36 protein-coding genes and 1 tRNA gene are annotated in these 41,590 nt (G+C 62.6%); 17 read left to right on the top strand and 20 right to left on the bottom strand.

All coding sequences use genetic code 11. The features are described from left to right. The 4 genes from K288_RS51055 to K288_RS55690 form a co-directional block, all read right to left on the bottom strand. Positions 1–197: transposase (locus tag K288_RS51055; protein ID WP_152535788.1), on the bottom strand; the 197-nt coding region annotated here is incomplete at its 3' end. Between the two features lie 41 nt (positions 198–238). Continuing rightward, entirely contained in the window at positions 239–1,195 is a 957-nt protein-coding gene (locus K288_RS0133190) for a hypothetical protein (RefSeq protein ID WP_027583425.1), read from the bottom strand. Positions 1,196–1,835: 640 nt separating this feature from the next. Beyond that, entirely contained in the window at positions 1,836–2,489 is a 654-nt protein-coding gene (locus K288_RS51050; protein WP_152535787.1) for a hypothetical protein, read from the bottom strand. 16 nt (positions 2,490–2,505) lie between these two features. Next, the gene (locus tag K288_RS55690; protein ID WP_343209050.1) at positions 2,506–3,024 is read right to left on the bottom strand and encodes a PIN domain-containing protein; all 519 of its coding nucleotides are present in this window, start codon (positions 3,022–3,024) and stop codon (positions 2,506–2,508) included. 309 nt (positions 3,025–3,333) lie between these two features. Between K288_RS55690 and K288_RS0133180 the strand changes: the two genes are divergently transcribed. Continuing rightward, entirely contained in the window at positions 3,334–4,227 is an 894-nt protein-coding gene (locus tag K288_RS0133180) for a hypothetical protein (protein ID WP_152535785.1), read from the top strand. 263 nt (positions 4,228–4,490) lie between these two features. Further along, positions 4,491–5,075: a site-specific integrase gene (locus K288_RS0133175; protein ID WP_027583423.1), complete on the top strand. Its 585-nt coding sequence runs from the start codon at positions 4,491–4,493 to the stop codon at positions 5,073–5,075. Positions 5,076–5,267: 192 nt separating this feature from the next. Here K288_RS0133175 and K288_RS55550 read toward each other — a convergent pair whose 3' ends face one another. From K288_RS55550 to K288_RS0133165, 3 genes are all read right to left on the bottom strand, one after another. After that, positions 5,268–5,390 (bottom strand): hypothetical protein, encoded by a 123-nt coding sequence (locus K288_RS55550; RefSeq protein ID WP_256378861.1) that lies wholly within the window; start codon positions 5,388–5,390, stop codon positions 5,268–5,270. Positions 5,391–5,846: 456 nt separating this feature from the next. Continuing rightward, positions 5,847–6,347 (bottom strand): site-specific integrase, encoded by a 501-nt coding sequence (locus K288_RS52810; protein ID WP_152535784.1) that lies wholly within the window; start codon positions 6,345–6,347, stop codon positions 5,847–5,849. Between the two features lie 167 nt (positions 6,348–6,514). Further along, positions 6,515–6,604, bottom strand: a tRNA-Ser gene (locus K288_RS0133165). A gap of 197 nt (positions 6,605–6,801) precedes the next feature. Here K288_RS0133165 and K288_RS0133160 point away from each other — a divergent pair. After that, positions 6,802–7,137, top strand: a complete 336-nt coding sequence (locus tag K288_RS0133160; protein ID WP_027583422.1) for a hypothetical protein — start codon at positions 6,802–6,804, stop codon at positions 7,135–7,137. 886 nt (positions 7,138–8,023) lie between these two features. On the opposite strand, the gene otsA is transcribed toward K288_RS0133160, so the two are convergent. The 3 genes from otsA to K288_RS0133145 all read right to left on the bottom strand — a co-directional run bounded on the left by otsA (position 8,024) and on the right by K288_RS0133145 (position 12,021). Beyond that, a complete protein-coding gene (otsA, locus tag K288_RS47250; protein WP_043161371.1) occupies positions 8,024–9,469 on the bottom strand; it encodes an alpha,alpha-trehalose-phosphate synthase (UDP-forming) in 1,446 nt (481 codons plus the stop codon). Between the two features lie 206 nt (positions 9,470–9,675). Beyond that, positions 9,676–10,512 (bottom strand): trehalose-phosphatase, encoded by an 837-nt coding sequence (otsB, locus tag K288_RS0133150; protein WP_027583421.1) that lies wholly within the window; start codon positions 10,510–10,512, stop codon positions 9,676–9,678. Positions 10,513–10,518: 6 nt separating this feature from the next. Continuing rightward, on the bottom strand, positions 10,519–12,021 hold the full coding sequence (locus K288_RS0133145) for an MFS transporter (protein ID WP_027583420.1): 1,503 nt from the start codon (positions 12,019–12,021) through the stop codon (positions 10,519–10,521). Between the two features lie 181 nt (positions 12,022–12,202). Between K288_RS0133145 and K288_RS0133140 the strand changes: the two genes are divergently transcribed. Continuing rightward, complete coding sequence (locus K288_RS0133140) at positions 12,203–12,574, top strand: DUF3175 domain-containing protein (RefSeq protein ID WP_027583419.1); 372 nt, start codon at positions 12,203–12,205, stop codon at positions 12,572–12,574. A 10-nt stretch (positions 12,575–12,584) separates the two neighbouring features. Here K288_RS0133140 and K288_RS0133135 read toward each other — a convergent pair whose 3' ends face one another. Continuing rightward, complete coding sequence (locus K288_RS0133135) at positions 12,585–14,585, bottom strand: HAMP domain-containing methyl-accepting chemotaxis protein (RefSeq protein ID WP_244443345.1); 2,001 nt, start codon at positions 14,583–14,585, stop codon at positions 12,585–12,587. A 293-nt stretch (positions 14,586–14,878) separates the two neighbouring features. On the opposite strand from K288_RS0133135, the gene K288_RS0133125 reads away from it, so the two are divergent. The 4 genes from K288_RS0133125 to K288_RS0133110 all read left to right on the top strand — a co-directional run bounded on the left by K288_RS0133125 (position 14,879) and on the right by K288_RS0133110 (position 19,861). Next, positions 14,879–15,364 carry a (2Fe-2S)-binding protein gene (locus tag K288_RS0133125; protein WP_027583416.1) on the top strand — a complete coding sequence of 162 codons (486 nt, stop codon included), beginning with the start codon at positions 14,879–14,881 and terminating at the stop codon, positions 15,362–15,364. A gap of 85 nt (positions 15,365–15,449) precedes the next feature. Further along, positions 15,450–17,789 (top strand): xanthine dehydrogenase family protein molybdopterin-binding subunit, encoded by a 2,340-nt coding sequence (locus tag K288_RS0133120; protein WP_027583415.1) that lies wholly within the window; start codon positions 15,450–15,452, stop codon positions 17,787–17,789. Between the two features lie 15 nt (positions 17,790–17,804). Further along, complete coding sequence (locus K288_RS0133115) at positions 17,805–18,605, top strand: xanthine dehydrogenase family protein subunit M (RefSeq protein ID WP_027583414.1); 801 nt, start codon at positions 17,805–17,807, stop codon at positions 18,603–18,605. Between the two features lie 149 nt (positions 18,606–18,754). After that, positions 18,755–19,861 (top strand): CaiB/BaiF CoA-transferase family protein, encoded by a 1,107-nt coding sequence (locus K288_RS0133110; protein WP_027583413.1) that lies wholly within the window; start codon positions 18,755–18,757, stop codon positions 19,859–19,861. A gap of 106 nt (positions 19,862–19,967) precedes the next feature. Here K288_RS0133110 and hppD read toward each other — a convergent pair whose 3' ends face one another. Further along, positions 19,968–21,083, bottom strand: a complete 1,116-nt coding sequence (hppD, locus tag K288_RS0133105; RefSeq protein ID WP_027583412.1) for a 4-hydroxyphenylpyruvate dioxygenase — start codon at positions 21,081–21,083, stop codon at positions 19,968–19,970. A 124-nt stretch (positions 21,084–21,207) separates the two neighbouring features. Between hppD and K288_RS0133100 the strand changes: the two genes are divergently transcribed. Beyond that, positions 21,208–21,684 (top strand): Lrp/AsnC family transcriptional regulator, encoded by a 477-nt coding sequence (locus K288_RS0133100; protein WP_027583411.1) that lies wholly within the window; start codon positions 21,208–21,210, stop codon positions 21,682–21,684. An 85-nt stretch (positions 21,685–21,769) separates the two neighbouring features. Next, a complete protein-coding gene (locus K288_RS0133095; RefSeq protein ID WP_027583410.1) occupies positions 21,770–22,081 on the top strand; it encodes a DUF1272 domain-containing protein in 312 nt (103 codons plus the stop codon). 100 nt (positions 22,082–22,181) lie between these two features. Here K288_RS0133095 and fahA read toward each other — a convergent pair whose 3' ends face one another. From fahA to K288_RS0133070, 5 genes are all read right to left on the bottom strand, one after another. Further along, positions 22,182–23,453 carry a fumarylacetoacetase gene (gene fahA / locus K288_RS0133090; RefSeq protein ID WP_027583409.1) on the bottom strand — a complete coding sequence of 424 codons (1,272 nt, stop codon included), beginning with the start codon at positions 23,451–23,453 and terminating at the stop codon, positions 22,182–22,184. A 143-nt stretch (positions 23,454–23,596) separates the two neighbouring features. Further along, positions 23,597–24,943 (bottom strand): homogentisate 1,2-dioxygenase, encoded by a 1,347-nt coding sequence (gene hmgA, locus K288_RS0133085; protein WP_027583408.1) that lies wholly within the window; start codon positions 24,941–24,943, stop codon positions 23,597–23,599. Between the two features lie 2 nt (positions 24,944–24,945). Then, positions 24,946–25,902: an MBL fold metallo-hydrolase gene (locus K288_RS0133080; RefSeq protein WP_027583407.1), complete on the bottom strand. Its 957-nt coding sequence runs from the start codon at positions 25,900–25,902 to the stop codon at positions 24,946–24,948. Between the two features lie 12 nt (positions 25,903–25,914). After that, complete coding sequence (locus tag K288_RS0133075) at positions 25,915–26,142, bottom strand: DUF2783 domain-containing protein (protein ID WP_027583406.1); 228 nt, start codon at positions 26,140–26,142, stop codon at positions 25,915–25,917. A gap of 8 nt (positions 26,143–26,150) precedes the next feature. After that, positions 26,151–27,764, bottom strand: a complete 1,614-nt coding sequence (locus tag K288_RS0133070) for an FAD-dependent oxidoreductase (RefSeq protein WP_027583405.1) — start codon at positions 27,762–27,764, stop codon at positions 26,151–26,153. Between the two features lie 229 nt (positions 27,765–27,993). Here K288_RS0133070 and K288_RS0133065 point away from each other — a divergent pair, with 229 nt between their 5' ends. Beyond that, on the top strand, positions 27,994–28,443 hold the full coding sequence (locus K288_RS0133065) for a MarR family transcriptional regulator (protein ID WP_244443346.1): 450 nt from the start codon (positions 27,994–27,996) through the stop codon (positions 28,441–28,443). A 154-nt stretch (positions 28,444–28,597) separates the two neighbouring features. Here K288_RS0133065 and K288_RS0133060 read toward each other — a convergent pair whose 3' ends face one another. Next, a complete protein-coding gene (locus tag K288_RS0133060) occupies positions 28,598–29,404 on the bottom strand; it encodes an N-acyl homoserine lactonase family protein (RefSeq protein WP_027583403.1) in 807 nt (268 codons plus the stop codon). A gap of 365 nt (positions 29,405–29,769) precedes the next feature. On the opposite strand from K288_RS0133060, the gene K288_RS0133055 reads away from it, so the two are divergent. The 4 genes from K288_RS0133055 (at position 29,770) to K288_RS0133040 (ending at position 36,288) form a co-directional block, all read left to right on the top strand. After that, positions 29,770–31,254: a caspase family protein gene (locus K288_RS0133055; protein WP_027583402.1), complete on the top strand. Its 1,485-nt coding sequence runs from the start codon at positions 29,770–29,772 to the stop codon at positions 31,252–31,254. A gap of 147 nt (positions 31,255–31,401) precedes the next feature. Beyond that, the gene (locus tag K288_RS0133050) at positions 31,402–32,061 is read left to right on the top strand and encodes an OmpA family protein (protein ID WP_027583401.1); all 660 of its coding nucleotides are present in this window, start codon (positions 31,402–31,404) and stop codon (positions 32,059–32,061) included. A 151-nt stretch (positions 32,062–32,212) separates the two neighbouring features. After that, entirely contained in the window at positions 32,213–33,145 is a 933-nt protein-coding gene (locus K288_RS0133045) for an efflux RND transporter periplasmic adaptor subunit (protein WP_027583400.1), read from the top strand. Continuing rightward, positions 33,145–36,288 carry an efflux RND transporter permease subunit gene (locus K288_RS0133040; RefSeq protein ID WP_027583399.1) on the top strand — a complete coding sequence of 1,048 codons (3,144 nt, stop codon included), beginning with the start codon at positions 33,145–33,147 and terminating at the stop codon, positions 36,286–36,288. The genes K288_RS0133045 and K288_RS0133040 overlap by 1 nt, the downstream gene beginning before the upstream one ends. A 14-nt stretch (positions 36,289–36,302) precedes the next feature. Here the strand turns inward: K288_RS0133040 and K288_RS0133035 are convergent, their stop codons facing one another. Continuing rightward, positions 36,303–36,977, bottom strand: a complete 675-nt coding sequence (locus tag K288_RS0133035) for a Crp/Fnr family transcriptional regulator (protein ID WP_027583398.1) — start codon at positions 36,975–36,977, stop codon at positions 36,303–36,305. A 220-nt stretch (positions 36,978–37,197) separates the two neighbouring features. Here K288_RS0133035 and K288_RS0133030 point away from each other — a divergent pair, with 220 nt between their 5' ends. Then, complete coding sequence (locus K288_RS0133030) at positions 37,198–39,231, top strand: AsmA family protein (RefSeq protein ID WP_027583397.1); 2,034 nt, start codon at positions 37,198–37,200, stop codon at positions 39,229–39,231. A 141-nt stretch (positions 39,232–39,372) separates the two neighbouring features. Then, positions 39,373–41,271 carry an adenylate/guanylate cyclase domain-containing protein gene (locus K288_RS0133025; protein WP_027583396.1) on the top strand — a complete coding sequence of 633 codons (1,899 nt, stop codon included), beginning with the start codon at positions 39,373–39,375 and terminating at the stop codon, positions 41,269–41,271. Between the two features lie 61 nt (positions 41,272–41,332). Here K288_RS0133025 and K288_RS51040 read toward each other — a convergent pair. Next, on the bottom strand, positions 41,333–41,590 hold a 258-nt coding region (locus K288_RS51040), incomplete at its 5' end, for an ISAs1 family transposase (RefSeq protein WP_152535779.1).

Genomic DNA, 41,590 nt, shown 5'->3' with positions numbered 1-41,590 from the left:
CGGCGCCGCCAGTCGTGCACCTGCTGGGGCCGGCAGCCATGGCGACGGGCGACGTCTGTGACAACCGCCCCCGGCTCGAGGCTTTCCGCGGCAATCTGTGCCTTCAAATCATCCGGCCACCGCTTGCGACCTGCGCCAGCATACACTTCGATACGCGGCGACAACGGTCGTCTTATGTCATCCGAATGGTCGTCCATTGTAAGCACCCTTGCTGAAGATGACTCTTCTAACGGTGCTCTTAAGACCCCGCACAAACAATCCGACGGGCCTCTGCGCTACGCTTACTGTCGATCTCTGCATCTTTGTGAGCATAGATGATGAAAAGGACCATGCGGACATTGGAGTGCTGGCGGTAGAAGCCGGCAAGCCCCTCCAGCGTTTTCGCGATCTCACGTGCGTCATTCTTATCTTTGGCCAATTTCATCTCGATGATGAAGCGCGACCGCATGAGGCTGAAATCGGATTTTTTCTTCTGCCCATCAAACACAATTTCCACGTGTTCCCTTGCGACTTGGCCGATCCAAGGCTTGGTCGCAATCCAGAATAGGTCCTGGAAGTCGTACTCGCTCTGCGGAGCTATCACGAATGAGTCTCTCGCTGCTCCCTTGCCCGGGAAGTCAGCTTTCCGGAATCCCCCTGTGACGCGCGCAGTTTCAATAAGCCGTCGTGCAATTTCCTCTTCGTCCTCGCCGATCACAGGGGCAGTCGGAAGTCCTTGCTGGTCAAGTCGCACCTTCAGGCTGTCCAGGGATCGCACAAGACGAACGTTCGGAAGAACGGTTTCCTGGAAGTTCAAGTGATCCGCATAGGTTTGAATCCACGAGATGTCCGGATCTGTGGAGTCGCCATCTTCGTCAGACCACAGTTTGACGGCCCTGGTCACCTCGATGACCGCTTCGTCATCGTCGAGCTCAATATAACTGTCGTTGATTGCACTGGTCGCGCGGCCATTTTCAAGCAAGAAGATGTCCAGCGCCAAGCACGTCTCGTGCCGAAATTGCCGAAGATCACTCGATTTGATGTATGACGCGGGCACGAAAAAGATATCTATATCCGAGCGCAGGCTAAGCGTCTTGAACCGCCTCGAACCGAACAGATAGATAGCCTTCAATTGGAATTGTTTGGCTGCCTGAGCGGTAAGGTCGTGCAGGTCGTATGATATCCTTTGCCATTGTACGTATTCGTCGGCTGGCACGAACGGTCTCTCCTGGATGAGTGCACTCCTGCAGGATTTAGACAGGCGGGAGTGCGGCGAAGGCAGGGTTCTGGGATGACAAGCAACGCAATAGCAGAAGGCTTTATCCTAGGGGAACCTGCGTTGGGGCCGCAAGCCGAAGCCGATAGCTTTGGTTGATTAGCAGAAATCTGCCGTCGGTTTGGCGGAGCCCGTTATGGGTGTCGAAGGATCGCCGGTGCGAAGTCTGATCTGCCCTCAATACCGGACCGGCCCTAGTTTGATTAGCTTCGGCCAATAGTTGCCGTGAGAGGGCGCAGCCTGTGCGGATGCCCCATCTGATTCGGCTATTGACGCGTTAGCAGCAATAAAGAAGAGGTAGGGTCCGCCAGTATCGAGGTTGGCCTCCTGTCTGGCGCATGAGTCGTGAGCTCTTCCGTGGCCGATCACGAGCCTTCATCACGTCGGCGAGTATAGCTGGAGGTATGAAAGCGCCGTCACCGGTTACGGCTGGAGACTGCCAAAGGAGCGCCTTCAACTGGGGTTCACTGCTCTCACCGTGATCTGGCCAAAGCCCCGCGCAACATCGCGAGTTTTTCTTTCGATTTGACCCCACGCGATTTACTGCAGGAAGATTGCCGCACATCCCCACGGCCGTATTCTATCGGTAGTCATCGTACTCGTCGAGTTGCACCCAGATGAAACTATCGTTCGAGAATGCAAAGTGATCGATCTGCTCAGGCTTCTTATGGTCGTCCACTAGAATCGTCATCGCGAAATCGGCTTCGAGCTCTACTTCCTTCTCACCTGTAACGGTATCGAAGGCCACTCGCACCTTGTCCTCGCTGTCATATATTGAGTGGTCCCAGTCAGGGTGGGTGTACGACACGTCAACGGTCATTTTCATGCTACCCACGACGAGGATTTGACCATCTGGGCCAGCAGCGTCGTACGTCTTGAACTCCAAAAAATCCACACGCTTCACAGACGATTCATCGATCTCAGCGTCTTCGATGTCAGAGACCTGTAAGCCCCAGCTGTTGATCTCGTCATCTACGGCCCGACAGACTTCATCCTCATGGCTTTCGAAAAATGTCTCGACATCTGGCGCAGCCTCGCTCTTGAGCCCTAGCTCCTCAAACAGCTCAGCGATCGAACGCATATGGCGAATGTGATCGGCAGACTTCACGGCTGCCGCAAAATCCCTATCGTCCGAAACCACGATCAGGTCATCGTGCGCTTGCCCTTCCGACCGTAGCCGCTCGAAAATGAACGCATCGGGAAATTGGTCCTTCTTGGCTTCTGCGCCGAACACCCCCATTCTGTGTGTATTAGGACTCGAAGACGGTACTTGGTTTCACGTCGTCGACTGAAAGTGTCGTTGCCGCCAGGGTCTTGAACATGCTCTCTGTGGTAGCGACATAGCCATCGAATATCTTCTTGCGAAGTTCTTCAGGCGAGATGTTAGGAAGTGCGACTCCGACAGTTTGTTGCACGAGCTTGCGGAAGCGATCCCGCCCGAGGCCGGCAATCTCCTCCAGATCCCTGTTCGCATGGTGCTTCGCTACTTCGATCTTCGTCAAGTCCGTAGTCAACACCTTGATGAAGCCGCTCGTGACAAGGTCCGCCAGACTGTCCATCACCGGCTTCCCGGGTGGCTTTCCCGCCCGGATAACTATGTTGGCGTCCAGAAAAATCTTCTGCGGCTTCCGTCGGGTTGAGGACAGCGTACTCAATCTATTATGCCTTGATATTTGGGGTAGGAATTCGCCTTGGATAATCAAGGATCGCAGATTCGTCGATAGCAATCGGCCGAATACATCGATGACAACACGGGTTGGGTTAGCCATGAGTGGCGCAGTCTTGATCGCCTAGGCCGTTATCTCGTCCAGAAAATCACGCGCCGGAACCTCGAATTCTTCATAGAAGACCGGTGTATCTTTCAATGCGTTTCTGAAAGTCTGGCATAATGCCGAAGGATTGAACGTCGGGCCGCTGGCCGAAGGCTCGCCGAAGCACGCGTCCACGGCGACGCATTCGCCAATATGTCCCTCTCGAAGGGACGGTCATTGAATCCTCCCCCTTGCAACAGCGATGCCGAGCCGCGATGGTTAGAAAGAAATCACATTCGGGCGACAGATATGCGAATCGAAGTTCCAATGGCGCGTTTCGCCCCGGAATGGCGAACATATTGCGTCTATTCCGGACATCATCTGCCTGAAGCTGCCATAACCTCCGAGCACGTTATTCCTCGCGCGCTCGGCGGGAAGGGTGCGACGACGATCCCATGCAGCAAGGCTGTCAATTCTCGTATTGGTCACGAGATCGATACGAAGGTCACCAATGATCCGATGATCATGTTTGGCCGCCGCGACACTGACATGAGAGGCAATAGCCGCCAAACGCCTCGTGCGATCCTCAAGCGTGCTGCATCATGGAAGCGAGGAGACGCTTGGTATGACACGGAGTTGAAATACAACATTGAGGTTCCAAAGGAGGGCGCGCCCAAGGCGTACGACACCAGGACCGGCAGGTTCCTTGCTCCCGATGTGGTTGCGACTACTGGCTTCGCAATTCCGGGCTTGCAGATCGACAGCGACGCACGAGCCAGGTTTGTCGCCAAGACGCTGTTGGGATTGGGGTGGAAAATCTTCGGCGAGGCATTTCTCGCCACTGCGCAAACCGATGCGCTTCGCTCAATGATCGGGACCTGCAAGGATTCCTCAAGCGACCAAGCGCGCCTCTATTACGTTGACCCATTCGTGCTGCGGCCCGATGACCCTGTGCTCGACGCGTTTCACGTTCTTCAAGAGCGAACAATTCAGAAGGACCGCACGAGTATCCTGATGCGACATACGGATTTTGGAATAGAGTGGAGCATCTGTTGCGTCGGATATTTCGTCGGCTCGCTGATCTATCCCGTCCATCAACGGCTCTTGCCGGAGAACATCCCGCACAATGGCGGAGTTCGCATCACCATTGAGAACGAACGGTTGGTCTTCAACGCCGTGGATCCATTTCCTGCCCCATGGGGGCCGCCCGCCTCTTCTTGAGCTGCCCGCCATTTAAGAAGACGGGTCAGCGAACTTTGTCATCGGAGCCTAGAGCTTGGTGATGGCATAAAGTCGTAATCGTCATTGCCGCGGAAAGGATGCTCCGCCTCGAATCGACCTTCGATCGATACTCATGACAGAGCCTCTTCTTCAGTTGCTCCTGCGCTCACGCCAGTAATACGGATAAGCGGGGGGACTAGCCCTGTACGATCAGGTCTCACTGATTACCATCCAAGCTCCTGATCAGACTTCAGGAGTCCAAAATGTCCCTAGGACGACAAGCCAAAGCATTATCAAGAGCTCAGGTTCGCGCGGTATTGAGCTTGATCGCGCGCACCAGATATCCAGTCAGGAATCGGGTCATCCTGCTTCTGTCGGTAAGAGCCGGTTTGAGAGCGAAGGAAATAGCTCAAGTTACATGGACCATGATCACCGATGCCGACGGCGGCGTGGGTGAAGCGATCCACCTCCAGGATGAGGCTAGCAAAGGCCGATCTGGACGGATCATCCCTCTGCACGTCGAACTCCAGTCAGCCCTGCAGGAACTATATCGTCATGATGTTCCTAAGCTGAATGAATTCATCGTACGAACTGAGCGGTCGAAGAGCACGTCGGCGCAGGTCATCGTAAACTTATTCGCCCGCTGGTATGAGACCCTCGGCTTCCACGGATGCTCAAGTCACAGCGGAAGGCGAACCTTCATCACGAGCGCGGCGCGGAAGATATCGACGGTGGATGGTTCGCTTCGCGATGTGCAGATGCTGGCTGGACACGCCAACCTTCGAACGACACAGCGATACATCGAGCCCAATGCATCGGCGCAGATTCGCGTGGTGCAGCTTATTTGAGCCTTGCCCACAGGATCACTCCGTCACTGTGGCGAACCACCAGGAGCAGTTCTATGAAACGGTGGAGGCGCGGCTCGCAGCAGGACAAACCCAAACGCAACCGATCTTAGATGTAGATCGATGTGCCGGGCGCGCATGAAGCTAACAACATCCCCACTCCGCACTGACTGCCGCGCTCGACCGAGGAGGCACTTAGTATCGGGAAACGGCAAGGAACATTCCGACCACAATGACGGCGGCGGCAATGCCCACTAAGCCTTGGGCGCTAACCTTGATGCCCCAAAAATTAATTTCGAATTTGGGTGGTTCGACCATCGCGCAACTCTCCATTGGAAATCTTGAGAGCTGTCCGTTGGGGGATTTAGATATGTGACCGAAAGCCTGACTCCCGCGCAAGGGGTAAGTGGGGAAAAGTCGAAATAAACTCCGTACGCGCTTGGAAATTATGTGCGTACGCATAATTCGTTGAGATTCAAGCCGAATGATGTTTGCGATTATCGCAAAAAATATCGCGTACGACAGATGAAAAAGCCGATTGGGATGGACGTCGATCGTTGCGACGATCAAGTGATTCGCGCTTCAGGCTAGTCTCGAATAGTCGCCGGGCTGACGTTGACGTCCGTGCGGTCTTGTCTTTGTTGGTTGGCTCACATCCTCTTGCTGACGGCTTAAACGAACAGCCGCCGATCTTAGTATTGCTCGATCAAGCTCGCCCTTCTTGAACGCATTAGGTTCTGGCATGTGGCCTAGTGTTTGGGCAAGCTTCCCGGGTCAAAGAAGTTTTAGGTTCGCCAGCATCGTGCGCCTACCGGATCTGGAAGTCCCAGATTCGATCCCCGCTCGTCGATAAATCGCGGTCAGATGTCGAGCGATGGAAGTAGCCTTCATGCATCCACGCTGAGAGAAAAATAGTGGTGCCTGCTCGTAAGGTAATCCGGGATGTCGGTACTTCTCATAGAAGTCAGCTAGCAGACGCTGCAGGCGATAATGGCCGGTGAGATCGAACGAGAGAATTTGACCGGGTAAAAAGGCTCGTGTTGCAGTTATCACCCTTCGAACCGATCCGCGCGAATCGTAGACATCGCTCCACTTTATCGAAGCGAGTTCGCTGGCTCGCAACCCAAACGAGATCGACATCGTGACGAGCAGTTCGGCGCGATCAGCGTAGCGCAGTGAGCGCGCCGTCTTGACAGCACGCTTGACCTGCTCGGGGTTAAAGGAGGGCGCTGACTTTCCAAGCCCTTTGGACCGACTTCCGGGACGCTTCGCCATCCCGACTTTCTAACCTTGAGCGCCGGATCGTACAGGGCTCAACACGGTCTATTCCTCGGAGAAACAGGCCGAGCTTCCATCCTCAAATTTTTGGTGGATGGAATGTGGGATGAGGATCCAAATTACTGTAAAACTGTGTGCAAATTCAAAAGCTTGTTGATAGATCCTGGCGGAGAGAGTGGGATTCGAACCCACGGTACGGTTTCCCGCACACACGCTTTCCAAGCGTGCGCCTTAAGCCACTCGGCCATCTCTCCGGGAGCGCCTTCTCTTGAAGGGACGGGGCGGATTTTGCAAGGGAGAGAGGGCCTTGAAGCGGAAATTTCCTTAAGCTTTTGGAACATCTTGGCTTTTTGACGGGGTTGGCGGTGCGGACGGGGCCCGGGCTCGGGATATTGAACCCAAATCCTCCCCGTGCCGACGACCGCAAGGCAAATCAGTGGTGGAGGGCCGCGTGAAGCGGACATTTTCGATTTTCGGCCTGCTCGTGGTGGCGGCTGTGGGCGCCGGCCCGGCGCTGGCGCAAAGCTGCACCAAGGCTGGCACCGACGTGAGCTGCGACGACGGGCGGCGCGGGGTGCTTTCGGGCGATACCATCATCTGGAGCGACGGCACGCGCTCGAGCCTGACCTCGCCACATCCTAGCGTGATCGTCGGCAACCGGTCCTCGGTCAGGATCGGGCCAGGCGTATTCGTCGGCAAGGGCAGCGGCGTGGTGCCGATGGAGAATCCAAGCGACCCGCGGCGGGTGCGCTGCCCGGTGCTCGACGGCGTGCCGTATTGCCATTGATACGCGCTTGCACTGACGCGCCCCCTCATCCCGAGGAGCCGTGCAAGCGGCGTCTCGAGGGATGGGCCACACGCTCATCACTCTCCGTCATTGCGAGCGGAGCGAAGCAATCCATGCCTCTGCACGTGGCGCTATGGATTGCTTCGCTCCGCTCGCAATGACGATGTGGATGCAGTGGGTGCGACATAGCAACCCGACGGGCAAATCAGCCGAAAGTCTGTCCAGCCGTCGCGCGAAAAATAAACCGCTTCCGTCGTCGGGCAAATCAGCACTATGACTCCGCGCGTCTCACGGCGGATGAGGGGCGGCTCGCGATCGTCACGAACGTTGCTGTGAGATGCGGTGGACGGGATGTATGTGACTGACGAGCACAGGCATCACGGACGGCGAAGTCGTGTGGTCCTGGCGCCCCGACGCTGGCGCTAAGCTCGCGAGCAGCAAGAACTGCCGCGGGTGACGGTGGCAAAAGAGCCCGGTCACCGGGGAGAGCACGAAGTAAGCCGTAACACCATCGCGCAGGGAAAGCCGGAATGCTTCGGTTGAACCTGTGGTCCTACCCCCGTGCTTTTTGTTGCACGGGACCCATGGGTGCAACCGGCACCCGGCTTTCCCTGCGCCCTCTGATATCGAGGAGGGTGGAAAGTGAAGCAAAGCTCGGACGCAAAGCGTCGCGAGAACGCAGACTCATCTCCGTTGTTTGAATCGGACGTAGGATGGGTAGAGCGAAGCGAAACCCATCATTCGCGCCGCTTGCTCCATCGCGATGGGTTTCGCTTCGCTCTACCCATCCTACGGGACGGCTGTTTGACATTTTGAATCAGAAACGCTTCGCCGTCGTCCCGGGCTTTTCGCCGGGACGACATAGATGGGGCGGCCAATGGAGCAGCTAATGAATACGCGCGCTGCGATACGGCCAATGCGTGGCTTCGCTCAGCGGCGGCGAGCGTTCGGGCTGTTCGTCACCGGTGTCCTGCAGCGCTTCGACGAAATCGGCGAACCATTGCTGGATGGTGTGGGTGCAGATCTTCTCCATCATCGCTTCCCAGCGCATCCGCCGCTCGGCGAGCGGCATCGAAAGCGCGATGGCAATCGTGCGCGCCATGCCGTCGACGTCGTGCGGGTTGACGATGAGTGCGGCCTCGAGCTCGTTGGCAGCGCCGGCGAATTTCGACAGCACCAGCACGCCGGGATCGGCCGGATTCTGGGCCGCGACATATTCCTTGGCGACAAGGTTCATGCCGTCCTGCAGCGGCGTCACCACGCCGACCTGCGCCGTGCGGTAGAGGCCCGCGAGCACTGCCTGGCTGAATCCCTTGTTGAGATAGCGGATCGGCGTCCAGTCGACCTCGCCATGGATGCCGTTGACGTCGGTAACGAGCTTTGCCACCTCGCTCTGCAGATTGCCGTACGCCTCGATGCCGCCGCGCGACGGCGTTGCTATCTGCAGCAGCGAGATCGTGCGCTTCAGCGAGGGATGCATCGTCCACATCCGGTCGAAGGCCTTGATGCGGTTGATCAGGCCCTTCGAGTAGTCGAGCCGGTCGACGCCGATCGCGAGCCGCTCGCCGTTGAGGCTGCGGCGCAATCGAGAGACATCGGGATGGGTCATCGCCTTGGTGGCCTGCTGCGCGAATTTCTCCGGATCGATGCCGATCGGGAAGACCGCCGCGCGGCTGCGTCCATAGCGCGAGGTCACGCTGCCGTCGCGCACCACGAGCCCGAGATCGGCTTCGACATAGCTGAGGAAATTCTCGCAATCTTCCTCGGTCTGGAAGCCGATGAGATCATAGGCGAGCATCGCCTCGATCAGCTCGCGATGATGCGGCACGCCCTCGATCACTGCGCGCGCCGGCCACGGCGTGTGCAGAAAGAAGCCGATCGGCTTGTCGATGCCGAGATCGCGCAGCTCCGCGCCGAGCGCGAGGAAATGGTAGTCCTGGATCCAGAACACCGAATCGTCCTTGCGGAAGCGCAGCAGCGCGCGCGCCATGAACGCGTTCACCTCGCGGTAGCTGGCATAATCCTCCTCCGAGGCGCGGATCAGGTCGGCGCGCGAATGCAGCGCCGGCCACAGCGCGGAGTTGGCAAAACCCTCGTAGTAACCCCCGTAATGCGCGGCCGGCAGATCGAGCATCGCCAGCGCACCAGCGCCGAGCGCTTCCACCTCCGCGAAGGGTTCCTTCTGGTTCCCATCGCGGACGCGGCCGCTGGAGCCGACCCAGATCGCGCCGGACTTCTCGACAACAGGCAAAAGAGCAGCGGCGAGGCCGCCCGTCATGGGTTCATTAGGTTTTCCACGCGCTACGCGGTTTGAAACGACAACGAGGTTCAAATGGTCCCCTCCCGTTGGGCACTCGCGTATTAACAACCATTCATCAATATGGTTCCTGGCCACGGTTTCTTCGAATTGAAACCAAATTCAGGCATGACCGCACGGAACTGGCCGTCAACTCACAAAAAGAAAATTTTTTGCGAGCAAGCGACCGCCCGGAGCAGGAACTGCGGTATTTCCGCGCCGATTTGCGGTTGAGGTTTTGGCTAGGGCGCGGCGATTTCGCGCTCATCATCAAGCAGATGCGCAAGGAATTCGCGCACGTCGCTCGGGGCATCGAAATGACCGGCGACGCCCTTGGCGCGGCGGCCGACGGAGAAGGCGAGCCCTTCGAGCTCGGGCATGATCGCGAACACCGTCTCGTCAGTGACGTCATCGCCGATGAAGAACGGCTTGCGGCCCTTGAACGGCGGATGCTTCATCAATTCGCGCACGCCGGTGGCCTTGGTGAAGCCGGCAAGCTTGATCTCGCAGACCTGCTTGCCCGGCAGCACCTCGATCGGCGCATCAGGCAGATCGGCGCGGATCAGCGACACCGCTTCATAGATCGCCCTTTCCGCATGCGGCGCAAGGCGATAGTGCAGCGCGAGCGAATAGCCCTTGTCCTCGAGCAGAATGCCCGGGCTCAGTCTGGCGATGGCGGCAAGACGGCGCTTGAGCTCCTTGTCCAGCTGCAGCGCGTGGGCCCCGTCTCCATCGCCGTGCGGATCGAGCCGCATCTCCGCGCCGTGGCCGCCGACCGCAGGGAAGACATCGGGTGCGAAAATCAGGTCAAGATCATTCACCGAACGGCCGCTGACCAGCGCAAGCGCGCCATTGGTGCGCTCGAGCAGGCGGCCCAGCGTTTTCGCGAGCCCCGGCGGCACCCAGACCTCGCGCGGCGTCGGCGCAAAGTCGAGCAGGGTGCCGTCGACGTCGAGCAGCACCGCGGTCTCGCTCAGATGCCCGACCAGCGCGCTCGGCACCGGCACGGTTTCCGGCGAAGCTTCATCTTCCGGCGAAAATTCTTCATCCAGCGGCATGTCAGCCAGTTCCTCAGTCATCTCATACTACTCCACACTAGCAAGCGGCCGTGCGACAGATTCGAGCGATTTTCGCTCGGCGGCGACGGCATAGCGCCACGCAACGAAGGCCGCGACGATCATGAGCGCCGACCCCAGGAGGTAGCCGGCGAAGACGGAATTGCGCGATCCGGTATCGATCAGCACGCCGAACAACGCAGGTCCGATCACACCGCCGATGCCCGTGCCGATCGCGTAGAACAGTGCGATCGCGAGCGCCCGCACCTCGAGCGGAAACGTCTCGCTCACGGTGAGATAGGCGGCGCTCGCGGCGGGCGAGGCGAAGAAGAAGATCACCATCCAGGCAATCGTCTGGCCTTGCGCGCTCAGCGCGCCGATCGAGAACAGATAGCCCGAGATCGCCAGCAGCACGCCCGACACGCCATAGGTCAGCGTGATCATGGTGCGGCGTCCCAGCGTATCGAACAGCCGGCCGAGCAGCAGCGGCCCGAGGAAGTTGCCGGCCGCAAAGGGCAGGATGTACCAGCCGATATGGCTGGCGGGAATGCCGAAGAAGTCGGTCAGGATCAGCGCGAAGGTGAAGAAGATCGCGTTGTAGAAGAAGGCCTGCGCGCTCATCAGCACCAGCCCGACCAGCGTGCGCTGGCGATAGGTGACAAGCAACGTGTGCGCCACTTCGCGGAGCGGCGTGTGGTCGCGCATCCTGAGCTTGATCTTCGGCAGCTCTTGCGAATGCGCTTCGACACGACCGATCACCGAGCGCTCGATGTCGTCGACGATGCGATGCGCCTCGTCGGGACGGCCGTGGATCATCAGCCAGCGCGGGCTTTCCGGAATCCACATCCGCATCACGAACACGACGAGGCCAAGACAGGCGCCGGTGAGATAAGCAAGCCGCCAGCCGAGATCGGGATTGATCACGGCGGGATCGAGCAGGACGATCGCGCTGATGGCGCCGATCGCGGCACCGATCCAGAAGCTGCCGTTGATGACGAGGTCGGTCCAGCCGCGATAGCGCGCCGGCACCAGCTCCTGGATGGTCGAATTGATCGCGGTATATTCGCCGCCGATGCCGGCGCCGGTCAGGAAGCGAAACAGCGCGTAGCTTGCGACATTCCACGACAGCGCAGTCGCGGCGGTGGCGCTGAGATAAACCGCAAGCGTGATGAAGAACAATTTCTTGCGGCCGATGCGATCGGTGAGCCAGCCAAACCCGATCGCGCCAAGGACGGCGCCGGCAAGATAGGCACTGTTGGCGAAGCCGACATCGAAGTTCGAGAATCGCAGCGTCGGACTATCCTTCAGCGCCCCCGACAGCGCACCGGCGAGCGTGACCTCGAGCCCGTCGAGGATCCAGGTGATCCCGAGCGCCAGCACCACGCGGGTGTGAAAGCCACTCCAATAGAGATTATCGAGACGCACGGGGATCGAGGTCTCGATGATGCGGTCATGATCCTGCGATCGCGGCGCATCAGCGTCACGAAGTGCAGAAGCAGTTGCGGCAGTAGGCTGGATCGGCTGCAAATCCATCACGGAACCAATGAGACATCACCCCGGAACGCAGCTTGCCCCAAGGTTCTCATCCCCAAAATTTGCGGCAAACAGATGCCCGCCACGCACGACAACGTCCGCCAAGCCACCTTGTTCCCGCATCGCGGCATAGGAACCCGGACGGATTTGCAGATGTTGCTAGCCGAAACAGGAGCTTGCAATGGCAACACGTCGCAAAACCAGCGCACGAAAGACCACGGCACGAAAAAGCAAAACCAGAAAAACAACCGCGCGGCGGAAGACCAGTGCGCGCAAGACGTCATCGCGGCGCTGGTCGCAGCGCGTGACAGAGAGGAGCGACGCGCTCGATCTCGACCGCGGCGTGTTCAAGCAAACCAGCGCGAAGAAGATCGCGGCCTCGCTGAAGCGCTCCGCGGAGCGAAGCAAGCGCCGCAAGACCGGCGCCTACCGCTCGGCATTATCGATGCTGACCTTCTACATCAACCGCGCCGGCAAGACGCTGCCGCAGGCCCAGCGCACGCGATTGGAACGCGCGAAGCTGGAGCTGAAGCACCAGTTCGGAAGGGAGTGACGGCGCGGCATCACGCCGCGCGGATGTTTGCCATGAAGCGGTCGAGCTCGTCGCGCAGGCGCGTGCTTTCGGACGACAGCGAGCGGGCCGAGTTCAGCACTTCCTCGGACGCCGAGCCGGTCTCGGTGGCGCCGCGGTTGACGAGGGTGACGCTGGTGGCGGCCTCCTGGGTGCCCTGCGCGACATTCTGCACGCTGCGCGCGATCTCCTGCGTTGCCGTGCTCTGCTGCTCGACTGCGCCGGCGATGTTGGCGGCGATCTCGGAGATCTGGCCGATGGTGTCGCCGATCTCCTTGATGGCGGCAACGGATTCCTGCGTCGCCGACTGCATGCCCGAGATGTGACTGGAAATCTCCTCGGTCGCCCGCCCGGTCTGGCTGGCGAGCGATTTCACCTCGGCGGCGACCACCGCAAAGCCGCGGCCGGCATCGCCGGCGCGTGCTGCTTCGATGGTCGCGTTCAGCGCCAGCAGGTTGGTCTGCTCGGCGATCGCGGTGATCAGCTTGACCACGTCGCCGATCTGTTGCGCGGCGAGCGAGAGCTTGCCAATGCGGGTGTCGGTCTGCTCCGCCTGCCGCACCGCAGCATCGGCGATCCGGCTGGACTCCTTCACGCGGCGCCCGATCTCGTCGACGGAGGCCGACAATTCTTCGGTGGCGGAAGCCACCGACTGCATGTTGCTGGACGCCTCCTCGGAGGCACCCGCCACCTGACTGGAGAGGTTCTGCGTGGTCTCGGCGGTCCGCGTCAGCGTGCCTGCCGCAGTTTCGAGCTGCACCGCCGAGGCCGAGACATTGGCGACGATGGAGCCGACCGCCGTCTCGAAGTCGTCGGCGAAGCGGATCAGTTCGGCGCGGCGGGCCGCAGCGCTTGCCTTGTTCTGCGCTTCGTGGCTTGCGGCGTCGCGCTCGGCCTTGGCGATCGCCTGGAGCTTGAACTCCTCGACCGCGCCGGCCATTTCGCCGAGTTCGTCCTTGCGGCCGAGCCCCGGCAGCACGACGTCGAAATTGCCGGCGGCAAGCTCGCGCATGGCGGCGCACATCGCCCTGATCGGGCGCGAAATGCCGGTGCCCAGCAGGAGGGCGAGAACGGCGCCGAGCACGAAGCCACCGGCGGCGAGCATCACGATCAGCCGCTCGGTCGCGCTGATCGCGGCGTCCGACTCGGATTCCATCCGCTTCTGGTCGGCGAGCAGGTCGGATTTCATCACGCCGGAGCCCTGATTGATGGCGGCGGCGGATTCCGTCATTTCGAGGGTCAGCTCGTCGATCGACTTCGAGTTCTCGATCAGTTTCGAGAGCGCCTCCCGATACTCTTCGAGCATCTTCGTCAGCTCTTTGAGCGCGGCGACGACCTTCTCGTCGGTCGAGGAGATCGCCTTCAGCGAATTCTCGACGAATTTCAGCCGCGCCAGCCCGCTCGTTGCGGTGATCTTATCGGAATTGACCACGAAGGTATTGACGAGCGCGCTCGCCGCCTGGAACTGCGAGGCAACCTGCTTGGCGCCCATCTCGACGGCGGACAGCCCGGCTTCGGCCGCGTTGGAGGCGAGATCGTCGAGCTTGTAGCGCAGCGAATTGCCGCCGCGGGCGAGCTGGTTCTGCGCAAGCAGTCCGCTCTCTTCCTTGACCTTGAGGATCTCGGCAAAGATCTTGGTGAAGGCGCGGAACTCCCGCTCGAGCTTGGTCACCTGCTCGACCCGCGCGGGGTCGGTGGTGCCCTTCATCGCCTGGAGGATGGCCTCTCTAAGGCTGGCCTCGGCCGCGAGCGCCGCCTTGCCATCCTCCTCCTTGCCGGTCGCCACATAGTAGCGCGCCAGCGAACGGTAGGAGATCAGCTCGCGGTCGATATTACGCGCCAGATCGGCCTCCCGGACGCTTGCGCGGTAAGCAGCGACGCCGGCAGAGACTCGCTCAAAGCCGAGATAGGCAAAGCCCATGCTGGCTGCCGTAATCGCCAGCACCGCGGCAAAGCCCAGGATGATTTTCGCACGAAATCGAAGGGTCGGCATTCGCGACCCCATACGCCCCAGCAGTCCCACCCCAACCCCCGTCTTCATTCTGAAAACAAGCGGCGTCCGGAAATCGTTGCCCGGACCCGATGCGCAAAGCTAAGGCACAATGGATAAGAGCTAGTAAATTCGGCAGACATTTCGGAGAGGTTGTGGAGTGCCCCTCCGGGAGCGCGCAGCTCGCCGATGTCGCCGATGTCATGGCCGTGACAAAGGTAGCCAAAATCCTAGTTGCCAAGTTCCTCGCCGCTGTTTCTAATTGGAATAATTAAAAGCATCCGGAGGAACGACGCGTGTCTACAGTCAAGCTGACGGTGAACGGCAAAGCGGTATCGGTTGACGTCGAGGACCGAACTCTCCTCGTCCATCTCCTGCGCGAAAATCTGAATCTGACCGGAACCCATGTCGGCTGCGATACCAGCCAGTGCGGCGCCTGTGTTGTCCATATCGACGGGCGGGCGGTGAAGTCCTGCACCGTGCTGGCGGGCCAGGCGGCGGGTTCGAACGTCACCACCATCGAAGGCATCTCCAAGGGCGAAGAATTGCACCCGATGCAGGCGGCGTTCCGGGACAATCACGGCCTGCAGTGCGGCTATTGCACGCCGGGCATGATCATGTCGGCGATCGACATCGTCCACCGCTATGGCGGCGAGCTCGACGAGACGACCGTTCGCCACGAGCTGGAAGGCAATATCTGCCGCTGCACCGGCTACCACAACATCGTCAAGGCGGTGCTGGATGCCGCTGGCCGCATGAAGGTCGCGCAGGCGGCGGAATAGCCGCCGCCGGCCACATCTCGTCAAACGCCGCCGGGCTTCGATGGAAGCGGCGGGACATCACATCTCCGGTCGGGAGGAAACTACAATGGGCATCGAAGGCATTGGCGCAAGCGTCGTCCGCAAGGAAGACCGCCGTTTCATCACCGGCAAAGGCCGGTACGTCGACGACATCAAACTGGTGGGCATGACCTATGCCCAGTTCATCCGCAGCCCGCATGCCCACGCCAAGGTAAGAAGTATCGATTCGAGCGAGGCCCTGAAAAAGCCCGGCGTGATCGCCGTGCTCACGGGCCAGGAGCTCGTCGCTGACAAGATCGGCAACCTGATCTGCGGCTGGGCCATCACGTCGAAAGACGGCTCGCCGATGAAGATGGGTGCATGGCCGGCGATGGCGCCGGAGATAGTGCGCTTCGTAGGCCAGGCGGTCGCCGTCGTGATCGCCGAGACCAAGAACCAGGCCCGCGACGCCGCGGAAGCCGTGGTGGTCGATTATGAAGAGCTGCCGGCGGTGCCCGATATCAAGGCCGCGATCAAGCCGGGCGCGCCACAGCTGCATCCGGAAGCGCCGGACAATGTGGTCTATGACTGGCATCTCGGCGACGAGGCCGCGGTGAAGGACGCCTTCAGCAAGGCGGCGAATGTGGTGACGCTGGAGCTCACCAACAACCGCCTGGTGCCGAACGCCATGGAGCCGCGCTCGGCGGTTGCGGACTACGACGCGGCCGAAGAGCATTTCACGCTCTATACGACCTCGCAGAACCCGCATGTCGCCCGGCTCGTGCTGTCGGCCTTCTACAATATCGCACCGGAGCACAAGCTGCGTGTGATCGCGCCCGATGTCGGCGGCGGCTTCGGCTCCAAGATCTACATCTATCCCGAGGAGATGGTGGCGCTGTGGGCCTCCAAGAAGGTCGGCCGCCCCGTGAAGTGGACCGGCGACCGCACGGAAGCTTTCCTCACCGACGCGCATGGCCGCGACCATGTCTCGAAGGCCGAGATGGCGTTCGACAAGGACAACAAGATCCTCGGCCTCCGCGTGAAGACTCACGCCAATTTCGGCGCCTATATGTCGCTGTTCTCCTCGGCGGTGCCGACCTATCTCTATGCGACGCTGTTGTCGGGCCAGTATGTCATCCCGGCGATCTATGCCGAGGTGATAGGCGTCTATACCAACACCACGCCGGTCGACGCCTATCGCGGCGCGGGCCGTCCCGAGGCGAGCTACCTGATCGAGCGGATGATGGAGACCGCGGCGCGGCAGTTGAAAGTCGATCCGGCGGAACTGCGGAAGAAGAACTTCATCACCCAGTTTCCGTACCAGACGCCGGTGATCATGGCCTATGACACGGGCGACTTCCATGCCTCGATCGATGCGGCGATGAAGGCGATCGACTATGCCGGCTTCCCGGCGCGCAAGGCGAAGGCGAAAGCCGACGGCAAGCTGCGCGGCATCGGCGTGTCCTGCTACATCGAGGCCTGCGGGATCGCGCCGTCAAAGGCGGTCGGAAGCCTGGGCGCCGGCGTCGGCCTCTGGGAATCCGCTGAGGTGCGCGTCAATCCGGTCGGCACGATCGAGATCCTCACCGGCTCGCATAGCCACGGCCAGGGTCACGAGACCACGTTCTGCCAGATCATCGCGGAGCGCCTGGGTGTTCCGATCAGCCAAGTCTCGATCGTCCATGGCGACACCGACAAGGTGCAGTTCGGCATGGGCACTTACGGCTCGCGCTCGATCGCAGTCGGTGGCGCGGCCATCGTGAAGGCGATGGAAAAGGTCGAAGCCAAGGCCAAGAAGATCGCCGCGCACGCGCTGGAGGCGTCCGAGAACGACATCGTGATCGAGAACGGCGAGTTCAAGGTCACGGGCACCGACAAGGCGATCGCGCTGCCGATGGTCGCGCTCGCTGCCTATACCGCGCACAATCTGCCCGACGGGATGGAGCCGGGATTGAAGGAGACGGCGTTCTACGATCCCACCAACTTCACCTTCCCGGCCGGCGCCTATATCTGCGAGCTCGAGGTCGATCCGACGACCGGCAAGACCTCATTCGTCAACTTCGTAGCGGCAGATGATTTCGGCCGGCTCATCAACCCGATGATCGTTGCGGGCCAGGTCCATGGCGGACTCGCCCAGGGCATCGGCCAGGCGCTGCTCGAAGGCGCGGTGTACGACAGCAACGGCCAGCCGGTCACGGCATCGTTCATGGATTACACCATGCCGCGCGCCGACGACTTGCCGTCGTTCCAGATCTCGCACACCACCACGCTGTGTCCGGGCAATCCGCTCGGCGTCAAGGGTTGTGGCGAGGCCGGCGCGATCGGCGCATCGGCCGCCGTGATCAACGCGATCACGGATGCGATCGGCAACAACAAGCTTGAGATGCCGGCGACGCCCGATCGCGTCTGGCACACCATTCACGGCTAACGAGGAGCGTGAGCCATGTACGAGACGATTTATCATCGCGCTTCATCGGTCGACGAAGCCGCGGCGCTGTTCGCCAAAGGTGAGGAGCCGAAATATCTCGCCGGCGGCCACACGCTGATCCCCGTCATGAAGCAGCGGCTCGCCTCACCGTCTGACGTCATCGACCTCGGCAAGATCAAGGAGTTGATCGGCGTGGACGCGACAGCCGACGCGCTGACGATCAAGGCGGCAACGCCGCATCATGACGTGGCGCAGAGCAGCGCGGCGCAAAAGGCGATTCCCGCGGTCGCCTATCTCGCCTCGCTGATCGGCGACCCCGCAGTGCGTCATCGCGGCACGATCGGCGGCTCGCTCGCCAACAACGATCCCGCCGCCGATTACCCGGCCGCGGTGCTGGCGCTCGGCGCCACCATCAAGACCAACAAGCGTACGATCGCAGCCGATGACTTCTTCCAGGGCCTGTTCGCGACCGCCCTCGAAGACGGCGAGATCATCACGGCCGTATCGTTCCCGATTCCGGCCAAGGCGGGCTACGCCAAATTCCCGCATCCCGCCTCGCGCTTTGCGCTGACCGGCGTGTTCGTCGCCAAGACCAGGGACGGTGATGTCCGCGTCGCCGCGACCGGTGCGTCGCAAAGCGGCGTCGTGCGCGTCGCTCCGATCGAAGCGGCGCTGAAGGCCAACTGGTCGGCGGCCGCGCTCGATAGCGTGCAAATTCCGTCCGCCGGATTGCTCAGCGACATCCACGGCTCCGCCGACTACCGCGCCAATCTTATCAAGGTGATGGCGCAGCGCGCAGTGACGGCAGCTGGCTGATCCAGAAGATCCTACTGTTGACTATGAGAACGGCGCGCAGCGATGCGCGCCGTTCATGCTTCAGAGAGCGGCCTTAAAAAGGCGCTTGCCACGCAACGCATATGGCGAGACAATTTAGCTAATCGGCTAATTAAAACACGGATGGAAACGTGCTCGATAAACCCGCCCCGCAATCCGCTGTCCGCGCCTCCGGCCCGCTCGCCGGCACCCGCATTGTCGAATTCGCCGGCATCGGCCCCGGCCCATTCGCCTGCATGATGCTGGCAGATATGGGCGCCGAGGTCATCACCCTCGATCGCGTCGGCGCCGGCAAGAATCTCAAGGGCGTTTCCACGCGCGGACGCAAAGTCGTCGAGCTCGACCTCAAGGACAAGGCCGCGATCGCACAAGTGCTCGATCTCCTCGCCAACGCCGATGCGCTCATCGAGGGCTTTCGTCCCGGCGTGATGGAGCGGCTTGGCCTCGGGCCTGACGTCGTCCTCACGCGCAATCCGAAGCTGGTCTACGGCCGCATGACGGGCTGGGGCCAGGAGGGCCCGCTCGCGAACGCGGCAGGCCATGACATCAACTACATCTCCATCACCGGCGCGCTGGCCGCGATCGGCACCAAAGAGAAGCCGGTGCCGCCGCTCAACCTCGTCGGCGATTTCGGCGGCGGCGCGCTCTACCTCGTGGTCGGCGTGCTCGCGGCACTCCTGGAAGCATCGAAATCCGGCAAGGGCCAGGTGGTCGACACTGCAATGTGCGACGGCGCGGCCTCGCTGATGTCGATGTTCTTTGACCTCGCCGCCAACGGCCGCTGGGTGGAGGGACGCGACCAGAATATGCTCGACGGCGGCGCGCATTTCTATGGCGTCTACGAATGCTCGTGCGGCCATTTCGTCTCGATCGGTTCGATCGAGCCGCAATTCTACGCCCTCTTGCGCAAGCACGCCGGCCTCACGGAGGCCGAGTTCGACGCCCAGATGGACCGCAAGGCGTGGCCGGCGCTGAAAGAAAAGCTCACCGAGATATTCAAGAGTAAGACGCGCGAAGAGTGGTGCAAGATCATGGAAGGCACCGACATCTGCTTCGCGCCGATCCTGACCATGGCGGAAGCGCCCAATCATCCGCACATGGCCGCGCGCAACGTGTTCGTCGAACGCCATGGCGTGACACAGCCGGCGCCCGCGCCGCGTTTCTCGCGGACACCGTCAGCGATCAGGGAGCCCGTGAATGCAGAGCTTGGCGACGTCCTGAGCGCGTGGAAGCGATAGCTGTCGTTAGTAGACGGCGTAGGGTGGGCAAAGCGTAGCGTGCCCACCATCAAGAGCGGCGCAAGAAGAGGTGGGCACGCTGCGCTTTGCCCACCCTACGACAGCCTTACGCCGCGTGGTCAACCTTCAGCACGCCGCGGCGGATCTGGTCTTCCTCGATCGATTCGAACAGGGCCTTGAAGTTGCCCTCGCCGAATCCGTCGTCGCCTTTGCGCTGGATGAATTCGAAGAAGATCGGTCCGACCGCATTGGCCGAGAAGAGCTGCAGCAGCACCTTGGTCTGGCCACCATCAACCACGCCCTCGCCGTCGATCAGGATGCCATTCTTCTGCAGCCGTGCGACGTCTTCGCCGTGCCCGGGCAGGCGCTTGTCGATCTTCTCGAAGTAGGTGTCGGGCGGCGACGGCATGAACGGCGGCCCTGCCTTGCGGAGCGTTTCGATGGTGCGATGGATATCGCGCGCGCCGCAGGCGATGTGCTGGATGCCCTCGCCGCGATAGACGTTGAGATATTCCTCGATCTGCCCGGAATCGCCGGCGTCCTCATTGATCGGAATCCGGATCTTGCCATCCGGGCTGGTCAGGGCGCGCGAGAACAGGCCCGAGGCACGGCCCTCGATGTCGAAGAAGCGGATCTGGCGGAAGTTGAACAGCTTTGCGTAGAAGCCGGTCCAGACATCCATGCGGCCGCGATGGACGTTGTGGGTGAGGTGATCGATGTAATAGAGCCCCGCGCCCTCGGGCCGCGGGTTCTTCTCGCCCAGCCATTCGAACTCGAGATCATAGGCCGAGCCCTTCGCGCCGTAGCGATCGACCAGATAGAGCAGGCTGCCGCCGATGCCCTTGATCGCGGGAACATCGAGCGTCTTCTGCGCGGCATTGTCGGCCGGCTCGGCGCCGAGTGACAGCGCGCGCTCATAGGCGCGCTTGGCATCCACCACGCGAAACGCCATCGACGGTGCGCACGGTCCGTGCGCGGCGACGAAGTCATGGCCGTGGGTATCAGGCTCCTCATTGAGGAGATAGTTGATGTCGCCCTGGCGATAGACCGTGATCTGCTTGGTCTTGTGGCGGGCGACCGGCACATAACCCATCAGCTTGAACAGGCGGTGCAGCTCTTCCGGATGCGGATGGGCATATTCTACGAACTCGAAACCATCCGTGCCCATCGGATTGTCGGCCGTGATTTCTGCCGGCGGCGCATCGTGCGGAAACGGACCCATTGGCGATTCTCCCTAGGCTCGGGCTTGAGCGAATCTCCACCGGTCCGGCCGCAAGGTGCATGCAAAATGGCGCGCGATGGGCTAGCATCACGCACAATCTGTGCATCGAAGCGGCGGATCACGCATGATTCAGTTAGACACGTTTGATCTCAAGATCCTGGCCGCATTGCAGGACGACGGCCGGCTGACCAACCAGCAGCTCGCCGATCTCATTGGTCTGTCGGCCTCGCAATGCTCGCGTCGGCGGATGCGGCTGGAGGAAGAGAAGGTGATCTCGGGCTATCACGCCGACCTCGCCGGCGAGGCGCTCGGCTTCGAGCTGATCGCCTTCATCCAGATCACGCTGGCGACGCACTCGCCCGACAACGCGAAGAAATTCCGTGAGCTGGTGAGTCGCGTCGATGCGATCCAGGAGGCCTATTCGCTCACCGGAGACGCCGACTATCTGCTGAAGGCGGTACTGCGCGACCTCAAGAGCCTGTCCGACATCGTCAACAATGTCCTGATGCCGCACCAGAGCGTCGCCCATGTGCGCTCCTCGATCGTGCTGGACAGGCTGAAGGAGAGCGCGAAATTGCCTCTGAAGGCGCTGGGCAAGTAGCATGGCGCAAATCGAGGGAATTCCGTCATTCGAATTGAGGGTCTAGTTTGCGATCATCCGTCCCGCTTCACCCTGAGAAACGACCATGGCGCTGCAACTGCGACCCAACTGCGAATATTGCGACAAGGATCTGCCGCCGCACGCGACGGAGGCGATGATCTGCTCATATGAATGCACCTTCTGCGCCGATTGCGTGGAGCACAAGCTGTTCAACGTCTGCCCGAACTGCGGCGGCGGCTTCGCGCCGCGGCCGATCAGGCCTTCGCAGGAATGGCGCGCCGGCGTGTGCGTGGTCAAGCAAACGCCTTCGGAGAAGCGGGTGCATTTGAAGTACAGTCTCGAGGATGTCGCGGCACATTCGTCGAGGCTGCGGGATGTTCCGCCGGAGGAGCGCTGAATTCTCCCCTGCGTCATTGCGAGCGAAGCGACGCAATCCATTTCTCCGCGCGGGGAGAGGTGGATTGCTTCGTCGCTTCGCTCCTCGCAATGACGGATAGCTACGCCGCCGCTAGGATCGTGCCTTCGACCTCGCCGAAGCCAACGCGATAGCCGTCGCCCTGGCACCAGCCGCGCATGACGAGCGAGTCGCCGTCTTCGAGGAAGGAGCGCTTGATGCCGCCGGCGAGTTCGAGTGGCTCGGTGCCGTTCCAGCTGATCTCGAGCAGGCTGCCGCGCTGGTCCTTCTCGGGGCCAGAGATCGTCCCACTCCCCAAGAGATCGCCGACATTCATGGCGCAGCCAGAGGAAGCGTGGTGCACCAATTGCTGCACCGAGGACCAATACATGTATTTGAAATTGGTGCGGCAGATCCGTGCCGCTTCGTTCATTCCAGCTGTGCGCAGGGCGACGTCGAGCGTCAGATCATAATTGTTCGGCTGCGTCTGGCGCAGATAGGGCAGCGGCGCGGGCTCCTGCGTCGGTCCTTGCAAGCGGAACGGCTCCAGCGCCTCGCGCGTGACAACCCATGGGCTGATCGAGGTCGCAAAGGCCTTGGCCTGGAATGGACCGAGCGGGACATACTCCCATTGCTGGATGTCGCGCGCGCTCCAGTCGTTGAGAATCACGAAGCCGAAGATCATCTCCTCGGCCTGTTGCTCGTTCAGCATCTCGCCCATCGCCGACGGCTGGCCGACCACAACGCCCATCTCGAGCTCGAAATCGAGGCGCTTGCACGGGCCGAAGCTCGGCACCTCCACGCTCGGCGGTTTTAACTGACCGCGCGGCCGGCGCACTTTCGTGCCGCTCACGACGACGGTCGAAGCGCGGCCGTTATAGCCGATCGGCATGTGCAGCCAGTTCGGCTGCAAAGCGTTGTCCTTGCCGCGGAACATGACGCCGACATTGGTGGCGTGCTCCTTGGACGAATAGAAGTCGGTGTAGCCGGCGACCGTGATCGGCAGATACAGCTTCACGTCGGCCGTCGGCACCAGCGCGCGCTGGCGCAGGCGCTCATTGTCGCGCAGCTCGGGATGGTCATGGCGCAGCAATTCACTGATCCGTGCGCGGGTGCGCGACCAGACCTTTGGACCGAGCGCCATGAACGGATTGAGCGAGGACGCGGCGAACACCGCGGGTTCGACCACATCGATGCGGCAGTCCTGCGCCAGTTGCCACAGATCGAGCACGTGGTCGCCGATCGCCACGCCGATGCGCGGAGCAAGACCGTCCTTGGCCGAGAAAACGCCGTAAGGGAGATTCTGGATCGGGAAATCCGACGCGGGATCGACGTCGATGAAGGAGCGGAGCTTGGGGTCGTTGGGGTGAGGCATGCTTTCCTGCCGAATGTTTCGACGCTCTATCCTTCGTCATTCCGGGATGCGCCGCAAGGCGCAGGCCCGGAATCCATTTGGCCGAGAATACCGGGAGAGATGGATTCCGGATTCGCGCTTCACGCGCCCCGGAATGACAGGAGTCAAGGCCTGCCCGGATCGAACCGCTTCTCCAGTCCCTTCCAGCAATCGGCGTAGTCGTCCTGCAGCGTCGCCGACTTCGCCGCGAACTCGGTGACGCGCTGCGGGAAGCGGGTCTCGAACATGAAGGCCATGGTGCCCGTGAGCTTCACCGGCTTCAACTCGCTGTTGCTGGCGTGATCGAACGCCTCGCGGTCGGGGCCATGCGGCAGCATGCAGTTGTGGAGCGAGATGCCGCCGGGGACGAAGCCCTGCGGCTTGGCGTCATAGACGCCGTAGATCAGGCCCATGAACTCCGACATGATGTTCATGTGGTACCAGGGCGGGCGGAACGTGTTCTCCGCTACCATCCAGCGCTCCGGGAAGATCACGAAATCGATATTCGCGGTGCCCGCGGTCTCCGACGGCGATGTCAGGACCGTGAAGATCGAGGGGTCGGGATGATCGAACGCGATCGCACCGACCGGCGAGAAGGTGCGCAGATCATATTTGTAAGGCGCGTAGTTGCCGTGCCAGGCGACGACGTCGATCGGCGAATGCGGCAATGTCGTCTTCCAGAGCGAGCCGCCCCATTTCACGTAGAGCTCGGTCGGCGTGTCCTTGTCCTCGTAGCTGGCAACAGGCGTCAGGAAGTCGCGCGAATTGGCCAGGCAGTTGGCGCCGATCGGACCGCGCTCCGGCAGCGTGAAGGCACCGCCGTAATTCTCGCAGAGATAGCCGCGCGCGGGACCATTCGGAATCTCGACGCGGAATTTCACACCGCGCGGGATCACCACGATTTCGCCGGGCTCGGCATCGATGCGGCCGAACTCGGTGACGAGGCGCAGATTGCCCTGCTGCAGCACGAACATCATCTCGCCATCGGCATTGTAGAAATGCTGGTCCACCATCGATTTGGTGATCAGGTAGACATGCGCGGCCATGCCGGCCTGCGTGTTTGCGTCGCCGGCCGTGGTCATGGTCTGCACGCCCTGCAGGAAAGTCTGCTCCTGCGTCGGGATCGGCGCCGGATTCCAGCGCAGTTGCGCGATCGGCATTTCGTATTCGAGGCACGGCGCGGTGCGCCACAGCCCGCCATCGGCCTTGGTGAAGTGGCCGGAATGCTTCACCGATGGGCGGATGCGATAGAGCCAGGAGCGCTCATTGGCGCCGCGCGGCGCGGTGAAGGGCGAGCCGGAAAGCTGTTCGGCATAGAGCCCATAGGCGCAGCGCTGCGGCGAGTTGCGGCCGACCGGCAGCGCACCGGGCAGGGCTTCGGTCTCGAAGCTATTGCCGAATCCGGACATGTAGCCGGGCGTGATCTGCGCGGAGCCCTTTCCGATCACATCAGGCGAGGTGTTGATGTTCATGGTCATCCTCCTCCTTGCAGGGCGGCCCACATTTCGCGGTCGCGCTTGTCGGTCCAGATCACGGGATCGTCGATCCCGGACGCCTCGTCATAGGCGCGCGAGACGTTGAACGGCAGGCAGTGTTCGTAGATCGCGAAGGTCGAGAATTTCGGATCCATCACCTCGCGCGTCGCCGCCATCGTCTCCTTCAGCGTGCGCCCTTTTGCCACCGACGCCTCGGCTGCGCCGTAGAGCGTGTTGACGAAATCGCGCGTCATCGCGATCGCCTCGCGCCCGGTGGCAAGGCCTTTCAGCGCGTCGCCGCGTCCGGGCGCGATTGCTTTCGGATTGAAGGCGCGGATCTCGTTCAGCGTCATCGGCCATTCGCGGAGATGCGCATCGCCACAATAGCAGGCCGAGTGATATTCGATGAGATCACCGGAGAACATCACCTCGGCATCGGGCACCCAGGCGACGATGTCGCCGGAGGTGTGGCCGGCGCCAAGCTGCATCAGCCGCACCTCGCGTTTGCCGAGATAGATCGACATCTCGCCCTCGAAGGTCAGCGTCGGCCAAGTCAGGCCGGGAATGCTCTGCGCGTCCTGGAACAGGCGCGGGAAGCGGCCGTACTCCGAATCCCAGTCCTGCTGGCCGCGTTCCTCGATCAGGCGATAGGTCTCCTGCGAGGCGACGATGCCTTGCGCCTTGTAGGCGGAGGCCCCAAGCACGCGCACGGCATGGTAATGCGACAGCACGACGTATTTGATCGGCTTGTCGGTCACGGCGCGTACGCGCTCGATCACCTTGTTCGCCATCGCCGGCGTCGCCTGCGCGTCGAACACGAGACAGCCGTCCTCGCCGACGATCACGTCGGTGTTTGGATCGCCCTCGGCGGTGAAGGCATAGAGATCAGTGCCGATCTCGGAGAAGGTGATCTTCTTTTCCGAAAGATCCGTGGTGGACGCAAAGCCTTTGGCCATCTTGTATCCTCGCTATTGTTGTTGCTGTTGTTGCTGCTGGCTCGCCTCCAGCATCCGCCGCTTGGCGAGCGCGATCGCCTCGCGCAGCACGTCGAGGTCGCCGATATGGTTGGCGAGCACGAGCACCAGCGCCGCGTCGAGATCGGCGCTCTGCGCATCCGTCAGGCCGCGATGCGCCTCGACGATGGCACGGAAGGCGTCGTCCGGCTTGGCAAAGTTCGAGCTGGTCGACAGCGTCATGACAAACCTCAATTGAATCCTGTCGCCCGCGCCAGCGCCGCCTCCAGGAGCGGCCGTGTCGGGCGACGGAAGCGTGCGGCGACATAGCCGTCGGGCCGCAGCAGATAGGCTGTGCCGGGTTCGGCATCGTAACGCTTGCCGACGAGACCGGCAGCATCGGCGAGACCATCGTCACCACCGATGCGGATCGTATTCACGCCATCGGGCACATCCACCGCGGCGCCGTTACCAAACTCCAGCAGCGTGAACCGCATTCCTGCGCCGATGAACGCGTCGGTCAGGAACTGCGGATTGCCGTTGCGCCCGGCAATCGGCGCGTCCGGCATCGAGGCACCGGGACGCGGCCCGCCGCGCCATGCGTCACCATCCGTCGTCGACAGCGGCGTGTCGTAGACTGAAGGCACCGACAACCGTCCGCCATTGACCATCCGCTTGCCGAACTCGGTTTCCTTCGCCAGCGCCAGCACCGCCTGGCGCAGCCGCGCCTCCTGCCGCGAGGCAGGCGCCATGAAATCGGTGGAGCGGGTGGATTCGCGGATGTTCTCGTCCGCCGCGGCGCTGCGCTCGATGTGATAGCTCTCGAGTAGCGACTCCGGCGAAAGCCCGCGCAGCACGCGGTCGAGTTTCCACGACAGGTTCTCGGCATCCTCCAGCCCGGAATTGGCGCCGCGCGCGCCAAAGGGCGAGACCTGATGTGCGGCGTCGCCGGCAAAGATCACGCGGCCGTGGATGAACCTGTCCATCCGCCGGCACTGGAATTTGTAGAGCGAGATCCACTCGAACTCGAACTTGTCGTGGCCGAGCATGCGCGCGATCCGCGGCCTCACATTCTCCGGCTTCTTTTCGTGCACCGGGTCCGCATCCGGATGGAGCTGCAGATCGATCCGCCAGACATCGTCCGGCTGCTTGTGCAGGAGTGCCGAGCGCCCGGCATGGAACGGCGGATCGAACCAGAACCAACGCTCGGTCGGGAACGCCGCGGTCATCCTGACGTCGGCGATCAGGAACTGGTCCTCGAACACCTGACCGGAGAATTCCGCGCCGACCAGCCTGCGCAGCGACGAGCGCGCACCATCGCAGGCGATCACGAAGGCCGCGCGAATACTGTATGAGCCCTCCGGCGTCTCGATCGTCAGCGCCACGCCATCGTTGCGGCTCTCCAGCGCAACCACCTTGTTGCGCCAGCGCAGGTCGATCGCAGGCAACTCGCGCACGCGATCGACCAGATAGGCCTCGGCATAGAATTGCTGCAGGTTGATGAAGGCCGGTCGCTTGTGACCATCCTCCGGCAACAGGTTGAACTGATAGAGCTGGGAGTCGCCGTGGAAAATCCTGCCGACGCTCCACACCACGCCCTTCTCGACCATGCGGTCGCCGACGCCGAGGCGGTCCCAGAATTCCAGCGAGCGCTTCGAGAAGCAGATCGCGCGCGAGCCTTCGCCGATCCGGTCGGCGTCGTCGAGCAGCACCACCGGTTGTCCGCGCTGGGCAAGATCGATCGCGAGCGACAATCCCACGGGGCCGGCGCCGACCACCACGACCGGATATTCAGCCATGTCGGCTGCGACCCGGTCCTGGTCGGGATGCCTCCGGTAGCCGAACTGGGTCTCGGCCTGCGCCATCTGCTCTAGCCTTTGCTCTAACCCTTGCCGCTTCCTCGTGGTCCTGTTAAATTAGTCTCACGTGCAACGATCTTAAACCCCCTGACGGCACCGCCGTCAACTCCCCACCGGAGGCATTTTGACGAAATCGGTTTCGAGCGGCGACATGGCGGCGACGCGATCCGAACCGGACTCGGTCGCGCCGCAGGAGGACGCGGCGGCCAAGAAAAGGCTCGACCTCTTCCACTTCATGCCGTTCCGCCTGAACCGATTGGCGGCAGAGGTGAGCTCGGCGCTTTCCGCCGAGTATCAGGCGCGCTACGGGCTCGACATCCCCTCGTGGCGCGTGCTGGCAACGCTCGGCTTCCGCCGCGATGCTTGCAGCGCACAATATATCGCTGATTGCACGCGGACGCATAAGTCCACCATCAGCCGGGCCGTCACCGCACTGATGGAGCAGCAGATCATCGAACGCGTCGAGAATGCCGACGATCGCCGCGAATTCCGCCTGCAACTCACCCGCAAAGGCAAGGTGCTGTACGAGGAACTGATCCCGCGCCTGCTCCGCAGGGAGCAGGAGATTTTTTCATGCCTGTCTCCGCAGGAGCAGCGGCAGCTCGGAAAACTACTCGGCAAGATCGAACACAGCCTCGAGCTGGTGCAAACCAGCGACGAGGCGGACGCCAAGCAAGCGTACTAGCGATTTCTCTCACCGTCATTGCGAGGAGCGAAGCGACGAAGCAATCCATGCCTCCACGCGCGTGGAGCGATAGATTGCTTCGCTTCGCTCGCAATGACGGCTGAACTAGCTGCTGCGGATCGATATGCTTCGCAAGTCAGCACCGCTACTGAACCTACTTCGCAAACGAGCGCGACGGCGCCAGATGCAGGGCATACGCGTCGACCTTGTCGCTCGCTCGCGGATAGATCTCGGCAACGATCGGATCATGCCCGGGGATGAAACGATCGGGATGCCCGGCGAGCCGCTCGACGGTTTCCCAGCCGATCGCCATGTCGCCGATGTTGTAGACGATCGGAAACGGACTGCGCTTCTGCAGATTGGCGTAGTAATGCGCCGCATCCGATGCCAGCACCACCGGACCGCGCGCGGTCTCGACCCGCACCACCTGCAGGCCGTCGGAATGGCCGCCGACGCGGTGCACGGTGATTCCAGGCGCGACCTCGCCATCTCCGGAGTGGAACGTGACGCGCTCGCCATAGACGTGGCGGACCATCAGCGTCACATGCTCGACCGAAAACGGATGCCGCAGCATGCCATTGCACATGCATCGTCCGGTCGCGTAGCTCATCTCGCGTTCCTGCAGATGGAAGCGCGCGTTGGGGAAGCGGTCGAGATTGCCGGCGTGGTCGTAATGCAGATGGGTGACGATCACGTCCCGGATCGATGCCGCCGAAACGCCAAAGCGATCGAGCGCATCGACCGGGTTGAGCGTCAGCTTACGGGCGCGCAGCGTGGCCTCCTCGGCGTTGAAGCCGGTGTCGACCAGGATGTCGCGGCCAGCTCCCCGAATCAGCCAGACGAAATAGTCGAGGTCCTGCGCCGCGGTCTCATGCGGATCGGGCGCAAGAAAGTTCATGTTCGGGGTGCGCGGCGACATCGTCGCATAGCGCAGGGCATAGATCTCGTAGGCGTTTCCCATTGGTTTCGCTTTTCTCGTTAGGTGGCCTCTTGCGCGGCAAGCAAGCCATTGTCATCCGCAAAGGTCAAATCTTGCGGGCTCGCTGCGGCTGCATGACAGGATCGCGCGAACCAATGAGTGTGACACAGTGAGAAGGCCTCACATTGTCGTCCGCGCGGCGTCGACGGAACCTGCGCTGCCGCCGGAACAGAGGCGCCTTATTGCCCTGCAGGAAGCCGCCGCGTCGCGCTTAATTGTCGCAATTAACGGTGACGGCGCAAGTGGTTGACGGCCTATGGGCGCGGTTTGATAATGCCGGTTGCGTAGAGTAAGGTCGCCGCGGCGCAGACCGGGATCGGCGTCTTTTTTGCTGGGCTGCCGCGATTATGAACATCCGCTTTGCTTTACTCCTCACATTGATTTTCGCCATCGCTTCGACCGCCCCCTCCTTCGCTGCGGGCGACCGTTTCGCTCTGGTGATCGGCAACGCCAAATATCCGGATGCGGATGCGCCGCTGAAGGAGCCGATCAATGACGCGCGCGACGTCGCCGACGAGCTCAAGCGCGACGGTTTCAACGTTGACGTCGGGGAAAATCTAACCGGCGAACAAATGCGGCGCGCCTTCGATCGACTCTACACCAAGATCAAGCCGGGCTCGGTCGTCCTGTTGTTCTTCTCGGGTTACGGGATCCAGTCCAGCCGCCAGAGCTACATGATCCCGATCGACGCCCAGATCTGGAGCGAGGCCGACGTCCGCCGCGACGGTTTCAGCCTCGAGACGGTCCTCGGCGAGATCAACAGCCGCGGCGCCGGCGTCAAGATCGCCCTGATCGATGCTTCCAGGCGCAACCCGTTCGAGCGCCGCTTCCGAAGCTTTTCAGCCGGCCTTGCGCCCGTGATCGCGCCGAACGGAACGCTGGTGATGTATTCGGCGGCGCTGTCGTCCGTGATCTCGGACAATGGCAGCGACCACAGCCTGTTCGTGCGGGAATTGCTCAAGGAGATCCGCACCCCCGACCTCATGGCGGAGGAGACGCTGAACCGCACCCGCGTCGGTGTCACCCGTGCCTCGCGCAGCGAGCAGGTGCCGTGGATATCGTCTTCGCTCGCGGAGGATTTCTCTTTCATTCCGGGTTCAGCGGCTCGGCCGCAGAGCCCACCGCCGCCTGAGCCTCCGCCGCCACCGCCGGCTCAGACGGCGGTTGCCCCGCCGGCGCCACCTGCCCCACCGTCGCCGCCTGCGCCTCCGGCGCAAACCGCCACCGCGCCGCCGCCATCCGAGCCGCAGCTGCCATTACCGTCGCCGCCAATGCCGCGACCGGCGGATATCGCCGTATCGCCGACGCCGACCCCGAAGCCGGCCGACGCGTTGGCCGATGATCCGACGATCAAGACCCTGACGGCCCGCCTCAACGACAATCCGGATGACGCAGCAGCGCTTTACCGCCGCGGCCAGGTCTATGCCAGCAAGGGCGCCTACGAGCTCGCCATCAAGGACTTCAACAACTCGCTTCGACTGAACCCCAAGGATGTCGAGGCCTACAACAACCGCTGCTGGGCCCGCACTGTCGTCGGCGACCTGCAGGCCGCGCTGAAGGATTGCAACGAGGCGCTGCGGCTGCGCCCGAATTTCGTCGACGCCCTCGACAGCCGCGGCCTCCTGAATCTGAAGAGCGGGCAGGCCAAGAACGCCATTGCCGATTTCGATGCGGCGCTGAAGCTCAACCCCAGATTGACGTCCTCCCTGTATGGGCGCGGTCTTGCCAAGAAGCGTAACGGCTCGATCGCGGAAGGGGATCTGGATATTACCAACGCCAAGGCGATGGACCCGAACATCGTCAAGGAATTCGCCGATTATGGCGTGCAGTGACTATGATTTGGGTGGGCAGTTCCGTCCGGCCTCGAACCTCGGGCGGACGTGCTAGACTAAAAATTTGAGATAAGCCGGGATCAAGCAACCGGCAGCGATTTGGCAGATCGATTTGAAACCACGCGAACAGCGCAACAGGGGCTGACAATGTTCGACATCATTGCGAAGAAAAATCTTGCTGCGATGCTTTCGGTTGCAACGATCGGCGCCACGCTTGCCCTAGGCATGGTGGCCGCCCAGGCCGGCGACAACGTCACCGAAGAGCAGATCCTCAGGGCGCTGGCGCCCGAGAAGAAGCCGTTGACCCGCGGCCTGTCGATCGGACCGAAGGTCGAACCGGCCGCCAACGCCGCCGAAGACAAGTTCGTGCAGACCATCCGCGGCCGCGCCACCCGCTCGCTGTCGTCGGCCGAGCGCGAGGAGATCGCGACCATCGTCCAGGACAAGCCCAAGATCGATCTGGAAATCAACTTCGATTACAACTCGGCCCAGATCAACGCCAAGTCGCTACCCTCCGTGCAGGCCCTGGGCCGCGCGCTGACCAATGCGGACTTGAAGGGTTCGACCTTCGTCGTAGCCGGTCACACCGACGCCGCCGGCGGCGAGGCTTTCAACCAGGACCTGTCCGAGCGCCGCGCCGAGGCTATCAAGCGCTATCTCGTCGACAAATATGGCATCAATGGTTCCGACCTCGTCACCGTCGGCTACGGCAAGAGCAAGCTGAAGGATCCGGGCCAGCCGCTGGCGGAAGTGAACCGCCGTGTGCAGGTCGTGAACATGGAAAACAAGGCAACTGCGTCCAAGTAGCTCCGTCGGGGTAAACGGCGTAGCGCCACGTGATATTTTGAGAGTAAGATGCGTCTCGCACCCCTGCGGGACGCATTTGTTTTAGCAATAGACTTCAAACAATTCGAAGCGTTCCGCTTCAGCTAAACTTCAGGTCTGGATCGATCCGGCGATGAAATTCTCCGAATACCTAAAGCCCGTGCTCGGAACAGTTTTCGTCGTCGCACTCGGCGCCGGCTACTACTGGTTCGAGCATCGCTCGCATCCGGAAGAGAAGGAAACGCCGGGCCAGGCGCTCGTCGCCGTCACCAAGTCCACCAACGCCTGCTTCTCCGACATGGTGCGCGTCACCGGCTATATCGTGCCGCGTCGCGAAGCGCAGGTCGGCGTCGACCACGAAGGCTCCAAGGTCACCGATGTCTTGGTCCGTGAGGGCGACACCGTGACCGAGAACCAGGAACTTGCGCGCCTGACCCCGCCGCCGCAACAAGCGCAGCAAGCAGCCCAGGCCGGCGGACGCGGGCCATCGCTTTCCCTGCGCGCGCCGGCCGCGGGCCTGATCACCGAGGTGCGGACCGCCGTCGGCGCCCCCGCCTCGCCGCAGGCCGGACCGATGTTCCGGATCGCGATCAACAACGAGATCGAGCTGGAAGCCGAGGTGCCGAGCATTCACCTGCTGAAGCTCAATCCGGGCGCAACCGTGCGGATCAGCCGCGACGATGCGCCCGACATGGTCGGCAAGGTGCGCCAGATCTCGCCGCAGATCGACCGCAACACCCAGCTCGGCCGTGTCAGGATATCCCTCACCAACAATCCCTCGCTGAAGGTCGGCATGTTCGCCCGCGCCAATATCGACGCCAAGCGCTCTTGCGGCGTCGCCGTTCCGCGCACCGCAATCGACCGCCTCACCTTGCAGGTGGTCAAGGGCAACACGATCGAGACGCGGAAAGTGCGGGTCGGATTGACCTCGGACACGTCAACGGAAATCCTTGAGGGCCTCGACGTCGGCGAAATCGTCGTCGCCGACGCTGGCACCTCGCTGCATGACGGCGACCAGATCAAGATCATGTTCGCCGACGAACTCGAGCGCACGCGGACACGCTAATGGCTTTGAACATCTCGGCTTGGTCGATCCGGAACCCGCTGCCGTCGATCGTCTTCTCGATCATCCTTTTGGTGCTGGGCTGGGTCTCCTTCGCCAAGCTTGCTGTGACGCGGCTGCCGAGCGCCGATATCCCCGTGATCTCGGTCGCGGTATCGCAGTTCGGCGCAGCACCATCGGAACTCGAGGCACAGGTCACCAAGACTATCGAAGACGGCGTCTCTGGCGTCGAGGGCGTCCGCCACATCTCCTCTTCGATCACCGACGGCCTCTCCGTGACCACCATCCAGTTCGCGCTGGAGACCAACACCGATCGCGCGCTGAACGACGTCAAGGACGCCGTCACCCGTGTTCGCGCCAACCTGCCGCAAAACGTCACGGAACCGCTGATCCAGCGCGTCGACGTCATCGGCCTGCCGATCGTCACCTATGCCGCGATCTCGCCGGGCAAGACGCCGGAGCAGCTTTCCTATTTCGTCGACGACGTGGTCAAGCGCGCGCTGCAGGGTGTGCGCGGCGTCGCCCAGGTCGAGCGCATCGGCGGTGTCGAGCGCGAGATCCTCGTCTCGCTCGATCCCGATCGGCTGCAGGCGGCGGGGCTGACCGCCGTCAACGTCAGCCAGATCCTGCGCGGCACCAATGTCGACCTCGCCGGCGGCCGCGCCGAGATCGGCAAGAATGACCAGGCTATCCGCACGCTCGCCGGCGCCAAGACGCTGAACGAGCTTGCCGGCACCATGATCCCGCTGTTCGGCGGCGGCGAGGTGCGGCTCGACGATCTCGGCACGGTGACCGACACCATCGCCGACCGCCGCACCTTCGCCCGCTTCAACGGCGAGCCGGTGGTCGCGCTCGGCATCAAGCGCTCCAAGGGCGCGAGCGACGTGGTGGTCGCCGCCGCGGTTCAGAAACGGATCGATGCGCTGAAGGCAGCCTACCCCGATGTCGATCTCAAGCTGATCGACACTTCGGTCGAATTCACCAAGGGCAATTATGAAGCGGCGATCTCGACCCTGTTCGAAGGTGCGATCCTCGCCGTCATCATCGTGCTGTTGTTCCTGCGCGACCTCCGCGCCACCATCATCGCCGCGGTCTCGTTGCCGCTGTCGATCTTCCCGGCGTTCTGGGCGATGGACATCCTGGGCTTTTCGCTCAACCTCGTCAGCTTCCTTGCCATCACGCTCTCGACCGGTATCCTTGTCGATGACGCCATCGTCGAGATCGAGAACATCGTACGCCATATGCGCATGGGCAAATCGCCCTACCGCGCCGCGCTGGAAGCCGCCGACGAAATCGGACTCGCGGTGATCGCGATCTCGCTCACCATCATCGCGATCTTCGCGCCGGCGAGCTTCATGTCTGGTATCGCCGGCCAGTTCTTCAAGCAGTTCGGCATCACGGTGTCGGTGCAGGTGTTCTTCTCGCTGCTTGCTGCACGCTTCGTCACGCCGATGCTGGCTGCCTATTTCCTCAAACATCAGGCGCACGAGGAGCCGCCGCCGGGTCGCGTGCTGCGAAGCTATCACAGCCTGGTCACCTGGTCGGTGAAGCATCATTACATCACGGTGGTGATCGGCTTTGCCGTCTTCGCGGCATCGATCTGGAGCATCAGGCTGTTGCCGCAGGGGTTCCTGCCCGCGCAGGACACCGCGCGCTCGCTGCTGGCGATGGAGCTGCCGCCGGGCTCGCAGCTTGCGCAAACCGAGAAGGTGACGGAAGAGATCGTCGCACGCCTGCGCAAACGGCCAGAGGTGAAAAGCATATTCGTCGACGGCGGCCGGGTTCCGCCGGGCACGCAGGAAGTGCGGCGCGCCGCGCTCATCATCAACTACACGCCGAAGAACCAGCGCAAGATCACCCAGCGCGAACTCGAGCTCTCGATCAGCAACGAGCTCGAGAACGTCCCTGACATCCGCTACTGGTTCCTCGACGAGAATGGCCTTCGGGCGATCTCGCTGGTCGTGACCGGCGTCGACAGCAATATCGTCAACAATGTCGCAAGCGAGCTTGCGACACAGATGAAGCGGATCCCGATCATTGCCAATGTGATCTCGGAAACCGCGCTCGATCGTCCCGAGCTGCGCATCCGGCCACGCTCCGAACTGGCGGCGCGGCTCGGCGTCTCCACCGAGAGCCTGTCGCAGACGATCCGTGTGGCAACCATCGGCGATGTTGGCCCGGCGCTGGCGAAATTCGATGCCGGCGACCGCCAGGTGCCAATCCGCGTTCAGCTCGAGGATAGCGCGCGCAGCGATCTGCAGATGCTGCAGCAATTGCGGGTGCCGCTCGGCCAGCGCGGCGAACGCGGCGGCGTGCCGCTGTCGGTTGTCGCCGATATCCAACTCGACCAGGGCCCGACGAGCATCAACCGCTACGACCGCGAGCGGCAGGCCACGGTCGCGGCCGACCTCGTCGGCAACGCCGCGCTCGGCGATGCCACCAAGCAGATCTATGAGCTGCCGGTGATGAAGAGCCTGCCGAAGGGCGTCAGGGTGAGCCCATCGGGTGACGCCGAAAGCCTCAACGAGCTTTCGGATGGCTTCGCGACCGCAATCACCGCCGGCCTGATGATGGTCTATGCGGTGCTGGTGCTGCTGTTCGGCACCTTCCTGCAGCCGATCACCATCCTGTTCTCACTGCCGCTTTCGATCGGCGGCGCGATCGCCGCATTGCTGCTCACCGGCAAGCAGCTGACCACGCCGGTCTGGATCGGCATCCTGATGCTGATGGGCATCGTCACCAAGAACGCGATCATGCTGGTGGAATTCGCCATCGAAGCGATCCGTGCCGGCAGTCGGCGCGAGGAAGCGATGATCGACGCCGGCATGAAGCGCGCGCGCCCGATCGTAATGACGACCGTTGCGATGGTGGCCGGCATGATGCCGAGCGCGCTTGCGGTCGGTGCCGGCGGCGAGTTCCGTTCGCCGATGGCGCTCGCCGTGATCGGCGGCCTCTTGTTCTCGACGGTGCTGTCGCTGGTGTTCGTGCCGGCGATGTTCATGGTGATGGACGACATCGGCAACGTGATCTGGCACTTCGGCAAGCGGCTGATCGTCTCGCACGCCGACGAAGAACCGCCCTCCGACCACCACGGCGAGCCGCCGGCCAAGCAGCCACCCACGATGGTCTCGCCCGCGGCGGAGTAGACGGCGCGGTCGTCCTACTCGTTCCTCGCCACTGCGTTCAGCTTGGGCATGTCGTGCAGCAGGATCCGCCCGCGCTGCAGGTCCAAAATGCCATCCTTGCGCCAGAGCTGGAGTTGCCGGTTGACGCTTTCGCGTGCGGCGCCGACGAAGACGCCGAGCTGTTCCTGCGAGATGTGAACTTCGGAACCGTAGTCCGAGGCCAGCGCACAGAGCCGCTTGGCGAGACGGACCGGCAAGGGCTGCAGCACCGATTCCTCCATCCGCTCGCTCATCCAGCGGATGCGCTGGCAGAGCAGCTCGATCAGCTTGACGGCGACCTTCGGTTCGCGCTCGAGGAAGGAGAGGAAATCCTCGCGCCGCAGCACGAACAATTCGCTTGCTTCGCCGGCGGTCGCATCCGCGGTGCGGTCCTGGCCGTCGAGGACGGCGACCTCGCCGAACAGCTCGCCGGGACCCATGAAGTTGAGCGTCAGCCGCATGCCGTCGGAAGCGCCGGTCTCGATGCGGACCTGACCGCGCCGGACCCCGAACAGGGCGTCACCGGCATCGCCCTTCTGGAACAACACCTCGCCGGCTTGGAGGTGCTGGGTGTGACAAAGACCCGCAAGCCGCTGCAATTCGTCCGCCCCCAAATCGGCGAACATCGGGTTCATCTTCAAAATGACCGCAAATTCGGCCTGTTTGCTCATTGTAATGCCTTCCACAAAAACTTCCCGCGCGGCTCGACTGCAGCCCGGATTAACAAAATTCACCCCCATTGAAGTGTGCCATAAGTCACATAAGTTTGCAGCTGCGGCGGATTATTTTGGATCGCTTTGAGCGGAAATCTGTTTCCGAGATAAACTTGTGGGGCCGGCTGCGCTGTGGCGCGGCCAGTTGCGTGACGTTTGCGCGGTCTGGAATGTCGAGATGAGAGCACTGAAAATCGCAGGCGCCGCGATCGGAGCCGTGATCGTCGTCATCGCGCTGCTTGCCGTGATCGGCATCCCCTCCAGCTTCCTGACGTCGGCGATCCAGGACCGGGTCGCGCGCGAGACCGGCTATCGGCTCGCCATCAACGGCGGCGCCAAGATCAGCCTGTGGCCGTCGCTCAACATCACGCTCAACGATATCGCGCTGCAGGATCCGAAGGACCGCGAGATCAACGACCGCCTGACCGCGAGCAGCATCCAGGCTGACGTCACGCTATCGAGTCTGTGGTCGGGTCAGCCGCAAGTCACCGACCTTCTGATCGTGCGGCCGGTGCTGACCATGCCGCTGCAGCGCGTGCGCGAGCCCAATCCGCCTGCAAAGAGCAGCGCCGGTGGCACCGGCGAGACCAAATTCGGCATCGAGCATGTCAGCGTCACCGGCGGCACAATCGTGTTCTCCAATGTGCGCGACCGCGTCGACAGCCGGATCGAGGCCGTCAACGCCGATGCGACCGTTGGCAGCGACCGCAAGATCGTCATCAGCGGTAATGCGCGGGGCGGCGGCCAGCCGCTGAAATTCGAGATCAAGGCGACCGCACCGGCGCAGCCGATCGAGCGTCAGAACATCCCGACGGAAATTGCCTTCGAAGCGCCGGGCCTGTTGCAGGCGCCGCTGTCGGCGCGAACCGAGGTGCGGCTCAACGGCACATTGGTGATGTTCAACGGCGTCAGCGGCACGCTGGGCGACGGCGCGTTCAACGGCTGGGCCTCGGTCGATATCGCCAGCAATAAGCCGCTGGTGAAGCTCGATCTCGACTTCCAGCGGCTCTCGCTGGCGATGGAGCGCGGCCGCGCGGGCACGGCGGCGCAGCCCTGGAGCAATGCCTCGTTCGACCTCATCGGACTGAACTATGTCGACGCGCAGGCGAAAATTTCCGCGGCCGAGCTCAACATCGGCGATGGCCGCTTCGCGCCGGCGGCGATCGAGGCGACGCTGATGAGCGGCGTGCTGAAGGCGCGGCTCGCCAATCTCGGCGCCTATGAGGGCAACGCCAATGGCGATCTCGCCCTCGACGTCTCCACTAGCAATCCGACCTACGCGCTCAGTGCCGATCTCAGCAATGTGCGGGCGCTGCCGTTGCTGCGCAGCCTTGCCGATTTCGACAAGATCGACGGCAGGATGCAGGCGAAGATCGCGGTGCGCTCCTCCGGCAACAGCCAGCGCGCGATCATGGGAAATATGAGCGGCACGGCATTCGTCGTATTGCGAGACGGCGCGATCCGCGGCCTCAACGTGGCGCAGATGATCCGCTCGCTGACGACGAGCCCCCTCTCCGGCTGGCAGGAGGACGATCAACTCGCGACCGATCTGAGCCAGCTCTCGGCCTCCTTCAAGATCGACAAGGGCCAGGCGGTGACCACCGATCTCAACCTGGTCGGACCGCTGGTGAAGATGACGGGCGTCGGCACCATCGATCTCGGCACCAAGATGATCGGCTTCCGCGTCGAGCCGAAGCTGGTGCTGACCACCGAGGGCCAGGGCCGCACTACCGATCCGGTCGGCCTTGGTATCCCCGTGATGATCGAGGGGCCGTGGGATGGCCCGCGCATCTATCCGGAGATGCAGGGCATCCTCGACAATCCCGAGGCCGCCTATGCCAAGCTGCGCGAGATGGGCAAGGGCCTGTTCGGGCCGAACGGCGCGCTCGGTGGACTTCTCGGCGGCAGCCAGAGCGGAACCGACACCCAGGGCGGCAGCACGAACGGCCAGGGCCAGTCCGGCCAAGGTGGCGGGCTGCTCGGCGGCCAGCTTGGCGAGACCATCGGCAACCTGATCCAGCAGGGCCTGAGCGGCGGCATCGGCCAAGGCGGAACCCAGCCGCAGCGCCCGAGCCGCAGTATCCCGCCTGCCCAGCCGCAGCAGCCTGAGCCGCAGCCCCAGTCCGCCCCACCTGCGCCGCCGAGCGACAGCGGCGAGACGCAGGACAGCCAGGCGATGAACGAAGTGTTGCGACAGCTCTTCAATCGCTAGGGCGCCCGACCGCCTCCTCGCGCCACGACCGGCAATCCTTGCGTAATCCGTGCTAGAACGGGGGCCGAACGCGGCCGTGACACCGTTTTGCCGCGGGAAGGATTTGCGCGCACCCGGCAAAGGGGGTGCACGAGGGCTTTGATGAGCGCCGTGAAGGACAAGACCCGGTTCCTGCGCGAGGGCCTGTTCGCCAAATATGTCAGCGCGCTGGTCGGCTTGGTCGTGTTCGTGCTCGCGGTCAACGGCGCGATGGAGACCTGGATCTCCTACCGCGGCATCAAGGTGGCGCTCACGGATGCGATGAGCGAGAAGGCCGACGCCACTGCCCGCCGCATCGAGCAATCGATCACCGAGCTGGAGCGGCAGATCAGCTGGGTCACCCGCGCCTCCACCACCACGACCGAGCAGCGCCGGGCCGACTACGCCCAGCTCTTGGGCCAGGTGCCGCAGGTGATCCAGCTCACCCAGGTCAACGGCTCGGGCCGCGAGACGCTGCGGCTGAACCGCCAGACCGTGACGGTCGCAAGCAACACCGACTTCACTCGCGACGCGCGCTTCACCGACACGCTGACGCGCGGCACCAACTATGCCAGCGCCACTTTCCGCGACGGCCACCCGTCGATGTCGATCGGGCTGGCACATTCCGGCTTCAACGCCGGCGTCACCATCGCCGAGATCGACCTCGGCTTCCTCGCCGGCCTGCTCGGCGACACCCAAGTCGGCAAGTCGACCTTCGCCTATGTCGTCGACCCCAGGGGCCGCGTGCTGGCGGCATCCGCCAACGGGCCCGAGATCGGCAAGGACCTGTCGAAGCTGCCGCAGGTCGCCGCGATCCTCGCTTCCGGCGGCGCCCGGCCCGCGACAGGCAAGGATGTCGACGGCAATACGGTGCTGACCACCTCGCGCGCGGTGCCCGCCCTCGGCTGGTCGGTGTTCTTCGAACAGCCGACCGCGCAAGCCCTGGCGCCGATCCGCGACCAGCTCGCCCGCATCGCGCTCCTGATCGCGCTCGGCCTCGTGGTCGCGATCATTGCCGGCACGGTGCTGGCGCGGCGGATGCTGGTGCCGATCACCGCGCTGCGCGCCGGCGCGCATCGCTTGGGTGCCGGCGATTTCGGCCACCGCATCGACGTCAAGACCGCCGACGAGCTGGAGGAGCTGGCGCAGCAGTTCAACAGCATGGCCGCGCAACTGCAGGAGACCTACACCGACCTCGAAGCCAAGGTGAAGGAACGCACGCGGGACCTCGAAGCCGCGCACTCCATCGTCCGCGAGCAGGCCGACAAGCTCAAGCAGCAGACCGAGCAGCTCAAGGACTGGAATCGCCACCTCGAGGAGCGCGTCGAGACCCAGCTCGGCGAGATCGAGCGCATCCGCCGCCTGGAGCGTTTCCTCGCGCCGCAGGTCGCGCAACTGATCGCCTCCTCCGACGGCCACGACTCTCTTCTGGATAGCCACCGCCGCGAGGTGACCGTGGTGTTCTGCGACCTGCGCGGCTTCACCGCGTTCACCGAGAGCACCGAGCCGGAAGAGGCGATGAACGTGCTGCGCGAATATCACGCCGCGCTTGGCGAACTGATCTTCCGCTACGAGGGCACGCTCGACCGCTATGCCGGCGACGGCGTGATGGTGCTGTTCAACGCGCCGATTCAATTCGCCGACCACACCGCGCGCGCGGTGAGGATGGCGGTCGAGATGCGCGACACCGTGGGCGGCCTCACCGAGCGCTGGCGCAACCGCGGCCACAATCTCGGATTCGGCATCGGCATCGCGCTCGGCTATGCCACGCTCGGCCAGATCGGCTTCGAGCAGCGGCTCGAATATGCCGCGATCGGCAGCGTCACCAACCTCGCCTCCCGCCTCTGCGCCGAGGCCAAGGCCGGCCAGATCGTGGTCAGCCGCCGCGTCTACGGCATGGTGGAGAAGCTGGTCGAGGGAAGGCCGATCGACGACCTGCAGCTGAAGGGATTCAATCACCCGGTGCTGGCCGCGGAGATCTTGCGCTGGAAGGGCGAAGCCGAACAGGCGGCGGCGGAGTAGCTCGCCGCGCAGTAGGCCGCTTGCGCCGCTGCCGGGCTCCCTCTCCCGCTTGCGGGCAGGGCTATCGCATATGGCTGAGGAGCTGCATGAGGAAAGCATCGTCCCAGCCGGCACGTTTGATCTTGAGACGGATGGATTTGCGATCGGGGTGGGTTCGCAGGAGATTGAGGGCGAGCCGACGCAGAATGGCCAAGTTCTCCGGCGCATGATCCTTTCGCGCGCGATTGCCGTCTTCGGCGAAGTGGACGTCGAGCACCCAATGGAGCTGGTTCTCGATGGCCCAGTGGCTGCGCGTAACGTGGAGCAGCCGTTTGGGGGA

The sequence above is a fragment of the Bradyrhizobium sp. Ai1a-2 genome (assembly GCF_000426245.1).
Lineage (GTDB): Bacteria > Pseudomonadota > Alphaproteobacteria > Rhizobiales > Xanthobacteraceae > Bradyrhizobium.
This window is presented reverse-complemented; position numbering and strand designations above follow the sequence as displayed.

Bases quoted from the DNA above. Each gene is read 5' to 3' on its own strand.
- K288_RS55690 (WP_343209050.1), bottom strand. From the start codon at position 3,024: ATGGCTAACCCAACCCGTGTTGTCATCGATGTATTCGGCCGATTGCTA.
- K288_RS0133180 (WP_152535785.1), top strand. From the start codon at position 3,334: ATGGCGCGTTTCGCCCCGGAATGGCGAACATATTGCGTCTATTCCGGA.
- K288_RS0133175 (WP_027583423.1), top strand. From the start codon at position 4,491: ATGTCCCTAGGACGACAAGCCAAAGCATTATCAAGAGCTCAGGTTCGC.
- K288_RS55550 (WP_256378861.1), bottom strand. From the start codon at position 5,390: ATGGTCGAACCACCCAAATTCGAAATTAATTTTTGGGGCATCAAGGTT.
- K288_RS52810 (WP_152535784.1), bottom strand. From the start codon at position 6,347: ATGGCGAAGCGTCCCGGAAGTCGGTCCAAAGGGCTTGGAAAGTCAGCG.
- otsB (WP_027583421.1), bottom strand. From the start codon at position 10,512: ATGACTGAGGAACTGGCTGACATGCCGCTGGATGAAGAATTTTCGCCG.
- K288_RS0133145 (WP_027583420.1), bottom strand. From the start codon at position 12,021: ATGGATTTGCAGCCGATCCAGCCTACTGCCGCAACTGCTTCTGCACTT.
- K288_RS0133140 (WP_027583419.1), top strand. From the start codon at position 12,203: ATGGCAACACGTCGCAAAACCAGCGCACGAAAGACCACGGCACGAAAA.
- K288_RS0133135 (WP_244443345.1), bottom strand. From the start codon at position 14,585: ATGCCGACCCTTCGATTTCGTGCGAAAATCATCCTGGGCTTTGCCGCG.
- K288_RS0133120 (WP_027583415.1), top strand. From the start codon at position 15,450: ATGGGCATCGAAGGCATTGGCGCAAGCGTCGTCCGCAAGGAAGACCGC.
- K288_RS0133115 (WP_027583414.1), top strand. From the start codon at position 17,805: ATGTACGAGACGATTTATCATCGCGCTTCATCGGTCGACGAAGCCGCG.
- hppD (WP_027583412.1), bottom strand. From the start codon at position 21,083: ATGGGTCCGTTTCCGCACGATGCGCCGCCGGCAGAAATCACGGCCGAC.
- K288_RS0133100 (WP_027583411.1), top strand. From the start codon at position 21,208: ATGATTCAGTTAGACACGTTTGATCTCAAGATCCTGGCCGCATTGCAG.
- K288_RS0133095 (WP_027583410.1), top strand. From the start codon at position 21,770: ATGGCGCTGCAACTGCGACCCAACTGCGAATATTGCGACAAGGATCTG.
- fahA (WP_027583409.1), bottom strand. From the start codon at position 23,453: ATGCCTCACCCCAACGACCCCAAGCTCCGCTCCTTCATCGACGTCGAT.
- hmgA (WP_027583408.1), bottom strand. From the start codon at position 24,943: ATGAACATCAACACCTCGCCTGATGTGATCGGAAAGGGCTCCGCGCAG.
- K288_RS0133080 (WP_027583407.1), bottom strand. From the start codon at position 25,902: ATGGCCAAAGGCTTTGCGTCCACCACGGATCTTTCGGAAAAGAAGATC.
- K288_RS0133075 (WP_027583406.1), bottom strand. From the start codon at position 26,142: ATGACGCTGTCGACCAGCTCGAACTTTGCCAAGCCGGACGACGCCTTC.
- K288_RS0133070 (WP_027583405.1), bottom strand. From the start codon at position 27,764: ATGGCGCAGGCCGAGACCCAGTTCGGCTACCGGAGGCATCCCGACCAG.
- K288_RS0133065 (WP_244443346.1), top strand. From the start codon at position 27,994: ATGCCGTTCCGCCTGAACCGATTGGCGGCAGAGGTGAGCTCGGCGCTT.
- K288_RS0133060 (WP_027583403.1), bottom strand. From the start codon at position 29,404: ATGGGAAACGCCTACGAGATCTATGCCCTGCGCTATGCGACGATGTCG.
- K288_RS0133055 (WP_027583402.1), top strand. From the start codon at position 29,770: ATGAACATCCGCTTTGCTTTACTCCTCACATTGATTTTCGCCATCGCT.
- K288_RS0133050 (WP_027583401.1), top strand. From the start codon at position 31,402: ATGTTCGACATCATTGCGAAGAAAAATCTTGCTGCGATGCTTTCGGTT.
- K288_RS0133045 (WP_027583400.1), top strand. From the start codon at position 32,213: ATGAAATTCTCCGAATACCTAAAGCCCGTGCTCGGAACAGTTTTCGTC.
- K288_RS0133040 (WP_027583399.1), top strand. From the start codon at position 33,145: ATGGCTTTGAACATCTCGGCTTGGTCGATCCGGAACCCGCTGCCGTCG.
- K288_RS0133035 (WP_027583398.1), bottom strand. From the start codon at position 36,977: ATGAGCAAACAGGCCGAATTTGCGGTCATTTTGAAGATGAACCCGATG.
- K288_RS0133030 (WP_027583397.1), top strand. From the start codon at position 37,198: ATGAGAGCACTGAAAATCGCAGGCGCCGCGATCGGAGCCGTGATCGTC.
- K288_RS0133025 (WP_027583396.1), top strand. From the start codon at position 39,373: ATGAGCGCCGTGAAGGACAAGACCCGGTTCCTGCGCGAGGGCCTGTTC.